Here is a 51,715-nt window from a genome sequence, read left to right as displayed (position 1 = left end):
CGCAAGCCATACGAGGCTTTACGAAGCGCCGTCGTTGACCAAGCGTCAACCGTCTCGTTGAGAGACTTGTGAAAGTGCTGCCCATTGACGCTATAGCTGAAGCTCATGAACTGGCGTCCGGCCCACGATGCCTCACGCCCGACGAAGGTTACGTAGCCAGGCACCACTTGCCCCGCGTCCATGGCACTCATGAGTTCTCTCCTGAAAACAGCCCGGAAACACGTTTGTTTTTTGTGCTTTTACACTGTTATAGCTCAGAGGCCCGCAGCGCGACAGGTCCTTGGTCGCCGCCTACGGTGAGGCCTGAAACTGACTACCCTTTATATCTGACACACATTGACATATCGATAATTCTCGATATGATCGCGCCATGGACTTACTCGAAATATTCAAAGCCCTCTCAAACCAGACACGCCTCGAAATCCTGAAAGGTTTGAAAGACCCCGAAAAGAACTTCCCTGCACAAGATGAAGGGGACGTTCACACGGTGGGCGTGTGCGTCAGCAGTATTCAGGAAGGCATCGGGCTCTCGCAGTCGACGGTGTCTGGTTACCTGGCAACGCTGCAACGGGTGGGCCTGGTCGAAGTCAGGCGCATCGGCCAGTGGACTTACTACAAGCGCAATGAAGCCACCATCCGCAGGCTCGCCGAGATCATAGGGAAAGATTTGTAGTTTTTTTACCACAGAATATCGAGATTTCGCGATATCCCTTTTTGTCGAAACGAGGAAATGCAATGAAGGCGTTGATACTCAAGTCATTTGGCGGCCCGGAATCATTTGAACTTCGCGACGTTCCCAAGCCCGTTCCGCACACGGGGCAAGTCCTGGTCCGCGTACACGCAACCTCCATCAACCCGCTGGATTACCAGGTCCGACGTGGCGACTACGCTGACCTGGTGCCGCTACCGGCGATTACCGGGCATGACGTATCGGGGGTCGTTGAGGAAGTCGGGCCGGGGGTTACGTCCTTCGCGCCAGGCGACGAAGTCTGGTACACCCCGCAAATATTTGACGGACCCGGCAGCTATGCCGAATACCACGTGGCGGCCGAAGGCATTATCGGGAAGAAGCCCCCTGCCCTGAGTCATCTTGAAGCAGCAAGCCTGAGCCTGGTCGGCGGGACCGCCTGGGAAGCGCTGGTGGTGCGTGCAGCCCTCAGGGTGGGAGAAAGCATCCTGGTGCACGGCGGCGCGGGCGGCGTCGGCCATGTGGCGATCCAACTGGCGAAAGCCATTGGCGCCCAGGTGTTCACCACCGTACGCGACGTCAATGTCGAGTTCGCGCGAAGCCTGGGTGCGGACGTAATCATCGACTACGAAAAGGAAGATTACGTCGACGCCATCCTGCGGGAAACGGGTGGCCGTGGCGTTGATGTGGTGTTCGATACCATCGGCGGCACCACATTGTCCCGTAGCCCGGACGCGCTTGCGCAACTGGGTCGCGTGGTCACGATTGTGGACACGGCGCACCCCCAGAACCTCGTCCAGGCCTGGGGCAGGAACGCGAGTTATCACTTCGTCTTCACACGACAGAACCGCGGCAAGCTGGATGAAATGAGCGCACTGATCGCCAACGGTCAACTGCGGCCACACGTTGGCGCGGTCTATTCCCTTGCCGACATCCCGCTCGCCCATTCCCGCCTGGAAAGCCCCAACAACGGCATTCAAGGGAAAATCGCGATTGCCGTGTCCGCCGGCTTACAGGAGGATTGGCGCAACGGTGCTTGAGCTGATCGCACTGAACCACTTTTTTGGAGAGCACGGGTAAATGGCAGAACTGATGGAAATGCTCGACGGCCCAAGGACCGCACAGCAGGAACTGTTCTACGACCTCGAAGATGCGACGGCCGTTATCGCCTGGTCGGTCAATCAATTGGCCACTATCGCCGGGGTCGCCAAATCACCCGACGAAGCAGTCGCCCTGATGAAGATGGGTGCACTGCTCGCGGCTCAGCAGGAAAAGCTCAGCGGGTACGCGGATGAGGTGAAGGCCGGAAGGATTGTGCGAGGAGAGGATCACTCGTGATAAATACGCTACGCACCCAACAACCTTTCACATCCCTTTCACACTCGAGCGCTTATCGTCACTCCAGCTCCTAAGTGAACACCTTTAAGCCCGCACTCCCCATCGCGGGCTTTTCTTTGCCTGGAATTTGGTAAAAGGGATATCAAAACCTTCATCCAGTTTCATTTGTTGATGGCCTGGGCTGTCGCCTTAATGCTCCCACACGAACTCGTGCACAGGAGCAAAATATAATGAAAAAACGTCAACCGTTACTTCAGCTCAATACCTTGGCCGTGGCGCTGGCATTTGCCTTGCCGGCCATGAGCTATGCCAGCGATCAGTCCGACTCCAAGGGCTTTGTCGCCGACAGCAGCTTGAATATCCTCAACCGCAACCTGTTCTGGAACCAGAACGGCAACGGCGCCCACACCCGTGACTGGAGCCAGGCGCTGATGGCGACCTACAGCTCGGGCTTCACTCAAGGCACCATTGGCATCGGCATTGATGCGTTTGCCGACCTGGCGTTGCGCATCGACGGGGACACCGACCGCGCCGGTGGCCCGAACATACCGTCCGACGCCAATGGCAATCCGGATCATGGCTTCGCGAAGGCCGGTGGTGACGTCAAGTTCCGTATTTCCAATACCACGCTCAAGGTCGGCGACCTGCAGCCTACGTCGCCGGTGTTCGCCACCGCCGATAACTACCTGATGCCACAGACCGCAACAGGCTTCCAGATCGACAGCCATGAAATCACCGGCCTGAACCTGGAGGCCGGCCATTACACCTCCGGCACCGGTACCACCACCACCTCGCGCAGCGGCGACATTCTCGCCAGCTATGCAGGCGTGGAAGCGTCGTCGGCCAGCTTCGCGGGGGGCAAATACCAGTTCAGCAAGGAATTCACCGCGTCGCTGTACGGAGCACACCTGGAAGACGTGTGGAATCAGTACTACGTCAACCTGAACCTTGTTCATCCACTGACCGATGACCAGTCCGTCGCGCTGGACTTCAACCTGTATCGCACACTGGACGACGGCAGCGCCAAGGCCGGGACCATCGACACCACCGCAGCCTCGCTGGCGGCTGCCTACACCCTGGGTGCACAGACCTTCACCCTGGCCGGGCAGAAAGTGCATGGTGACGAGCCGTTCGACTACGTCGGCTTTGGGGAGACCAATGCCGGCGTCGGTGCCGGGCGCTACGGCAACTCGATCAACCTGGCTGACTCGGTGCAATACTCCGACTTCAACGGCCCGGGCGAGCGGTCCTGGCAGATGCGCTATGACCTGGACATGGGAGCCTTTGGCGCCCCCGGCCTGAGCTTCATGGCCCGCCATATTCGCGGTGCCGGCATCGACGGTACGCATACCCCCGGCAATTCGGCCTACACCGGGTTCTATGGCGCCAACGACCAGGAACACGAAACCGACGCCGAAGTGAAATACGTCGTGCAGAGTGGCCCGGCCAAGAAGCTGTCCTTCCGCCTGAGGGAAGCCTGGCACGATGGTGATGCGTCCACCGGGGGGCATCTGGTGCAGACACGCCTGATTACCGAGTACCCGTTGAATATCTTCTAAACAGGCGGGAGTGCCCGGTTGATGGATCTACCGGGTACTCTGCGTAGCCAGGTATTGATCGGTAGGCGTTTTGATTCCACACACAAAAAAAGGCGCTACCAAGAGCGCCTTTTTTGTTACCGCTGACTTACTGCAAACTAACCTGACGCAGTTCGGGCTCTTTCCCGCTGCCAATCGTGATGCGCTTGGGCTTGGCCTCTTCAGGAACCACGCGCAGCAAGTCGATGCTTAACAGCCCGTTGTTCATCGAAGCACCGCGCACCTCGATATGATCTGCCAGCCGGAACGACAGCCGAAATGCTCGTTGCGCGATGCCCTGGTGCAGATAAGTGACTGCTTTCTCGGTTTCGCGCTTGTCGCCAACGACTGTCAAAACGCCCTTCTCGACCTGAATATCCAGATCCGCTTCAGTAAGCCCAGCGACAGCAATGACAATGCGATATTCGTCATCACCGTGCTTTTCCACATTGTGAGGCGGATAAGTGTTCGGAGCCTCGCTGCGAAGCGCCGACTCGAACAGGTCATTGAAGCGATCGAAGCCCACGGATTGACGGAACAAAGGGGCCAAGGAAAGGGTAGTAGCCATCTCAAAATCTCCTGATTAAATCCAAGTGATTAAGTGCGCGACCCGCATTCGGCGTCGCGTGATAAAAATTTATGTTCGCCGGGAAAATTTTCAAGAGGCCAGATAAAAATTTTTACATTTGAGTACCAGCCGGGAACGGCTTGCTCGGTTGGATAGACAGGCCGCCCTCAGGCTGCGATGCGTAGTCAGCCCACCTTTCTCTTGAGTGCTTGCCTGGGTCGGGTTCAGCAAGCGGTGGCTTCTTGGAACTCTCTGGCATGTTCGCCATTACTCGCGGCATGTCTTAAAATATCCGGTTGCCGAAGAACCGCCATGACATATCCATGAAGGGCTTCAATCCTTTACAAATAAGTGTGGTCAAGATGAACAAGCCTTTCATTTCGCTGTGCCCTGAAATTACGCGGGCGCACGCGCTGACGTTGGTGGATTGGTTAGAGGATGAACGCATCACCTGCTATCTGAGCGATTCGCGTCATGTCTCCCGCTCCATTGAGCAAGTCATTGATCGGACTCAGTTGCCGATCCTGACTCATCTATTCAACCAGGGCGGCAGATTCTTTATGGCCTATGACCGGCATGACGCCCCGGTGGGCTTTGTCCGTCTCATCAAGACCGGCTCAAATTGCGAGATTGTCCTGGTCATCGGAGACAGCGACAAATGGGGCCGGAACCTGGGCGCCAGCACGATCCGCGAAGGCATGAAACTGGCCTTCCTCGACATGCGGGCCGAGAAGCTCATCGCCAAGATTCACCCGGACAACTCGCGCTCGCTGAAAGCCTTTCTGCGCAGCGGCTTTATGCTGGAGAGCGAAACGCCGACATTGACGTCATTTTCCATGACGGCGGCAAGCTATTTCCAGTTCTTGCGCGAAGGCGCCGGTGGCGACTCCACCAGGATCTACATCACTGAAATCGACAAGGCCAGGCTCGAGGATCTGATCGCGTTCGAGCAAGGCCCGGCGGTTGTTGAACTCGAACATGAGCTTGAGCGGGCCATTGTCGTCAAGCCGCAGCAGGTGGCGTGCAATGTCATCACGATGAACTCCAGGGCCTTGCTGCAACTGGACGATGAAGAGTTCGAAGTGGCCTTGGTCTACCCTGAAGACGCGGACAGCAACGCAGCAAAGCATTCCGTGTATTCCGACATAGGCACCGCCATCCTTGGCTATCAGGAGGGAGACGCCATCGACTGGCGAATTGCTGACCGGACCCGCCGGATTGAGATCAAGAAAGTGCTTTACCAGCCGGAGGCTGCGGGCGACTTCCACCTGTAATTGCGCCTTTTCTCAGTAACGAATCACGCCAGTCAGCGCGCCCGGCTTGGGTGCCTGACTTCTCCAGCGTGAACTGATAACCGAGACGGTTATCGGCGCGGGGGGTGAGATCGTGAAACCTACCCGCTCACGCCCACTTTTTGCAGAGTTGCGGAAACTGCCTGAAATGATACGGAAACGATTAGAGGTGTATTCCTGAACCCCAGAAACGCAAAAGCCCCGCAATAGCGGGGCTCTTGAGTAAATCTTGGCGGGAAACCAGGGATTCGAACCCTGGAGACGCTATTAACGTCCGCCGGTTTTCAAGACCGCTATGCAAACTCAAGCGGGCTGGTGCCTTGAAACCTCTTGGCGTTCCATTACTGGCGGAAATCAACCGGGCTACAGACCGCATTCTACAAGGGGTGCGGTTTTAGTTTTGGAACTCTTTTTCACCCCTCCCCGGCGTCCTGCCGACCGAACACAAACTACCCAAATAATACCGACTGCTAAGCTGTTCACTCCACCAGAGGAACGCCAATGCCCAATTCAGACCTGCCCCCTTCCCTGCTCTCCAAACTGTACGAAAACCAGTTGGCCCTTGAGGCTTCCATCATGGAGCTATCGAACTGGGTCGAGCAGCGTGGCTCCGCCGATGTAGCCGAGAACGTGCGCGGCGCTCTGCACACCATCGATGAGAACGAGGAGTTCATCAAGCTGACTCTGGCGGTCCTCATGTCGCCCGAGTGAAGTTGATCTGGCGCTGAGCGCTTCACTACTTGCAAGCAACCGACCACAGCTGATCGAGCTTCGTGGTGTAGCTCTGGCTCATCATTTCCCGGCGCATTCCCCAGTCGGGGTTCGTCGGCACACTGGCCGACCGCAGCGTCCCTCTTCCCCACCTGTCGTTGATCTGGTCCAGCACGGTCATCACTCGGGTGGCCTCGGCCGGCTGAGACACCGCGAATAGATCGTCCGTGTATTCGCCTGGCTGGCACAGGTTGAGCAACATCACCTCGGCCTTGCTGTATTTGAAGCCTGGGCGGTAGATGTGGTCGAGCGCATCGACGGCGGCCTTGGTCAGCAGGCGCACGTCGTCGGTCGGGTACGGCATATCCACCACTACCCCATTGGCATACTTGGCTTCTTCAGGGTTAAACATGCCTGTGCGGATGCAGACACGGACCTTTTTGCACAGCGAGTTTTGAGCTCGCAGCTTTTCAGAGGCGCGCATCATGTAGGTGGCCACCGCCTCCTTGATCGGCGGCAGCTCGGTAAGGCGCTTTCCGAACATCCGGCTACAGCAGATTTCCTGCTTGGGTGGGTCAGGCTCGTCCAGTTCCAGGCATGAGGTGCCAGCCAGTTCGCGAGCGGTCTTCTCGATTACCACGCTGAATTTCTTGCGGAGCGTCCAGGGGTCGGCCTTGGCCAGGTCCATCGCTGTCTTGATGCCCATCGAGTCCAGGTGAAGTTTCATCTTCCGGCCGACACCCCACACCTCCGAAACGTCGGTGTTGCGCAATACCCAGTCACGCTTTACCGGGTCGGTGATATTCACCACGCCGCCCGTCTGGGCCTGCAAGCGCTTCGCTGTGTGGTTGGCCAGCTTGGCCAGGGTCTTTGTGTGAGCGATTCCGACGCCCACCGGGATTCCGGTGCACTGAAAGACCTGGGCACGAATTTGGCGGCCGAGGGCGTCCAGGCCGTCGATGCCGGTAAGATCGGCGAAGGCCTCATCGATACTGTAGATCTCGACGGCGGGCACCATGCTCTCGATCAGCGTCATGACCCGCTCACTCATGTCCCCGTACAGCGCGTAATTTGAGGAAAACGGGACAATGCCGTGCTGCTTGAGCTTGTGCTTGATCTGGAAATACGGCTCGCCCATCTTGATGAAGGGCTTGGCATCGTAGCTACGGGCGATAACACAGCCATCGTTGTTGCTCAGTACCACGATGGGCACCTTCGCCAGGTCCGGTCGGAATACACGCTCGCAACTGGCATAGAAGCTGTTGCAGTCGATCAGCGCAAAGGTCGGCTCTTGCTTAGACATGGCTGCGCACTGTGCTGGTGATCACGCCCCAGATTGACAGCTCGTCGCCTTCAAGAACGTACCGCGCCGGATACTTGGGGTTCTCTGATAGAAGCACCACCTCCCGACCGCGCTTGCAAAGGCGCTTGCAGACGGGCTCATTGTTCAGCAGGGCCACCACCACATGCCCATGGGCGGGTTCAATGGCGCGATCCACCACCGCGAGGTCACCGTCGAAGATCCCAACTCCCTGCATGCTTTCACCGGTGATTGCTACCAGGTACACGTGCGGCGCACGGATATTCAGAACCTCATCCAATGAGATGTGCTGCTCAATGTGGTCCGCTGCCGGCGAAGGGAAGCCAGCCGGAACCTGGAAGGAGCACAAAGGCAGTTTCGCGCCTACCTCAGCAATGGGACCTAAAATGGTGAAACTCATGACGCTGCCTTTACAAATACTGTACGAATGTACAGTTAACTTTGTAGGACGCTTACGGTCAATTTATCTGTAGGGGATTTCGACAGACGGGAGGTGCGTATGTGCGGGCGATTCGTGCAGTACGAGGGGATGGCGATCTTCATCGAAGCACTGAGCCCGCAGATAGAGCTGTTCAGCGGTTACGACGCTCAGCCCATTGATCGCTATAACGTCGCTCCGTCGACGCGGGTGCAGTTGCTGCACGCCGCAGAGGATGGACTGCATATTGATGCAGTCAAATGGGGATGGGCGCCGTTTTGGGCCAAGGGCAAACGCCCTGACCCAATTAACGCACGCGTAGAGACGGTCACCACGGGAAAGTTCTTCAAACAGCTTTGGCCGAATGGCCGAGCCCTGGTCCCGAGTGAAGGGTGGTATGAGTGGGTCAAAGACCCGGACGATTCGAAGAAAAAACAGCCCTACTTCATTCGCCTGAAGAGTCAGAAACCGATGTTCTTTGGCGCACTCGCACAGGTTTACCCCGGCCTAGATCCCCATGATGGCGACGGATTCGTAATCATCACCGCCGCCAGTGACCAGGGAATGGTAGATATTCACGACCGCAAGCCGTTGGTGCTGACCCCTGAGCATGCTAGGGAATGGATTGACCCCAGCCTTACTCCGGGCCGCGCCGAGGAAATAGCGAAGGAGTGCTGTCAGCCTGTTGATGACTTTGAGTGGTATGCGGTAGGCAAAGCTGTTGGTAACGTGAAAAATCAGGGAGCTAACTTACTGCTACCCTTGCCTCCGGAGGACTCTTAACGAGCGTCAGACCCCCCCCTAACGCCGCCGGCTCTCCGTTCATGATCACAAGTTCGCCGCTAACCTCGGCCTTACCCCGCCGCTGATTTTGATTGCAGTACCGAATGTCCACGGTCTCAAAATGAAAGCTCTCGAAAGCACGTCGAATGTCAGGATGGTCACTGACGCTGACCATCACCTCCCCTTTGCAGCGCCGCATGGAGTCGGCCATGCGTTCGTAATTCTCAAAGGGAAAATCTAGGCCATAACGGGCGGTCTGCCATTAAGGCGGATCCATGTAGTGGAAGATATGGGGGACGGGCGTAGCGCACGGCGCAATCAAGCCAGCCCACGTTTTCAACGTAGGTGCCTTCGATCAAAAACGCGTAGCGTTGCAGAACACTTTTCAAATCACAGGCAATAAAAAACCCCGTAGACGTTAATCTACGGGGTTTCTAAGAGTGGAGGCCGAGGTCGGAATCGAACCGGCGTAGGCGGATTTGCAATCCGTCATCGTTCTTCAATTTCATTGGCATAAACCGGTGAAACCCGCGTATCCATTGGCTTTCCACTAATAATCCATCATCTGCATGATGGACTATATGGGACATCCATTGTCCCATGATTGTCCCACCGGCCCCGGCGCCCCCGCCAAACGTAGAGTACCAGCCGCCCCAAAAATTCAACATGGCCTTCGACGTAACGATTCTGTAATCTGGCCGGCCTCCGAACAGGTCGCCTGATCGGCGTCGGACGACCATAAAAACGGATATAGAAAATGACCTTAAGCAACAACAGCCAATACATATCCATTCAGATCGTGAGAGGCATAGCCGCCCTGCTCATTGTCCTATTCCACTCGCACATTGCGATAGACATGATGCCTAGCGAGCACACCGTCAACATCCCCTTCGCATACAGTCGCGGCCATTGGGCTGTTTATCTGTTTTTTGTTGTCAGCGGATTCATCATCACTCACGTCACGTCGAGCGGAAAATTCAAAATCCGTCCTTTCCTGGCGAAGAGAATCATCAGGATCTACCCCATATGGTGGCTGTCATTTATATTTGCCCTGGTCGGCTTTTATGTCTTCAACGTGTCTTTTGCGTATGGAACTCCGTTTAACACAGAGTCTTACATAAGATCGTTATTATTACTTCCAAGCACCGTCAAGCCAATAAACTCGGTGGGCTGGACTTTGATTTTCGAGATGCTTTTCTATCTAGTGTCATCTCTTGTGCTACTTCGCTACAGCCACAAAATGCTCATGCTAGTTATTTTTTCTCTATTTGGTGTAGGTGCAGTCCTGTATTCAATTTCCCCGAATCACCCCTGGCTCGTTAACCCACTTGGCCATCATCTATTTTCTCAATTTCAGCTTCTATTTGCCACGGGAATAGCTCTATACCTTTACCAAGAAAAGCTTTCATGGATTCACCCTGCAGTGGCATTCATTCTTTCGATGATAACTCTTGCGGGTGTCATCTATTCGCCGTCAGCAGCTTTAGGCAACGGAGAGCTTTATTTCACCGTGGTCGGTGTTTCACTAGCATCTGGCCTGTTGATAATTTCCCTATTAAACAGTGAGAAACGTGGCTGGCTACTAAGCCAACATATCGCTATTGCGACTCCGGTTTCCATCATGAATTCTATTGGAAATTGCTCATTCAGCCTGTATTTGTTCCACTGGGGAATTTTTACGATCGTGGGTTCTAAGGCAACACAGGCATATCTTGATCTGCCTGGATGGAGCGCGGAAATCTGGAGATTCGGATGGGTCGCCGCTTCGATTGCCATAGCCATGCTCATGTACAGATTCTTCGAGGCGCCTATTTCTCGTAGCGGCGGCCGAATGATCCGTAACAGTCGCCTATTCTCCTAGGCTTTGATAAGCCTGAGTGCAAGTCATTCCACGGGCATGGCTTTGATCAGCATATCCTGCCAAATCGCCCGCTCGCTGGTCAGCGCGCTTAAGCACGTCGGCAAGCACCATGACGGCGTGGGTAGCTGCTGCGCTTGCTGCGGCAGTGCAGGAATGGCTGCTGCCTTGACTGGCTGTGAATCGAGCGGCAACAGCGTCGGCTGCGCTACGCAACCGGTCAGACTCACGGTTAGCAGCAGTGACTGCAGCAGCAGCGGTATCGATAAGAGTTTGGCCATTCTGGACCACCTTGTTGATTGCCTGTTGGCGGGCTTGTTCTTTGGTGCGCTCGGTCGCCTCGTTCAATTCCTTTGCCTTGGCGTCACGTGTATCGCGGGCATTCCATTGCTCCTGCCATGTCGCGTTTGTGGTTCGGGGTCGGCGCTGCCGTGGGAAATGCGCGGAACAAAGGACCAGCGCTGATCCAGCCTATCAGCGCGCAATAGCCCTCACGTACGCCTGGCACGCCCGCAGCGCGATCACGGCATTATCACCGTCGTCGGTGATGGCGATAATTCGTTGCGCATGCGCTGGGTCAAGTTGGGCTCTACGGGCTGCATGAACCACGCCGACGGCGCCGGGGGTGGCAGGCACGTCGCAGCCACTGGCTGGGTCCTCGACAAGGAGGACTGACAGCCGCACATCAGCAGTAGCAAGACGGTCACGGAGCAGAGCCTGGTTGCGCTGGGCATCGGATAATTCCTTGGAGTGTTGTTGGTCGGCGACGGCCAGTTGCTGCTCGGTGGCCAGGCGCTTGTCTTGCTCGGCGCGCGCTTGGGCGGCGGCGGCATTGCTGATCGCGGCCAGGTCATCCTGGTGCAGGCCGGCCTGCTCGGAGAGCTTCTTGCCCATGCGCCAGTCCTGAACCTGCCAGGTAACGCCGGCGGTGGTGGCCATCAGCACCAGGATCAGCACCGCAAGGCCGGCCAGCTTCTGCACCGGCGTCATGCCAGCACCTTCAGCGCCTTCTCGTACAGCTCCTGGCGATCGGCCAACCCGTTCACGCCTCCATTGATGCGCTTGGTGATCTTCAGGAAATCGTTCTGGTCCGCCAGGGTGTTCAGCCCCCGGGAGGACCAGAACCACGCCGCCGACATTGCAGCGTACTGCGGCTGCTCGAGCAGTTCTGGCTTATTGATCAGGTCCAGGCCCAGGGCATCGCCGCACGCCGCATAGTTGGCCCGCCCGGTGACCTGGATCAGGCCACGGCCACGGTACTTGAAGCCATCGCCATTCACCTTGTTGCCCAGATCGGCACGCCCTTCGTACCCAGCTTGCTGCGGCGTGGGGCCCCACAACTCTTTCACCCAGCGGAACTGTCCCGACTCGTGCCCGACCTGGGCGATGAAGGCAGCAATGCGCAGCCGCGTGACGATTGCGTACTTGGCCATGGCCACGTTCAGCACAGGAACAAAAACGCCGGCTTGGCGGCCGGCGTTCGGGAGGATCTGCAGCAACTGCTGCTCATTGATCGGCATGGGTTTCTCCTATGGAGGACGCTTCTGCATCCGCGTCTGCCTGGCTATCTTGTGCACTAGCAGCCGGGGGCGGCATCTGGGTTTTGGGCATTTCCAGTCGAACGTCAATCCAGCTATTGAGAGGCACGTCAATCGGAGCGCCACGCCCGGGCACCATCTCGCCATCGTCCGTGAGCGTCCAACGCTGCTTGAATAGGCGAATGATCACATTGCCGGAGTCGTCTTGCTGGCTGTCGGTGATGCCCAGCATGCGGCCACCATCCGGAGAGCTTGGGTCATGCGTCCGCCAACCCTCAAGCGCCAGGCCCAGACTGCCTGTCACTCGGTATTCACCAATTGAAAGGCGCTCCACCAGCACACCGCGCGCATCTTCGTTCGCAACGCCCCATGCTCCGGCGGACTGGAAAGTTTGCTCCAGCAGGTCTCGCCTCTCGCTCGCTGCCACGTTGGCGATACGCACGATAGGTGACGCAGCCGAAAGTGCACCGCCACTCCCGCGGGTAGTGTTCATCGTCGTGTAGATCTCACCCCAGCTGCCCCAGCTGAAATTGTTGTTGATCCTGAAAAACAGCCGGCCAGAAAATGACGTGGCGTGCTGGGCGGTGAAACCTGCGTCATAATTCTCCACGAACAGCGTGCCATAGCCATAATTCGTAGGGCTATTTGTAGTTCCGCCCGTGCTGCGGTAAATGCCTGTATCGCCAATAGCGTTAAAGGAATTGCCCGGAATATCTGGCGCGCGCCCGCCGAGCCCGAATGAGCCATAACCTAGGACATTGCCCGGCCCTGTACCGACGTTTCGTGTGGCAGCGCTACCTAAGCCAAGGGCGGATTGCGCTTCTGCCTGGGTTGTTCCTCCTGTACCACCACGATTCACGGGCAGTGCTGAGGGAATAACGCCGCCACTTGGAGAGCCAAGCGCTGAATAAATCTCCAAAGACATTTGATTTATTTTTACGCCAGTACTACGTGTCGTATCACCACCCGCCCCAGTAGGTACGGTTCCGAGATTGATTTCCTGTCTTGCCATGAGCAACTCCTAAACCGTCACAACTTTGAATTTAATTTACAGGCTTCGCAAATACTACAGGCACATATAGAGATGTCTGAATATCCACACCTACAACTTGAATGACAAGTCGATCATTTGGATATTCCCAAACAGCGTACATATTCCCCTGCCTGGAAGTACTTCCCGCAACATCCATTGCTATGTTGTTGAGAAGCATATAGTCCCCACTTGATAGGCTAGATGGCGCGGTCCAACTCAGCCTATATACGCCCTGGCTGGTTTGGGTTGCGCCAAGATAGGTCCAGCTGGTCAAGGTTCTGGTGAATTGAGCGCAGGGCGTACCATTGTCGAATAAAAGTTTGCTATTGGCGTCCCAAATACGGAAACCATACTTGGCCGTAGGAGTTGACTTGAACGCTCCGACAAACCAGCTTCCAGAGGTCGCTTGGCCTGTGATTCCTACGAAAGAAAACCCTGTCCACGCCCCTGAAGAACCACGGACCAAGCAAAAGCAAAATGTATTGGATTGGGAAGGTCTGACGAATACTAGTGGAGGTTCGTCCGTTGTGATGGTTTTAGAAAATTGCACCAGTACACCTGAACCCGAGCCATTCCATGCCCCTTTCTCAAGTACCACCAGTCTTGAGAATTCAGAGTCAAGTGTCACTACGTTAAGGTTATTAATGAAAGTAACACCGTATGACATCAGCGATACCTCATAACAAGCAGCCTTTGCGGACTAGTGCCAATAGGACCAGTTTGAGTAGAGGGGCATCCGAAATATATGGTAACCCCTCCCGAACTAACAACTGGGGTGTATTGAATTGATGCATAATTTTGCGCACTTGTGCCATAAGCAGCAACAGGCACGCAAACTGCCGAGTGATTAGAAGTATTAACTCCGGCGATCGATATAAATTTACTTCGCCCTTGTCCTGCGCCTGACTGAACTATCGCGGAGTAAATTACGCCCACGGTAAAGGAGTTTTCATCAAGCTCAAGGAGGCCGGTCGGCCCCCATATTCTCGCGCCATAGCTCATGCGGAAAGATCTCCCCATTGGTAACGTTTCGTGCCGTTCTCGTCGAACACTTTGCCGCCAGCGTTGTTTATTACCTGTCGAGCCTGTCCGCCCAATGAGCTGTTTATTTCGAAAGTGCCGTCGAAGAACAGCTTCCAGCCAGTCTGGCCTGCCACGTAATTGTTCGACTGGATGTAGTTACCGATCTTGGCGTTGGTGATCGTGCCATTGCCTATAAACGCGTCCGCAATGATCGTTTGCCCGCCCTGGATCACAAACGGAAACTTCCCGCCCTGACCTATAGCGAATCGATCGGCATCGATGATGAACTGCGACTGCAAGCCGCCCGGTCCGTTCTCCAGGCCCAGGCCGATACCTGCGTACTTGTAGAGGCCGGTGGCGGTTTCGTACTGCATCCGCACTGACCAGTTCGCCGTGACTTTGCCGTCGACCGTTTGAATGGCGGTGGTGTTGGTCTGGATTGCCAGGGTGTTGCCGTTCACCGACGTTTTCACCGTTTCAATGCTTGACGAAAGAGCGCCGACGGCATTGATGCGCGCGGTTTGCTCGCTGACGATCGCGGCATTGTTCGCTGCAACGCTGGCCTCCACGACTTCCGTGCGCTGACCCTGCGCCAGGTCGCCCTCGATCAGGGCGGATTGGGTAGACCAGACACCGACGTAACTGGCCTCCGAACCCATCAGCGCAGTGTCATCACCTTGGAGCGGCGGGTTGACCTGCAGGTAAATACCGTCGACCCGCTGCGCCGTGGTGGTGACTTTGCCGTCGAGCGTGGTAACCGATGCCTTCAGGGTGCTTAGCCCGCTGGCAGTGGCATTTACGCCGCTGACCGGATCGTTCACCGTGGCCTTCACCGCGTTCAACTGCTGTGCCTGGGCGTTGATGTCCTGGCCGTGCTGATTGATCGTGGCCGAGTTTTGCTGAACCTGCGTGACCAGAGCGTTCACGGTCTGCGTTACCGTGCCGATATCGACCCAGTAAGTGGCGTTCGGCGGCGGGTTGTTTGCCGGTACTGGGCCATTCGCCTGGTACAGGTGTTGGCCCATGCGCACGATGTCGTTCAGCACGTATGCCTTGGATGGCACGTACTCCAGAGCATCCACCACCTGGTCGATCAGCTGCTCCAGCTCTTCCTTGGCCGCGTCAATGCGACCGTTCACCGAGCCTGGCCCGTTGCCGTCGATCAGGTCTATGCGGTCCTTCAGGTGCTGGCCCAGTGCTGTTTCGTCAATCTGCCCTTTGATCTGCTCAAGGATCGGCCCAGCATCCGAACTTGCCTGGCCCATAACCCCATTCACAACCGGATAGAACGGCCCGATGTTGCCGGTACGGTCCACCAGGCGCGCCCAGAAGAACAGCGTGGCGCCCGCCAGCAGTTGCTGCATGCGGTAGTCGGCCTGCGGATATGCCAGGTCGGCCAGTTTGGTAGCGGAGCCCAGATCGTTTGCAGGGCCATACCACAGTTCAGTGCGCTGGGTATCCTCAGCGCCAGGCGGGAAAGCCCACTTGATGCTGATGCCGAAAAGTTCGCTGGTGGTGGTCAGGAAAGCCACCGCCGGCGGTAGCCCGACCTTCCCTTCCAGATTGGTCAGGTTGGAGCTTTTCCAGATCGACGATATCTCGAAGGCGCTCACCGAGCGGACCCGGGCCAAATAGGCGCCCGAGTAGATGCCGGTGACGTCAACACTGGTCGAACCTGTCCGCTGCACCTTGATCCAGTTGCCGCTGTCCTTGCGCCACTCCACGTCGTAGGCGACCGCGCCGTTCACGGCTGGCCACGAGATGTTCATGGTGCTGATGGCAATGCCCTGATTCACGGCGTAGCTGGATGTCAGCGTGACGCTGGCAGGTGCTGGAACTACGGTGATCGGGATAACGCTGATCGGCCGCTCTTCCAGCCGAGCGCCGGTGTCGATGTGCGCGAACTTGCTCGGGTCGTACTGCACAGCCGAGATTTCGAACACGCCAGGCTCTGGCCGGGAAACGCTGGTCACCCGGTACAGCGGGATGGCCAGGTCGTCAGCGTCGAGCGCCCACACCAGTTCACGCTCAGGCGCTACGGAGTACGCCGTGGTGACCGTGAGTTGCCGGCCGCTAACCAACTGCACGGTGCGCCCCTCGCACTTGCCGTCGGGCAAGTTGAGGATCAGCCGGTCGGCGGGCTTGGCCTGGGTATCGCGATCCAAGGTGATGACCTTTCCGTTCACCGCCGAGATGCGCCCGCCCACGGGCCGGCCAGCCAGCAGCTCGTCCGCGATCGGAACGACGTAGCCGGGAAGCGGGATACGCCCGTCCAGGCCCACCTTAAAGGTGACAGCCCGGTCCTTGGAGTTGGTGAGCAAAGCCCACTTGCCGCGGCGCTGCGCCTCCGACTCACGCGTGCAGCCGATCGCGCTGATCTCCAGCGGGTTGTCGCCGTAGCGCCGCTGCAGCTTCTGGTCGGTCACGGCCGTGACGTCGGTGTCGTAGTTGTTCAGCGGGTTGTCGTAGCTGACCAGGGCCCGACTGTAGCGGGTGCGCTCCGACGCGCTGGAATAGGTGAACTTGCCATCGATGACGTTCGCCCGGGTATAGGCGAAGTCGAAGTCAGTGGCGCGCGGCATATCCGACAGGGTGAACACCTGGCCCTGGGCCCAGTAGGTCATCCCCCGGTAGATCGCCGAGATGTCACGCAGCAAGGACCAGGCATCAGCCTTGCTCTGCAGGTTCAGGTTGCAGATGAAGCGCGGCTCCATGCCGCCCTTACCGTCTGGCACGAGTTGATCCGCGTACTGGGAAATTCGGTAGAGCTCCCACTTATCGACCATCCACGGTTTGATGCGGCGGCCCAGGCCGAAGCGATCGGCCGTGGTGATGTCGTAGGTCATCCAAACCGCGTTATCAGTCCAAGCCTGCTTGAAGGAGCCGTCCCAGATCCCGGTGTATGAACGCGACACCGGGTCGTAATTGCTCGGTACCTGCATTTTCTTGAGCTTGGTCTCGACGGTCACCGCCGGAATGCTCCGGAACTGCTCGGCGGAAAATTCAATGTAGAGCAGCGCGGTGTTCGGGTACCGCAACTTGGCGTCGATCACCTCAGTGAAGCCGGCGATCTGCATCGTGTCGGAGATTTTGTTGTTGTTCTGGTTGATCGTCAGTCGCGTGATACGCATCAGCCAGCCAGAAGTAGCCTTTGGCAAATCGATTCGGCGGGTTCGCTCGTACACGCTGGTGGTCTTACCGTCGACAGCCTCGCTCAGCACCTGCTGGTAAGCGCCGCCGTCGGTTGCCAATTCAACCTTGTACTCAATCCGGTACCCGTTGATGTTGCCGCCGGCGTCCACAGACTGGAGCGCTGGCCACGCGAAGCGAACCCTCACTGCCGAAAGCTGTACGTTGTTGATTGCGCGAACCCAAGGAGTACCACTACGCAGTTCGGTACTGATGGTAGTTTCGTTCTCGATCGACGGGATGCCCTGGATATAGGTCTGGTCCACCGCACCGGTGCGCCATTCCCACTTAACGTTCGGGAAGTTCATGTTGCCCTGAGGGTCTTGCAGCGGGGTGTTATCGAGGTAGATATCCTTGGCGGTTGGTGTGCCTTCGAACTCACCCTCCCCGATGGCGATCAGCATCTTGGCGATGGCGACTGAACGGAGACTGTCCGGGGCTTCAGTTGGCGTTTTTGGTTTCTCTTCGCCGCCCTTGGCGCCGTGGATATCAATCTTGCGTGCTGCGCCCATGCTTTTCTCCAGGCAATAAAAAACCGCCTCATGGGCGGCTGCGGTGCTTCAGGTGTTGGCTACATCTGGTCTTCGGCGTAGATAGCGGCGCTGATGATTGCGCCTCCTACCCGTCGCTTGCCGTAGCAAAGCGGAACAGGGTTGCCTGATGCGGTGGTGTTCTTGGCGCTACCGAAGGCGTAGCCGGGTGTGTTCTCCGGTGCGGCGCTGGTCTTGAGGCCCCCGGCCTGCGGGCTGAGCATCTGGATCACGCCGCCGGCGATCATCGACCCACCCATCATTATTAGGGCCGAGCCAAATGGCGCGCCCGCGCCGAAGGTACCACCGGTAATCACGAGACCGACGACGATCAACACGGCCCCGATAATGGTTTGGAGCGCCCCGCCCCGCTTGCTGCCGGTGATGACGGGGGCTATGCGGATATCGCCTTCGCCGACAAACCCCAGTTCCTTTTCCGCCAGGTTCGTCGCGCCGCGGAATACGGCGAACTCGACCCCCCGGGATTTGGCATTGGAAAGGAAGCGCTCGAACCCCGGTATTTGAACGCACAAAGCCTTGATGGCTTCAGCCGGAGTCCTCACCGCCATCCGGAAGGACCGCCCAAACTGTCGAAGTTGGCCGTAGAGCAAGATCGTGGTCATGGGCTGATAATTGATGGCAAGTGACGCCATGTGCTTTTCTCCAGGCAATAAAAAAGCCCGCCGAAGCGAGCCTTGAATAATTTGACGTGCTGCTACAGGCAGCCTTGCAGCGCGGTAAGCCGTTTATTCGCAATCCAGTTACCAACCACCACGTAATACTTTGCCTCGGAGCCTGACCCCTTGGGCTGGATATCAACGAAGTACTGTGAGCCCTCAGTAAAGACCGTGTATCCGGTGTCGCGCCCTGGCTGTAGCGTTGCTCCAGGCGTACCGCCGAAGATTGGCTGGTTCTGCCATTCGTACTGGACGCATTTAGCCAGTGCTGCGTCAGTTTTTTGTGAGGTCAGCACCTTGTACGGCCCTTCTTGGCGAGCCTCGTTCATCGTCGGCGCCATGCACCCCGCCAGCATCGCCACCGCCACCGCTACCGCCGCTATCAAAATCCGCATGTCGTTCCCTCTGTGGTTTGGCTGGGCTAAAAAAACGAAGATTTATACTCCAGGCAAAGAGATTGAACCCATCCCCTTTGACCGCAAATACGGCATAAGGAAATCAATGATTTACTACTAGTAGCATGGGCTTACGGCCAGACTAAGAAGTCGTAATAATATCAAACTAATATAAATTTATCCGCCTTAAGTTAGGGTGGCCAAAAGGCCACCCAAATGATTTATTTATGTTCTTTGAGAAAATCAGCTTTATCTGGAAGCTTAACTTTAAAATCTTCCGTAGAGACCTGCCATACTGGCTCTGTCGGAAGAGCCGGCGGCGGTGGCGGCGGCGTATTATCACGACTGCCAGTATCTTTCTCAGTACCACTCATAGCTTCACCTTTTTGGATTTTAACACGTTCCAATGCTACAAGATTTTCATTAACCAACTTAACTTGCTCGGATAATGACGTATCTTGCGTGAGTAAATTTTTCCGAGGAGAAGATGCATCCAAATCAAAAGCAACAAAAACACCGGTAGCGACCGCGAGTGGAAACAGCGCATTGATTATGTATTTAGTAGAAAGTTTCGTGCCTACCCGGCGCATTTCGTTCACTTCATGATTATAGTCAATACACTTCGCAGTGATAGTAGCTAAAAAGCTCTCCGTATCACCCTCGGGATTAGGCACAGCATAGTTCATACCGTACTTTTCATTATATGAAATCCGCTGAGCCTTCACACGCTCCAATCCATCGCGAAAATTCAAAACCTCTATAGCCTTTGGAAGCGTACGATATTCAAACCCAGTCAGAGATGTTGCGGTCTTATAACCAGATTGAACTATAAAAATAAGAACAAAAGAAATACTCACATAAAAAAGAGTCAGCCCTACAGGATGAGAGCCGTAGTCTATCATCCTTAACATATATGCAGTTACGGTGAAGAAACTTGCATATACAGCAATATTAATCTGCAAGCGACTAGATATACGATCCCTTGTTTCCAGCTCATGGAAATAGACCTCAGACAGAAGTTTGTTTGCAACACTCAAGTCTAATTTCTCCTGCCCCACAAATTAATAATGAACGAAACGCATCCAAAAAAAGCGAATTCAAGGCTACTAAATAGCCATCACAGTGTCTAGCTAAGATATCAGCAATCTCATACGTCCCAATTTTGGCAGAAGCGCCCTTTCGCTCCTAAAACGATTATTTTGCATCTATATGCCTGAGGATCAGGCGTGTTCGATCGTGCCATGGGCCACCAAAAACAATTATTTCGGACGGTCTACCGTAAAGGTGATGCAGGAGAAAAGGCCCGGAACCATAAGTGCCTGACTCCTCACCGGGCAGCACCGGATCAGTTCCCAGGTAAATCCCGGCATGATTCGGGTGAACAGTCCGCCCGACGTGCATGACGATCAGGTCGCCGCGCTGCGGCCGGTCAACGCGAACAAAGCCGGCGGCCTCGTAGTGCTGCTCGTACAGGCTTGCGTTCTCCGCACTCTCCCACCAGCCATCGACGCGCTGGAAGGATTCAAACTCAATCCCCCATCCGCGCTGGTACCAGTCAGCGCAGATCTGCCAGCAGTCCCAGGCCCCATGCACGAACGGGCGTTTGAGCAGCGGCGTGCTGCCGGTAGGCGTGATCGTGCGCAGATCCCCCTCGGGCCACGACAGAATGTGCCAAGGCAAGGCCGTAGCCTCGCACATGGCCAGGTCGTGCGGCGAAGGCCTGCTGGTGGCGTCCGGGTGCGAGTGGACAATGCCGATCACCTCGCCCTGGTCTTCCGCCGCAGCGTAGTCCTCGGGGTTGAGCCGAAACTCCTCGTTCGGCTCCGTGGCGATGTTCCGGCACGGGAAGTACTTCTGCGCCCTGCCGACTGCCAGCAGCAAGCCGCAGCACTCGCGCGGATACTCCGCCGCTGCATGCGCCTGGATGGCCGCAATGATGTGCTTGCGCATGGTCAGCTCCTGGCTATCAGGGACACGGCAGGGAATCCGCCGAAGGAAAGTTCGTTGTTCTCGCCGAAGCGCAACTTGCAGGACGACAGGCAACCCTTGCACTGGTCCTTGGCTGGGTCATCTGTGGGGTTGTCTTCGTCGTCGAACATGGCCGCACCGGTGTAGCCGCAGTCCGGCCCGCGGTAACCATTGGTCATGGCCCAGTGACAGAAGGTTGTCATCTGGCGCCCGGGTAGCCCGTGGTTATCGATCTCGCCCGGGGACGAAAGGTCCCAGACCACAGCTTCGCCGTCCTCGCTGGTTTTCTGGTCGATGTACCAGATCTCCAGTCCTTCCTGTGTCGGATCGGCCGTTGGGTTGCCTTCGGCGAAGTTCCCGGCGTCCAGGTACTGGGCCAGGGTCTCGCGAACAGTGAGCTTGAATTTCAGCAGGTCCTCGAAGGCCAGGCACAACGCAGTGACGCGCCCATTGATGTTGCCGGCGGCGAACGTCGGCCTGGTGGCCGTGCCGTCGCTGTTGGAGCCAATGCCCTCGATCTGCACTGGCCATGCCGCGTATTCGGCGCCCTGCCACCAAATCGACTTGGCCGGCAGATCCTCTTCCGAATGCTCGTAGGCCAGCAACTCCTCGGGCGTGTGCGGGATGGCGTGACCGTGGAAGCGCAGGTAATCCGCGCCGTATTCGGTTCCGTCAATTTCGAACAGGCGAATTTCGGCGCCGGGCTCCAGTTTCTGGATGTCCGTGATCAGTGCCATGGGTAATTATCTCAGGGATGAAAGGTTTGTTCGAAGGTCGCGGTGATGGCGTAGACCTGGCCGCCGCGGTGCACTGGCTTGTAGCCGTTGCACTTGTAGAGGCCTAGGTCGCCCAGGGGCGGCTCCCAGAGGAAGCCCTTTGCGCCCTTGTGCCGGTCGATGAAGTCCATGATGTCCTTGATGCGGCTCTTCATGCCGGTGAAGGTGACCGGCCAGGACTGGGATTTGTTGTTGATCCCGTCCTCGGTGGACTGCGCGTAGCCGTCGGCAAACTGCTTGGTGCGTACGCGCTGCTTGATATCACCCTCGACGCCCTTTTCAGTGGCCCAGGTGAATCGCTCGATTGCCATAAATCATCCTTTTACGTTTCGGCTGCTCACGCCGCCTTGGCGCCAAGACTTGGCGATCTCTTCTGTTGCGATTTGCCGGGTGCGCGTCTCCATGTTGCGCTGGAACAGTTCGGCGTCGAACTCGGCGCCGTCCGGGCGGCCGGCCTCCTGGTCCGTCAGGATGATCGGCATGCTGAGGCTCAGGCTTACCCCGCCACCGCCGCCTCCAACCGCAGAAACACCCAGCTTGCCGTTGGCTGTGCGGGTGAGCGGCATGATTGCCTCTGGCCCGGCCTCACCAAACAGCGCCATGGGCGCCAATGTTGGCCCCGTGGCGATGGTGTTGGTGAATGCACCTCCGTCGGCGAACATCTGCACACCGCCCGACCAGGCGCCACCCTTGGCTTGAATGCTGCCTGGAGTGAAGTTAGAAAGGTCGGTACCGGTGTACCCGGCCTGACTTGCCCCGCCAGAACCACTGCCGCCGAAGTAGCTCAGCCCTGCGCCAAACAAGCTGCTGAGTAGCTGCGAACTCGCTTGCCGAGTGGCAATCCGCGTCATGTCTGCAAGAATCGATTTGGCAAAGTCAGCAAACGACAGCTTCCCGGTCAGCGCGAAATTAACAACCGCATCTTCCATGGAGCTGAAGGCATTGCCGAACAGGGTCTTGGTCTGGCCGGCGATGTTCTTCGCCGAATCCAGATAATTGGCCCACGCCGACGTCGCGCCCTTCGTCCAATCGCCCTGGGCGTTCTCCACATCCGCATAGTTCTGCCGGATCTGGTCAGTGGCGGCCTTGTTCGCATCTGCGAGCGCCTGGGATTTTCGCTTGAACTCCTCCTCCGACATGTTGCGCGACGGGTCGGATTTCTGGTTGGCCAACTCCAGCGACTGCTGAGCAAACCGGTCTTGCTGGCTGTTCAGTTCGCCGTTGAGTGCGTTCTGGCGGTCCCCCTGGCCCACGCCAAGTACTGCGCGTTGGCCGGCAAGTTCCAGGGCTCGCTGTTGCTGAGCCAGGGCCTGCACGTAGGTGGTGATTGACCGTTCCTGCTTGGCCAGGCGTCCGGTCTCGTTGGTGGCCAACACCTCAAGCTGGTTGTCGGCCTCTTTCTGCGCCTTGACCATCCCTGCGCGCGCGTCAGCGATCTTCTGGTCCAACTGGATGCTCTGGGCAGCAGTCGTGGACTTCTTGCCTTTGACGGCCTCCAGCGCGGCAATCTCGGCCTCATAGGCTGCGGTCACCTCGTCGCGCTGGTTGCCGATCAGGGCTTCACGCTTCAGCGCGTAATCGGCCTGAGAAATGAGCCCGGCCTTCTCCGCGGCGTCCAGTCGCTTCTGGGTGTTTTTGTACTCGTCAACGATCGCTGCAAGGTTGTTCTTGGCGTTGTTGAAGCTGGTGAGGTCGACCTGAGTGCCGGCTGCTTTCGGGTCTTTATTCTTGTCCTGGAGCCCCTTCAGCAGCGTGTCATAGGCGCCGCCGGCGAACTTGTTACCATCGAAGCTGACACCATCAAGAAGCGGCGATTTCTGTCCGGTTTTCTCGGCATTCTCATATAGCGCACGAAACTGATCGTTGAGCTTTTTCAGGCCCGCCTGACGCTTGGCCAAAGGGTTGACGTTATCGAGCTGCGCATCCAGCGCCCGCTGAGCCTCAATGGCCTTCTGGTTCGCGTCGGTGCTTTCACCGGTGGTAACCGCCAGGTTGGAACTGGCCGCCTGCCTGGCTTTAAGTCCAGCAAGTTTTGCCTCAAGCGCAGCCGTGGAATCGTCGTGCTCGCCAGTGCCAAGGCCAAGCGCCGTATTCAACGAGCTCAGCCCATTGGAAATTGCGCCAGCGACGCCGCCGCCCCTGCGCGTGTCCAGCACGCGCTGGGTGATCTCGATCTGCTTGGCCAGGTCGGGAAAGATCTCCGACCGGACTTCCGCGTACGCGCCCTTGATGGCGTTCTTGATGTTGTCCCAGTCGCGCTCAACGTCAGAGAGCGACTCGCGGTAGGTCTTCAGTCGCGTTAAGGCGGCCTGATTCAAATCTTCGCTGAGAACATCCAAAGCGCGCTGACTTTCACCTTGATCATCCAGCCCTTTGATCACCTGGTACTGCTCAAGTGTCAGCAGCCCGTACTGACTGCTGATCTTGCCTGCCGCTTCGGTGGCCGTCTCGCCGGCAGTGGCAAAGGACTTGGCAAGTTCGCCGGCGCCCTGCCCTGTTACTTCACTCACGGCCGCTGCAGCTTCAGCCAGATTACGCATCTGCGTACCGCTGGTAGCTGCTCCGGATGCAAGCGAAACGACAGCCTCGCGCGCCCCGGACAGGTTGCCGGTGACGCGCCCGGCGCCGTCGGCCATGTCCTTCAGGCTGGCGATGGTCTGCCCTGCACCATTCGTACCGCCATTGATCGCGGCATTGAACTCGCGTGCCTGCTTCATCGCATCGAAGTAGGCATAGCCCAGCGACCCAATTACAGCGACCAAAAGGCCGGCTGGGATCAGCATCCCTGCGAGGCTTTTCGCCGATTCACCGGCGCCAGCGCCCAGCTGAGCTATCGCGCGCGCACCACTGCCCAGGTCACCCGCCTGAATGGCATTGGCGAGCTGCATTACGTTTTCCTGAGCTTGGCGTGTGCCGAGCTTCAGCTTGTCGAATGCGCCCGCGGCCTCAGTCAGTCCCGCTCGGTCCTTGCCGATCTTTGCCAGGGCTTCGTTGTAACGCTCGGCGTCGATCTGACCAGACTTGTGCAGATCATTGAGCGCCTTCTCCTGAGCCTCCAACTTCGCCAGCTTGGCGGTCACTGGATCAATACCGTTGACGGTGCGCTTCAGTGCCTCAATCTGACGATTCTCTGCCTCGATCAGCTTTTGCTTCTGCGCCAGCTCTTTGGCTTCCGCCTTTTCAATCTTGTCGTAGGCCTTTCCCAGTTGATCCTGGTACTTCGCCTGCTCCTCAATGGTGACCAAGCCTCCCTTGCGGGCACGCTCTAGCAAGCCCTCAGCCTGAACCAGCGACTCCATGCTCGAGATGTTGCCTGTCATCGCCTTGTCGAGCTGACTGATGACGGAGATTTCCGCTACTGCGCTGTCAGTTGCTTTACGACTCGCACCGGCTTGCCGGTCCCTGGCTGCTGTCGATTTATCGATGCTTTGCGCTACGTCCGCTTCTGCCTGGGAAACCTTTTTGCCGGTGTTGGCCAGCCCTTCGCCTGTTTTGCCGAGGTCATCAATGGCCTTTTGGGCGTCTTCAGCCGAATCGACCAGCTTATCAAGATCATCAGCAGCCTTTGCGGCCTGCGACGACTCGACAGCAATACCCAGGGAAGCGAAATTGGTGCTCATTTGTTTTCTCTCTGTTCCGCCATCACCTGCAGGGCTTCAGCCTCCATCCGCCGGAAGTCGCTGAAAATGGTTTGTCGCTGGCTGATCGGTACGCCACACATCCGAATCACCCCGGAGAGAACGCCGTAGTCCATGCCGGTGGCGCCGCACGCGCCTGTACGCCACTGGGTGCTCATGGCCTCGAAGACTCTGAAAACATCCCAATTGTCGGGCCAGATACCGACTTCCTTGTCGGGTATGTCCTGACGTGACAAACCAAAGGCCATCAGATCAGCGTCTGAGGGCCCTGGCTCATACAGCGCGCGCGAGGCGCTTAGGAGTTTCCCAGGCGGGCCTCGCTAAAAGCTTCGGCGTACGCGTTCAGTACTGCCTTCGGCGCCGAGTTGATCGAATTCACGAGGATGCGCACGTTCTCAGGCGTGAATTCCTCTTCGATATCCCAGCCCACCACCACATCCAGCAGTTGGTCAGCTTGCAGGGCGATCTGGGCGGCGGTGAAAGCTTTGAGGTCCATATCCCCGACCTGCTTGCCCAGCTCGTCGTGCCGCTCGTTCCAACCGGTGTACAGCTCAGCGAGCGCGGTACGATCCAAGTACTTGAACTCGAACTCCACCTTTTCGGCGTTGTAGCCAGCCCGCTGGATCAACACCGTTGCCTTGAACGTCGGCTTTTGGATCAGCTTGAACTTGGCCATTGGTTACACCGTGGCCGCGTAGCGAGTTGGAAGGCCAGTCAGGGCAACGCTGATAACGCGGGTCATCAGGTTGTTGCGCGACATGGTCGGCGTGGCGGTGATCGACACGTAGCCGTTGTAGATAATGCTGCTACCGCCAGGGAGGTTCAGTCGGAGCAAACGGGGCTGTTTGTCGTCGTCCGCCGCTTCGCAGACCGCCACATAGGGCTTGGACGGATCGTCAGCGACGGTATAAGTCAGCGTGATCGGGTTCTTGGTGGTCGGCATCTGGCGGTCGTTGTCGTCGGCCACGAAACCAAAGGTAAGGAACTGCTGATCGCCACCGGCCGAGTTCATTTCGGTGACCTGCGAGATCTCGGTGAAGGCGGTCACTTCGCGGACGGAACCGATACCGGAGCCCGCTGGGTACTGTTGAGCGTTGGTGGTGTTCACGCCTGCTAGGGCGAAAGTGCCGCTGGCAATTACCCCCACACGGACACCACGACCGTCGAGGCGAGTCCAGCCGGAATTGACGGCGACTACATCGCCCTCGGCCAGGCCATGGGCTGCAGCAGTTGCGATTGCCGGATTGGCATTGGTCAGCGCAGTGAACGGGATTGCAACGCCGTAAGTCGATGCAATCTCAAGGGTGGCGCCGTTGGGCATTTGGATGCCGGCCATGGGTGTTTCCTCTTTTCAGAAATGACAAAACCCGCACAGAGGCGGGTTCTTGGATTTGCCCAACGGGCGTATTCAGGTGGCGATGTCAGCTCGATATTCGAACGACACGGGCACAGTGTATGTAGGTGGGTCAGGTATGCCGGGGCCAGGGTCGACCGGTGACATCGTTACGACGGTGACGCTCGCCTTCGCGTCTCGCGCGTACAACGGAAACAATGCGGTCAGTTCGGCTACCAGCGGGTTCGTCTTGGTTTTGCCGGTATTGGCCGGAGCCACAATGCTGACCTGATAGACGCCGAAGAATGCTCGATGGTCGCCGGCTAGCGTGCTGCTGGCTGTATCACCTGGGAGCATGAACGCTCGCAGATAGGTCTCTCCGTCAGCCGGGTCGTACTGGACGTTCTCGAACACAACCTTGATCGGCTCCGCCCGGCCTTTGCTCCAGGCAATTAGCTTGGCCTCATAAATGGACGCAATGATGGCGTGGCTCATACCTGGTTGTTCCTTGTGGCTTCGTCGACGATCTGCTGGAAGCGGGCCAGAGTGATCCGGACCATTCCGCCGGGCGCCTGGGTCGAGTGTCCATACTCCAGCGGGATGCCGTACGGAAGATTGTTTACGATAAAGGCCGTCTCACCAGCAGTCAGCGCCTGGACCTGTAGTCGCAGTTTGGCCAGCGTCACTCCACCAACCGGGTCGACCTGGTCAAGCGTGCCATCCGCAGGCGTGCCAATGGAAAACTGCCAATTCCCCCGAAATCGCCCACCGACGTAGTCCCTGCCCGCGACCAGCCCGTTCACGTTGAAGTTCTGGTCGCGCTCGGTCTTGGTCAGGGGCTTGGCGTACTTGACCCCGCGCCGCAGCTTACCGGCCTTGGTGAAGTTTGATTCGTTGAGGTTGACCAGCGTGTTGCGCACGGCGACCTTGAAGTCATAGTCATCGGCGGCCCGGGCGTTCGCCTGGCGGTGCGCAACGTTCGCCGCCCATATCTCTGGATTGCCCACGGGCGACATGCGGATGACGCTGCTGCCGATCTCGATAACAATCTCGCGAATGGTCGCGTCGATACCGGCCTGGGCGCGCTCGGCGAAGTCACGGATGTTCTCGGCAAAGCTGCCGTTCATGCTCGCGTACTTGTTCGCCATGTCATTTCCTCAGTTGCGCCGTCCACGTTGCATCAGCAGGGTCCGCAGACACGTTCATCACCCGCAACCCGTTGACGATATCGCCAATGGCCGGCGCTGCCGGTACCGCCGTCGGAACGCCGGCCTCCGATACGAATAGCTCGTTTTGCAGCACGAGCAGCTTCTTGTCGGTGGACTGGATGAGGGAGCCGTCGATCTCCTTGGACAGGTAGCTGCCCAGAACACCGCGCCCCGAGTACGTCACGGTGGTCTCCGGCGTTTCGCCGCCTAGGTCGGGGTCATACTCGCCAGCGACCTTGCGCACGCCTGTCACCGGCTTGACCGCATCGGCCAGGCCATCGGGATCATCGAACGCCTCGGCCAATTCGGCCTGGATCTCTTCACGCATGCCCACGGTCATATCCTCTTCAGCATCATCACGCCGGAGCGCTTGATCCAGGGCTCCAGTAAGGCCAGGGCGAAGTTCACGCCCGCCGACTGATCGGTAGAGCCCGCCACGTAGGTCTTGCTCACCGATGTGCCGGACTGAGCCGATACCGTCTTGCTCTGCACTTCCTTCTGCGTGGCCGTGTACAACTTGCCCGCCGCTGCCTCTTTGGCAACCTGGGCGCCGGCTGTTTTGATCTCGGCCGGGACCGGATCGGGAACAGCCCGCTTAATCTTGGCCGTGAGCCAGGCATTGGCCATGGTCACAGCAAGGACCGGGTCACCGGTGCCAGCCCAGTCAGGACCCAGCGAGGCATCAACATCGGCAACGGTGATGAAGTCGGTCATGTGCTTGTCCTTATTCCGCTGGCACCAAGGCCTGCAGGTCTTCTTTCCTGGCGGTCGCGTCGAAGGTAATGCCCTTCGCGCTCAGCCACTCTTTCAGCTCGGGGACCTTCATTTTCAAAGGGTCGGTTTCAGGTGCTTCCTGCTCCTTGCCGTCGGAAACCTTGATGCCGGCGGCCTGGTAAGCATCGAAGATATCCGGCGCATCGCCATCGACGACCACCTCAGTGGCGGAACCGATGACACCGAAGAATTCGCTCAGCAGGCGGTAGCACACGCCGCGCTCTTTGCCCGGCTTGTCCGTGTAGATCACTTTCATGAGTCACCTCAAAAGCATCCCGGCGCCATACGGCGCCAGGTTATGTGGGCCGAATTACGGCGTGGTGGTACCGCTGATCACGGCGGCGAACGGAACCTGCTTGCGGCTGAACACGCGCTGCCAGTTCGCAGCAGCTGCGTACTGAGTGGCGGTTGGGCTGAGGTTCTGAGCCTCGGAGCCCTTCCAACTGAAGCCGGCGGGCTGGAGGATGTAAGTCTTCCGCTCCCACAACACTTCGGCACCACCACCGTTACCGCCGCCCGGCTTACGCTCGAGCTCTACCGGAACCTTCGGCGTGCCTTCCCCGTAACCGAAAGCACCCTGGCCGAAGAACACAGACAGGTACTTGCCCGCGCCGTAGACCAGCGCGTCGTCCATGAACACCGGCTTACCCAGATAGGTGGCCAGGATGATCTTGCCCTCGGAGTCGCGCAGGTACTCGATGAGGTCCTGCTTGACCATCTGGTTCATCACCACCGAGTGCACGCCGATCGCGCCGAACTGGTCGGCCGCGTCGCCGGCCGTAAAAGCGGCATCCTGGAAGGCATTCGCGCTGATGGTCGCGCCCGCGTCGATGACCATGTCACCGCCGTTGTTCGCGATGTTCGAGGCGATGATGCCGCGAGCCGCGCCCAGGGTGTAACGCTGCCACTGGCGGGTCCAGTAGGTGCCGAAGCGGTTGCGGATCTGCTGCTGAGGTTCGGTGTTCGCCAGCTCAGCAGTCAGGTCGGTGACGCCGTAGCCTTTGTTGAGGTACAGGACGCGGGCACGCATGCTGTCCTGGGTGACTTTGCCGACTTCACCCTGGTCGTTCGGGTCGTCGTTGCTGATGTTGGGAGCTTCATCAGCGTTGAGATCCTGCCAGTAGCTGATCTCGGCGGTGCCCTGGCTGCCGGAAGCGATCGCATCCAGCACAGGCGAGCGGGTCACAATGCCCGACTCGTACACAGCGGTCTTTTCCGGGCTGTTAACCGGTGCCAGGGAGGCGTAGTAGTCGCCGACGAAGATGTCGGTCAGTTGGGTAGTTGCCATGGATTAGGTTCCTTTGGTGGCCTGGATTTTCTTGAAGAGCTCAGGGTTGTCACGGGCGATCGCAGCGCGTTCGGTTTCCGTGTACTCACCCCACTTTTTCGTGGCCTTGCCACCGTTGTCGCCGGTCTGCCCGGCACCCTGAGCCCTTGGCCACAGGTGTGTTGCTGTTTCACGCAGAGATTCCGCCCATTCGAGCGGCGACAGCGGGGTCTTCCCGTCCTTCCCGTAAACGACCTCGCCGTCACGGTCGGTGGCAATCGCCTCACCGTCTTCACTGAGTTTAAAAGTGCCCCGGGCGCGCAGGATGATGTCCTCAGCAGCCTCAGGGAGCGCGCCGGCCTTGATGGCAGCAGCGCGGATGGAATCGGCCAGCACCTTGTCGCTGTACTTGTCAGCAAAGGCCTCAGCCTTGTCGGCGCGAGCCTTCTCGGCGGCCAACTTGGTGTCGTAGTCGGTGCGCAGGCGCTCGGTACGGCGGGTGATGACCTCGTCCAGCTTGCCCTCGGCAATCAGCTTGGTCTCTTCATCCTGGCCAACCTTGGTCAGCAGCCCTTTCACGGCGGCGATGTCCAGGCCCTCAAACTGGGACTTGAAGCCGTCCAGCTCGGTTTTGGTGGTCCGGAGCGAGCCAAGCAGCTCGGTGTTTTTGTTCTTGAGGCCCAGGGTCGCCGCCTCTACAGCTGCAGCAATGGCGGTCTGAACTGCCGGGTCTTCAAGATCAATTTGGTTTTCGTCTGCCACTTGGTGCACCCCTTGGGTTTGGTCGGCCCGCTTTGCAGGCATAAAAAAACCCCGGCATGGCCGAGGTCTAGAAGAAGCATTATTTTGGTTACGAGCAGTCAATCATCAAACACAATCGGCACTCCGCTTGAAATAGAAATGCTCATCAAATAAGCGGCTATCTGAGGTGATATGGGAACGATTATGTCACTAGTGACGGTCTTGACTTGAATCCTAAGCGAGTCGACGCTTTGCAATCGAAACAGGCTTATTCTGCTCAATAGATCTTGCAGCTGATCTACACGCCAAATGAAATGAATATCCTCTCGGATTTCCAGGCGAGCAGGCAGTCGAACCCGGCTTTCTTCCGGCAAATGCGGATTGAGTGCGAGTGAGCCGCCATCCGGACCGATTAAAAAGACCGATTTCACAGTACATGGGAAAATCCCCAAGGAGATAACTCTAACGGAACAGTAGAAATCTTCAGCCCACTGCTCAATTTCTATTTTTTCACGCTCTCTCTCATGTTGGTGCGCTTCGTTACGCCGCACCAAGTAAAAGCTTGAGACAACAGCAAGCAGCGCACCAAGTCCGGACACCCAGTCACCAAGGCTTCCCCAAGACGGAACAAACCTCACTGTAGACTCTGGGTTCAAGTTGATTCCCGCCGTGAGGCCAAGCAGACCCGCTACAACGCACAAGAACACTGCCACACCACCAAGAATCCAATTCATAAAGCTCTCCTATTCAAGGGGCTTTATAGCAGGCAGCGCCTATACGCTTCCAATCCTAGCGACTTTAAACCAGCCGCAACCCGCGCATGACCAGGTAATCGGCGAATTGCGTCCTGCTTGGCGCGTACGGCGGCGGCCGCATTCGCAGGCCAGGCGTATCTCGGTTGAGCCGCGTGCGCCGGCCATTGGGCTCAGTGCAATGCGTTGGCTCCTCGATCTGGAAGCCCTGTTCTACGGCGTACAGCTCGACGGCCAGCCGTACCTGCCCCCATTCAAGCTCAAAGGGCACGAACGTCTCGGACAGCGTCTGGTATTCGATCTTGCAATCACGCCGGGGCCAGGCCATTGCCTGTTCAGGCTTGGCCTTGCGCCCTTTCCACTGGCGACCGTTGATGTCAGCAGCAGCGCGCAGCAGCAGTTCAACCTGCTCAGCCTCAGCCTCAGGTATCCGGAACCCGTAGTAGTCGCGGTAGAAGGTCAGCTTCTCCAGCGGCACGAAGCTATTCGCGTCTGGCCTGCCGTTCCCGTCCTCAACGATGATCTGCATGTGCTATCTCAACCTGGTTGAGTGCCGAGTGTAACGCCTGCTCGGGTGAACATGTCAGGCTCTGCTTCCTTCAACTGCGCAAGCGTCAGCGGCTTGAACGACTTGTCGAGTTGCAGCTTGGCGAACTTCTCCGGCGTCAGGCCACCATCACGGAACAACTTACCCCGGACCGGCCCGAGGGCATGATCCTGGAAGCTCGCCGGCTGCGTTGCCAGCCACTCGTAATAGTTCAGGCCGGCGTCGACCTGGGCCCCGCCGTTATCGCCCACCGAGGCGCGCGTGGCGTCCTTGGCGAACATCTCCGAAAGCCTGGTGGTCGGCACCGTAGTTGACCGGCAGTTGATGTGCGCCGGCGGCAGCGGACCTTTGCCCAGGTCGAAACGCATCCCATCCAGGCCCTTGCATTGCTGCGAGGTCTTGCGGTCGAGCGTCGACACCCAGCGATAGCCCAGCACCACGTCGCTGTTGGCCTTCAGCGTCTCCATTCGCGCCGTGGTCGCCACATGCTGGATTGCCGTCTGCACCACGGCGGCAGCATTGCGGTTGCTCACCGCCAAGACACCATCCGTGAAGTTCTGCGCTGCGGTGCCGCGAATCGCCTGGATGATCTGGGCATTGGTCTGGCCCTGGCCGAAGCCGAGCCGGATAGTGTTCGTGACGCGCATCGTCTCGGTCCGCGTCCAGCCGCTGACAAAGCTCTTCAGCAGCTTTCCACCGTCGATACCTTTCACCTGCAGCGGATAGGAGAATACCGCCGCGCGAATGACCGTGTTGGTCGGCACCACCGCGTCGATGGAGAGCGCATTGCTGAGGCTTTTGGCCTCAAAACTCGACTCGTAAAGCGCGATGTCGACCAGATCAGCCTGCACCAGATCACCGTAGGCCTTGTAGATCTCCAGCAGCTTGCCGTCCACCCGGGCCAGGAACTGCTCAAGGCGATCCCGGCTGTAGGTGGTCAGCTCCTTGCGGGTGAGTTGCTCCCGCACCAACGTGTCGATCTGGCGCAGGTATTTTTCGAATTTCTTTACCTCGCCAGCCTTAAGCCGCTCCAGCATTACCGAGTGGCGGGTCGTCTGCTCCAGCAGTTGGCTGTCCGCCTGCGCCAGGCTTGTCGATGGCATCGTCGTTGTCCAGGTTGATGCCGGCCGACTCGCGCTCATCGCTGATCAGGTCGGCCTCTTCGTCATATGGGCGGTCCGGCAACTTGCCGGTGGTGAGGTACTGCCAATAGGTGTCGGCGCTGATCGTGCCGGCCATCACGCCTTTCAGCAGTTCGGCGAGCACCTGGGCGTCGACCACCGGGGTCACGAACTCAGGGTTCACCTTGAACTTGACCTGTTTGGGGTCATAGCCCTTCCACTCGGCGGCGTATCGCAGGCCCTGCTCCACCGCCTCGGCCACCGTGATAACGATGCTGTGCAGTGTCGCGTGCTGGTCGTTCTGGCGTGTTTTACGCGCCTCGCCCGACTCGGTGCCGGCCACGTCCATGACCTTGGCGCCTGCCTCAAGCGCGGCGTTCTTCTGGTCATCCATGGCTTTGCGCACGGCTTCGATGCCGGCGCCTTGGAACTCCAGGTAGCCACAGGACCCGCTAGGCCCAAGATCCCAAGCCGCTGATGGGCCTGTGACGCTCAGTTCGACCGATTCATCCATCCCGGACACCCAGGGTTGCGGGTGGCTGGTCTGATGCAGCGACGTGAAGTAGTCAGCGCTCAACTGGTAGGACTTCAGCGCGGCACGCGCCATGGTCAGCAGCGGCACCTCATCGACGTCCGGAGAGTTGTCGGTCGAACCGCAGTAGATCACGGGCAGGTATGGCAGGCCTTTGATCAAGCGGTTGTCGGTACCCGTGGTGCCCAGCGGCCTCTCGTCCTCGACCAGCTCACCGCCTTCATTCCGCACCGACGTGTAGCAGACGTTGCCTTGCATGAAGAACTCACGGAAGACCGTGTCGCAGTCATGACTGTAGCGATCGCCGCCCTTCTTGCGGAACTCGCGGAACACAGAAAGCACCAGGTCCTGCCGGCCGCCTTGATCAGCGGTGTCCCAGTTGATCGCGTTGCGCGTCGCATAGATCGAGAAATACGGCTCGCCACGGTCATCGATGTTCACCACCATTGGCACCCGACCGTGCGAGATAGCCTGGCGCACCATGCGGAAGAACAACTGCTTCAGGCCGAAGCCATCCGCCGTAGCGTCGTCCTCCAAACCCTTCAGGCCGGAGGGCAGTTCGATCTCTGGGATAAGCCGTGAAACCAGGCCCATCATCGAGCGCAGCGAATCGCGCACCCAGTGCTCGTACTGAGCCCGATCGGTGTAGTTCTCGTAGAGGTACTTGTTGCCGGTGGCGTCGATCTTCTCGGCCTCGACCATGCCACTCGGCTTGGGCAGGTTGCGCTCGTTGCGCTTTACGGCGCACTCACCCTCGAGCGCGTCGTCCATCATCTCCCACTCAGCGATGTGCGCGTCGTAGTCGGGGTTTGTCGATTGCACTGGCATCAGGCCAAGCCTCCAATTCGGCGTGTTCCGCCTGTGCGTGTTTTGATCGGGTAGCGTTTGGCAATGAAATAGCCAGGGGCGTCCACCAAGTGGTCATAACCGGCCTTCTTGTCTGGCTCACCCTTGTCCGTGTAGATCTGCCTTTCCAGGCACTGCGTGTACTTCGGGCATTGGTCGACGTTGACCAGGTATCGGTGGTCGCCGTACGTATTGGCGAACATCGCGCACATTGCGTTGACCCGGTCTTTAACCGCGGGGTTGGTCGAATCCACAACTACGGTGAAACCGGCCTTCCTGAGCAGTGATAGATCAGACTCGCTCGCGCTCTTGCTGCTTGTGTTCTGGCCGCTGGCGTCCGGGTAGATCGCAATGCTGTGATCAGGGAAGCGAAGCTTAATCTTCTCGATCATCTCCGGTGTGTCGCGCACGTCGGAGAACTCGCCGAGGGCCAATGGCAGATCGTCACGGATGACATGCACCACGGCGGCCATCTTCATGACGTTGAAGTCCATGCCGATATGCAGCGCCTCACCGCGCTTGATCGTCTCGCTGGTTCGGTTCGCCTCACGGTTGAACGTGTAGTAGACGACGCCCTGGTAGTTCTCAAAGCTGGCTTCGTACTCTTGCCGGAAGGTCCGAGGGTCCATCTTGCGGCGGGCAGCGTCCAACTCTTCAGCCGGAACGTTGCCGCCGTCGAGCGAGGTGTACAGCCAACTCTTGTGATCAGGCTCGTGGCCTGGCCGGCCATCGAGGAACGTGTCGTAGCAATGGTTGAATCCCTTGGGCGTGCCGATGCGCAGCGCGTGTCCACCCTTGCGCATGCCAACGCCCGGTATCGAGTACTGGCAGGTCGAAAGCATCGGGCGCAGGACCTCTTCCCACGCCTCCCATGGACAGTCAGCCCACTCATCCACTAGGACGAAGAACAGGCCAGACCCCCGCAGGTTGTCGTAGTTGTCGAGCCCCACCACCCGCATGACGTGGCCGGACTTGAGCGTGATCGAACATTCCGTCTCGTTCGGGCGGTGTGCACGCCATGGTTCGGGGATAGCCTGCTTCAGGCGCCGCCAAAACACGCGCTTGGCCTGCTTGAAGGTCGGCGCGCCATACCAGATTTCGTCCTCAACACTCACGCCCCACTCAGCAGCCAGCCGTGCAGCGCGGCGCATCTCGGCCTTGCCCAGGAACGTCTTGCCGAACCGCCGGCCACACACCGCATCACGGAAGCGGGCCTCTGGCTGGAACCCCCAGCAGTAAATATTCGCCTGCTTGGGCGTCAGCTTCACCGGTGGGTCAAAGGTACGGGGTAGCGGGAACATTCTCATCAGGCTCCAAGGTGTACTCAGCAACTGCGTGCTGCTGGTCCGCTTGGGAGCCCAGAGGTTTTTCAGGTTCCAGGCGGCGATTCACGTAAACATCGCCCACCTCTTTGGCGGCCTGCTCGTACAACTGAGCGGTTAGCGCCAGGTTTCGCATGTTCTCGGCCTTCTCAGCCATTCGCCCCAGACCACGAAGCCGGAAGGCACGATTGGCTATTGGGATCTCGGCCGTGTCCTCCCGAAAACGCTTACGGGTATCTTCAAACACGGTCCTCCACTTCGCACCAAGATCGCGTCCGGCGTACTTCGTGGGGTCATACAGCTCGCATTGCTGACGTGTCACTTCGAGGCCGTACGTTTCCTTGACGGCCAGTACAACTTGGGAGGGTGTATCGAAACAGGCAAGGGCCTGCACAATGAAGCGCTTCACCTCATCTTTCAGGGCTGCCATATGGATTTATTCCGTCAAGGTCCTGTCAAGGATCAGGCCGACTTGAGCAGACAGGTTCCGCAGGCCCTCGCAATGTTCAATTTCCCCACCTCAGCAGGACTGTTTGCTGCATCCACCAACGCTTGTACGTCAGGGCTCGCACCATAGCGGCGGACGACACCGACGAACTCTTCGACGTCGTGACTCTGCAGCTTGATCTTCGGTGCACCGTCTTGGGTGAATGCTGGTTGACCGTACTTGTCGGTCGCGTGAGCCAGGTGATACAGCTCATGTTCGATCAGCGCGCAGAACTCAAGGTCGCTGCACTGGGCGCAGTAGTCGGCAGCCAACGTGATGATGAAGGCCGGCACATCACCGAACCAATCACGCATCTGTTGCTCCATCCGGGTTTTCTGCCAACCACCAGCGCGGAACGCTACCTGCTCAGCCTGGCCCAGGACTGTACGTCCCTGCTTCTCGAAGCTCGACGACGCCCACATGATCCGGATGTCTGCATCCAGTAGGTGGGCATGGTCTTCGTTGTGAATGCTGCCTGTGTCGGCAAGGATCTCGGCTTGGAGCCATTCCCATACTTCGGGCGCAGGCGTCAGGCGGATACCGAAATCGGACAGGTCAAGTAGTGACGAGGGAGGGTATGGCCTTTCCATCGAATGCTCCTTGCAGACTTCCAGGCCTAGCGGCTATAGGGGTTAATCCAGCGCCGTCACTAGCCCGAAGCCGATGAAGGTCATCAACAACGACCCCAGGACATGCGTGAGCACCGTAGCAGCAGCCCAGCCGAATCTACCTTCTTGCAGCATGAATACGATCTCAGCGGAGAACGTTGAAAAAGTAGTCAGCCCGCCACAGAAACCCGTGGTCACTAGCAATCGCCACGCAGGATCGAGATCTGGCATCTTAATAAAGAAGGCCATGGCGCACCCTATGATGAGTCCGCCAATCAGGTTAACGAGGAGCGTACCCAGCGGCATGTTTGGAAACGCACCATTGAATTTCAAGGCAAGCGCCCACCGAAGCACACAGCCGAAGCTGCCACCAATGATTACCGCGAAGAGAGACTTGTACATTCGAGACTTCCAAAGAGATCTGAGAATCCCTATGGAAAGACAGGCGACAGCCTACGCACCCTCCATAGGGTTTGCGTAGGCATCATCAGCCAAAAGGCGGTTATGAGGAGGAATGCCATCTCCTGAATGAATCATATGACAACCAGCATAAAGGCTCAATACGGCTAATCCTCGCCTCCCAGTCGGGTTGCTTGGTTGTCATGTGAAGCTCCAGATACCAAAGCCCCGCACTTGGCGGGGCTCTGTTGAATATTTGTTAGCGTCGTCCGTGATAGGCCGGGTCGACTTCCTTCAACACGGACAACTCGAAGAAGTCCTCGTGCTTGGTGTTGCCGTCGAACCAAACGCATTTCGCGCCATCCTCGATCCCCTTCAAATCCCAACTTCCGAGGTCGTGGATGGTCATAGCAGGCCCGCCACTTTTTAGCTCAACGACATCGCCTTTCTTGAACTCTGGCATCTCACAGCTCCTTGCATGAATGAGCTGCAAACATATGCGCTGGGCAATATCATTTCAATAGCAGTGACGTCAGTCAGTCTGCAGCAGTACGTCAATCAGCTTCTGCTCACCCAGGCGCATCGCACCGAGGCATTGCAGGTCATCGCACTTAGGGCCGCGGCCGAACACGGTAACTTCTCCCTTCGCGCCGATCAGCGTCAAGGCACCTACAGTGCACTCGGGATGCTCACCTGCATCAAGATCATCGGCGATCTTGCGCAGGGTCTTGGCGGCATCGCGCCAGTCTTCCCGCTTGAATTCAAGAACCTTGACGGTCATTCGGTCACCATCTGGTGTGTCTGTGCGTGGGCGTGACCTTGGAGCAATCCAACGATCAGGCCTTGAGGAAGACCGGCGGCCTTGGCGGCGTCCACAGCATCAGCAATGGCCTTGTCGAGAGCGCTCACCGCAGTGTTGATGTCCTGCCCCATGGGAAGCACATGTCGCAGGCGAGTTACGCTGCCCATCAGCTGAATGGATCGGCTGGCTTGGCTATCGAGCGCACGAACCACATAAAGCCCTGCTGCAAGTTGGTCTTGGCCAACGCCAACAGCCGCGGGTCAACACCTTCAATCTGGCCGATCTGCTTGAACAACTCGCCGGCGTCAGCTTCGAGCGCCTTGATGGAGTTCATCCCGTCGATCTCGGACTGACTCAGGTCGCGGTAGCCGGTGATTTTCTTGTGCTGGTTATCCATGGGTGATTCCTCATGATTGCGCGCCACGATTTGGCGCATTCGAAAACGTGGCGCGGATTACTTACCTCGCCGCTCGACACCACCAGGTGCCTTGTCACAGTGCAGGCAGTGCTCACAGTTCAGCGTCCGGCACAGCCAGACCTTCACCCGCTGCCAGTACGTGACCATGAAGATGTGGCGAGCGCCGGCCAGGGCCAGGGACACATGCAGCGTCAGTCCGGCACTGGTCGGGCCAAAGAAGATGTTCTGGCTGCGCGCCATAACGACAAAGCCGCTGATGGCGATGGCCGAGTAGATCAGCTTCCCGAGGATGCCGTCCCTTACCTTCCCGCTCAGTACGCACCAGGCTGCCCACAGCGCGATAAGGCCGCAGGCGATGGAGTTGATCAGTTCAAGATTCATGGGTTGCCTCCCCCGAACCGCTGGCGAATGAGCGCCCAGAGGTCAGCGGATTTAATGGCTCGATTGATGGCCGCCAGGAGCGAGCCGCCGAATGCGCCCAGCAGGAAGCCAATGCCGGCGACGATCTTCGGCTCGGTCACGCCCAGGTAGGTGCTGACCATGCTCGTGAGGTAGATCGAGCAGGCCATGCCCGTGATGAGGAAGATCATCCAGGCGCGCCAGTCGTTCAGGTCGTCCTTGTGCCACCAGCTGGCGATCACAGCCCCAACCAGGCCCGCAATCAGTAATTCGAACCTGTCGATCTTGTCGAGCAGGCGCTGTAGATACTCCATGCGCTCGACTCCGTGGGGCATGTTTGAAATAGGTCAGCCCCGACGGCACTCCCTGCTTAGAGCGAAGGGTGTGGCGGGGCCGAAAATGAAAAAGCCCAGCGCGACGGCTGGGCTCTATTACGCAAGGAGATAGAAGATCATGGAGTCCAGTAAGCAATCTTGCCGTCTGCACCAACAGCTACAAATTTGCCATTGCCGTAGGCGACGCTCCGGATATCGGTTCCTGCGAAAGTGTTGGCTTGCTGAATCCAGCCGAGCCCATCTTCGGAAACGGCCGTCTTGCCGCCGTCGCCGACAGCCACATACTTGCCATTACCGTAAGCAATGTCGCGGATGATGGTTCCACCGAAACTGGTATCTTCAACAGCAGTCCAGCTAAGCCCATCGGATGAATATGCCATCTTGCCATCCGCACCAACGATAAACATTTTCCCGTTGCAAAGCTTCATGGAAAGGATAGTGCTAGTGCCGAAGGTGCTGGTTCTGGGCGTGAATGTTTGCGGATTTTCCGTCGCCATCTTCACAGCGCTAAGCAGCTTCCCATTCGATCCCGCAACCAACACAAAACTGCCAATGGCGTTGACGCAGTACACAGTTTCGCTAGAAGTGAAGGTCGTAGTGCGCTCCACCTGGCCCGACCAATCGCTATAACGGGAAAAGACTTTACCGTTAGACCCAACCAGTATCCAGGTGTAGTCATTGCCGGAAATTGGCTGATAAAACACAATGCCTTGCAAGTCTCCGGACGCGCGAACAGTTGCCGTAAGGTCTGTCCAAACCCTTTCAGGGCGGTCTGCGTTGCCGAAGAACAGATTGCCGGATTGAGAAAGGGCTTGAAGCGATGACCCAATACCGTTCCAGTACAGCTCGTTGAGGACCTTTCCGCTATCAGAGGTGAGGGCGCCCTTCAGCTTGGTCCACGCTGTACCAGTTGCGCCTCCGATGACAACCTGAGTGGTTGTGGGAAGACCATTGCCACCAACCGCATAAAACTTGCCTTGCGCAAAAACCACGCGCCTAAGCATGCCGGTGTTATCCACCGGTTCTACTTGAGTCCAAAGATCTTGCAAGGTTTGAGACGCCGAGTTTGCGTTTTCCATTTTAAACTCCATTACTGAGCTGATTTAAGTTCAGGCCTCTGAATTGGGCGTATGGCGCTCATGGGCGATTGCTCGAGGCTCGTGGCCTTCACATGATTCAACGTCCCGCATCGGGAACACTTGATCTGGAGCTCTGTAAACCCACCCGTACGGGCGAGAAGTCGGTTGCAGCTACCGCATCTGATTTCTTTCAACATCTGCAAATTCCTTTTGCTGAATCGCCCTTTCCTTGGGCAATAAAAAACCCCGCTCTAGGCGGGGCTTCATAAAAATTTTAGTCGCTTGAAGTTTGAGGGACTGGGGCCTCGTCGATGCTGATGCAGTGCTCAATGTCCGTTATTTTCTTCAGTGCAAGCTCGGCCGTTGAATAAGCTCCGAACATTCTGCCCTGATAAAAAACAACCCACGCTAACTGAATATCCGCGTTGCCAGCCTGCCCTACAACCAACTTCTTGAACCGTTCCGCCAAGTCGTCGACATGCATCTGTGCCATGCCACGCAAAACCATGACGCTCTCCCAGTTTATAGTCGGAAGCTCTATTTTCGACCTTGCACAAACTGAGCGCAATAAAAAGCCCGACATATAAGCCGGGCTTTTCAGTGTGAACCCCTAACGCGCAAGATCGATAGGATGGGTAAATACTCTCTCACTTTCTCACTCATTGCAACGGCTTTTTGCTACGCCACACAACTTTCGATTAACCCTTCCGCATCAAGCAGTTCCTGAGCGGCAGTGAGAGCTTCGTTCACCTGGTCATCCAGAGTCTTGCGGATCCCTGAGCGCCACCGGTACCGAGTAGATTCAGGCTTGCCGTCGTTATCCCAATTTGTGATGTCGTACCAGGCGGCCGGCAGCACAGCGGCGGAACGCTTGCCCTCGGCACCGGCAACTTGCGGGATGGCCCAGGTCAGCACCGCGCATTCCCGGAAGCGCTTCGGCGCCGGCGTTTTCACAGAGTTCAGCAACTCCAGTATCGCACCGTGTTTTCGTTCCTCATGCGTCGAGTACTTCGCCACCAGTGCCCGCCAGTGCGCCGGGGTCAGCGTCTTGTGCAGTCGGCCGAACACCCAGCAGTCCTGGAGAAACGCGGCCTCCTTGCCGACGATCTCCCCCTTCTGCTTGGCGCACTGCACCTTCGGCTCAAAGTCGCAGCCGCCGGCGGAACTGATGGTCTCGGCCGCAAGGGCTCGAACTACTGCTGAAACAACGTTGCGATAGGTCATGCTGCAGCCCTCTTCAGTTCTCTTGTCTTAGCCCGGTAGTAGGCTTTGATGCCCTTGATCTGCTCGACGGAGTACTTGCGCACGCTCTGGTCAGCTTCCAGGGCGTCGACGGCCTCCTGGCCGATGCGTGCGATCAGGCCGATCCGGTAATCCACGGCATTGCCCGAGAGAAACCGGTTGTCCTGCTTACTCTGGGCGTGGCAGTTGCGTTCATCGAAACGCAGGTGCGGCGCGGAGCCAACGCTGCGGTAGTGACCGGCATCGACTGCGTTGCCGCTCCAGTCCAACGGCTTGCCGCTGGAGATACAGAGGTGGCCGGCGGCCTGGTCCCGGGTGCGGACGTACTCGTTGAACGCCTGCTGAGCCTCACGCATGTGTTCGCCGCGGCTCTTCAGCTTCTCCTTGCGGACCTTGATCTCGCGGCGCTCAACCTGGGCCAGTGACTTGCGCGCCTTCGCCTGGTTCACGTCCTTGATGGCCAGGCCGCATTTCGCACTGCACACGGCTTGGCCCAGGCGCTGCGGCGGGAAGCTGATGCCGCATGCTGGGTTCTTGCACTTCTTCGGTTTGGGTTGCTTGCCGATCATGCAGCCTCCTTGCTGAGTAGATCAGTGAAAACCACACCTTGGCCTGTGAAATAGGCGGCGATGCGGTCGGTGTAATTGATGCCCTGGGCACGATTGAACAGGCTGGTCACCGGGAAACCGTCGGGGCCGAACAGATGACACTCCCCCATCATGGCCAGCTTCGTTTCGTACGGCAGATGGCGCATGACCCGGTACCACTCGGCCTGAAAGCCGGCATCCTCGTTCAACAGGATCTGCACGCCGAAGTGCAGCTTGCAGTAGCGCCGGGCGTCAGCCGCGTCACCGATCTGGGTCATTTCGGCGATGCGCTTGTACATCCCAAACCACAGCCGGTTCTGGTCGAGCGTGCGGTCCTTGCCTGGGCGCAGGGTCACCACCACAAACTTCTTGTCTTTGTACATGGCGCTGATTTTGGTGATGACTTCAGAGAGCCTGGCCTGGCAGTTGACGCTGATCTTGTCGGTCATTGCGCTGCCCTCTTCGCTTCCAGTTCCTGGGCCTGCTTGACCAGCAGCGCCCGGCGATCCGCCAACTCATTGGCCGCTTCAATCCGCATTTCGGTTTTTCGTTCGGCGCTGGCCTTGCGCATCTCCAACATCGAGTTTTTGACCAGTTCCAGCTTCTGGCGCAGAACTGGCGCGGGCTGGGTGACGGCGCCGGTGAGCAAACCGGCAATGGCGCGGCCATCCTCGGTAACTGGAACAATGCTCAGGTCAGCCAAGTACTTTTGGCCGTGTTCTTGGGGGATACGCTTCAACTCCACCGCCTTGGCGACGGCCTGGATACGACGGTTGGCGTCGAAACCCACGGACACGTGCCAGTTGACCGGTTTTGCATCCTCGCGGGCCTGGCCCACGAACCTTTGGTAGGCGTCGATGAACGCCATGCGCGCACCGATTTTGTCGCCGCCATCCAAGATGGGTTTCGCGGCAGCCAGTGCCAGCTGGATCTCGTCGGTCAGCACCACGGTTTCGAATTCATCGTTGGTGGTCATGGCGATGGCCCAGGCCTCGTCCTTGCCCGGGCGCCCGTCAGAGGACTGGACGCGTTGCAGGATGTCAGCCATTGCCAGCTTGCCCTTCACTTCGAAGCGGCAGGCCTTCAAGGCGGCTTTGACGACGGGCACCGGGTAGGCGCAGAGGTCTTCGGCCATCATCGCGGCAGTGCCCGGGTTCATCTCCTGCCCCATGGCTTCGGCAGTAGCGCAGATGGCGGCGGCCAGTCCGGCAACCTGATGGTCGTTCATTTCAGAGGTATTCATTGCGGTCACCTGCTTGGCGTTTGGCCAGGACCATCTGGGCGGCCTGCTCCGCTGCGGAGTGGTTCGCCTCAGTTCGCTCCATCTGGCGGGCGGTGGTGCCGTTGATGCGCTGCCCGGTCACCCACTGGGTGTGATAGCTCTCGGCGTTGGCCAGCAGCTCGTTGAGGCTGTGGCACTTGCGCAGCACAGCGGCATCGCTGGTTTTCAGGAAGTGGGCAGCGACGTGGTGGGCGACATCCGCGCCGAGGCGGTCGACCAGTTGGCCGAGCTGGCCACCGACCTTGGCATTCCACACAGGCCAGGCGCTATAGCGTTTGCGGTAAGCCATGGCGTAGTTCGCCCAGACCTTGAAGGTTTTGCAGGTCTGGTCTTTGGGGCCCGGCATGTCGGCGGGAATCTCGACCCGGGGAGTATCGGTGCGGTCAACCACCAGCACCAAGCCGCGGGACTGAACCGGCACAACCTCGGCGGGAGCCGGGGGTGCAATTGGTTCAATGACCGGTTCCATGACTGGTTCAAGAGAGTTACTGATTCTGGGTGCAACTGCTGCACTACCCCCTGGTGCAGGAGATTCACTAGGGGGTGAACCTGCTGCACTACCCGGGTGAATCTTCTGCACTACCCCTGGTGCAGGAGGTGCACCACCACCGTCGAGGGTGAGGAAGTAAACGTTCGACGAATTCCCCTTTGGTCCACCCTTCCGGATCTCCTTGCGCAACAGTCCCGCCTCACACAGAGCGGTGATGTGGTTCATGACAGAGCGCTTGCTGATCTCGCACTGGTCGGCAATGTGCTGATAGGAGGGCCAGCACTCGCCTACGTCGCTGGCGTTGTCGGCCAACTTGATCAGCACCAGCTTGCGCAGCGGATTACCAACGCGAAGCTTCATTGCGGCAACCATAAGGCCCATGCTCATGCTGCACCTCCGGCGAACGCGCGGAAATCAATCGTACGCACGCCCTTCCAGCTATTGCAGGACATGCAAAGGGTCTGGAGGTTGCCCAATGAAGCCTCTCCACCTTGGCTTTCAGGTACGACGTGATCGGCCCTCAAGCGCATCAGCACCGAGCAGCCACAGCGCAAGCACGCGTGACCGTCGCGGGCGAATACCAGAGCACGCAAGCCAGAAGGGATTGGTTTCTTTTTCGTCCCGCGCCGGGGCGGAAGGACCGGTGGTTGGTGCGCGGTGACGTGGCCCATACGGTCCGGGTTCCACTCACAGCCTTTTTCGGTGAGTCGGAATGCTTCAGGGCGAAGCTCAATCAAGCCGGCCTCTTCCAGGGCCTTCAGCATGCGGTAAGCGGTGTCTGGCTTGTCAGTGAGCAGCGGTAGCTCCTCGATGATCTTGGCCTTGCTCAGCGCGAAGAAGATCCCGTCATCAGTCTTGATTGGCTTGGTCCAACTCGGGCAGCCGTAAACGAAGGCGAATAGCAGGGCCTGCTGAGAATTCAGCCCCCACTCCAGCGCCTTCACCTGGTTAATCGTGACGGTGTATTGCATGTCAGGCCTTCCCGACCTTTGCGGCCAATTCAAGGAAGCGATCCACGTACCAGTGAGGCTGCGTCTCGCGGGGGCATTGAGGGCTGGTGAGGTTCTTGCCGTAGGCCATGCCCTTCTCGGTCACGGACCAGAAATCCACCATTTGCTGTTTCGAGTTTTTGCGCTGGAGGACCTTGAGGAAGCCGTGGGCCTCCAGTGCAATGTTGAAGGCGCGCGCGGTGCTGGCGATGGCGTGATCTTTGATCAAGGCGGTGATTGCCTTGGTAGGCATCGAAGAGCCGCCAGCAGCATCTGGCACAGCGTCTACGGCGTAGCCTGGGAGGAATTTAGCGTCGAGGCCGTTGTTGGCGGCGATCTTGGCCAGCATCAGCATCTTGCTGGAGTTGGCAGGCTTCAACAGGCGGTCGAAGCATTCCAAAATGGCAAGCTCGCCGACGATCTTGGAGTTGTTCGGGCTCTGGGCAGAAAAGGTGCCGGTCTTGCGGATACTCGGCAGCACCTGCCCGACCACCCACTCTTCGAACTTCTCGGCGGCTGGCAGTTTGGACTTCATCACCAGCCGGTACAGGTCCCGCTCAGGAATGATGGTCATGAAGCCACCACCCTGTTTCGGGGTAGTGGTCGCTGCCTTGCAGTGACGGGCCACCGCGTTCTCCGGTTTGGAGTAGCCGAGGGCGTCAGCGACGTCGCGCGCAACAAACCACGGATCGCCGAGCTTGTCGGTGATGACCCGGATTGCGGCGCCGTCGAAGTCGAACGGAATCACTGCTGAATTGCGCGCCACGTTTTCAGATTGCGAAAAACGTGGCGCGAGATTGGCAGGGCTATTGATATGTGGCGGGGTTTGCATATAATCGGCCTCACAAAGTGTTATCGAATTAGCCGACCTCGACCGTCGGCTTTTTTGTGCCTGGGCTTCAGATCCGCTTAATTCATAGTGCGAACCCGATGGGCACCGATTTCCGCGCATGCGCGGGAAATCAGGAAACAGATTTCAAATTTCGCTGGACCGAAGCGAGCAACTGCTCGGCACGGCGCCCCAGCTCCCCCGCCTTCGCTTCAACCTGGCGGCACTGCTTGGCGAATGCCGGTAGGTGTGGCAGATCCAGTTCGCACATCACCTGGTCGTCGAACACTTCGCTGCCGGTGTCGATCACATCGCCCAGGGCGCGGATCAGTGCGCCGAAACTTTTGTTCGCGCATTGGTCGCTGGTCATCTGACGGGCGCCGGTCAGCCCGTGGCGGCTCGCCAGCTCGTTCAGGCAGTGATCGCGGTATTCAGGCTCAAGGGCGTTGACCCACGACTCTTCCAGCCAGGACGGCATTTCCTGATCACCGGACAGCCAGCGCTGAACACGCTTGAGCCAGCGGCCGGTCGCCTTCACAAAGTCACCGACATCGTTCTGCAACGTCAGCGCGGCGAAGTCCGGGACCTCTTTGGCGACAGCCTTCTCTGGGCACGACAGATGCAGCTCGCGGCTCAGCGCCTGGGCGAAGTCGTCCTGGCTCAGGCTGGTGCGCGCGATCTGGTTTGCAGCGTGGGCGACCAGCACCTGATCACGGGTTTGTACGGTGTGTCTGGAACTGGACGTTTGCATGGGGACTGCTCTCTTCTAATCTGGCTTCAATGGAACGGCGGACAGGGGTGTCGCTTAGGCGGCCTGAACATCCGCAGAAGATTGCTGCGGAAAAACGCGATCCAAAGTGCATTTCGCACCCAATTCATTCAGCGCCTGGACGATCTTCCGGGCGTCTTCAAGCTTCAATGGGCGAGCCCCCGACTCGTAGTTAGCGAGCCGCGACTGCTTCCAGTTGAGCTTTCGGTGTAAGGCTGCCTGCGTGATTCCGGCCTCCTCACGAAACTCTGCTATGAGATTCATTGCGTTGCTCCTGCGGTCAATAAACCAAGGATAAACACATATCGTGTTATTGGCAAACACAATAAGTGGGCGGATTTTATTTCACTCCGTGATTAAAATTCGATCCATGAAGACACTCGGATCGCGCATCGCGCACTACAGAGAAAAAGCAGGGCTTTCTCAGGCTGCCTTGGCAAAGGCGTGCGGATGGAAATCCCAATCGCGCATAGGAAACTATGAGAAAGATGCTCGGGAGCCAAACCTTGAAGATATCGCCAAGATTGCCCATGAGCTGAAAGTCGATCCGGCAGCGTTACTTTTGCCTGGCGAAAGCCCCTCGAATATTTCAATCGCCGCCCAGCCCACCAAATCATTCCGCTACCCGGTTGTGAGCTGGGTTGCCGCCGGCGCCTGGTCGGAAGCCGTGGAGCCCTACCCGGCTGGAATCTCGGACACCTACGAATTTTCGGAGTACGACTCCAAAGGTCCTGCGTTCTGGCTGACAGTCAAAGGGGACTCGATGACAGCGCCCGCCGGCCAGAGCATCACCGAGGGCACGCTGATCTTGGTGGACACTGAGGCTGAAGTTGCACCAGGTAAGCTGGTGGTGGCCAAGCTACCGGACAGCAACGAGGCGACCTTCAAGAAGCTGGTCAGCGACGGCGGTCGACTGTTTCTGAAGCCGCTGAACCCGAGCTACCCCATCGAAGCAGTCGACGAGAACTGCAGGATCGTTGGCGTGGTTGTGCAGGCGCTCCAGAAGTTTTACTGAGCGCAACGCCCACTCACACAGCATCACTTAGACCCCTATTGCTGCGCGAATATCTTTGATTCTTGGATAGGTCGCTACCAAGAGTCATTCCAGAGCTAGTCAAGGATGAGTAAGTTGTCAATCCAATTAAACCCTATAGATGTTGCTGAGTGGCGCAGGCATAGAGAGTTCTCCGAGGCTTATCCTGAGGGAGCGCGCCCGAAACGTATTGTTGTGTCCCCTAATGACCCAATACAAAATGTTGTAAAGCCAGATTGGCAATACATGTTTAAGCTCTCAGACGAAAAATACCCTGAACAGTTCTGGGCTGAACTAATAGCTTACCAAGTAGGGTTGCTTTTAGGAATTGACGTCCCTCCCGCTCACGCAGCTTTTGACTCAATGACCGGCGAGTGCGGATCATTGAGCGAATGGTTTTATGCTCCTGGGGAAGAGGTATTCTACGCTGCTGGATACTTCTTTTATAAAGAGATTAAAAATTTCGACAGAGACAAGGGTACGCAACATAACCTATTAACAGCGCAACAGCTTAATGTCCGCTTTATGGGAGAAGATCAAATATATGACTTTTGGTCAATGCTACTATTTGACACCATAATCGGAAATACAGACAGACATCAAGATAACTGGGGGTACATGATGACCTCCCTACCACATACTAAAAGTGTAGCTCGTCGAAAAGGCGAACAATACGGCATAAGGCTAAAATTTGCACCTTGGTTTGATAACGGGACCAGTCTAGGCTATCAAATCTTGCCGCGTAAATTCTCGCAATGGGATCAGGTGCGGATCGATAACTTCATAAAGAAGGGCACCCATCACTTTAGATGGGCTCCAGACAATCTATCCCAGGTCGGACATCTCGAATCAATAGAGTTCATTGCAAAGCACAACTCAAAAGTAAGATCACTCCTGATGCGTCGTGCGAAACGGTTTGATGTTGAACGGTTCAGCGATGTTATGCGGGCTCTTGTTGACTTGCCAATGCCGCCACATGCTAGACTCAGTGCAGAAAGAGCCAATTTTGTGATCAGGCTTACCTCGAGGCGCATGGAGTTGATTATGGAAAAATTAAATGCACACCATTGATCACATCTTTGAACCAAATCGCCTACTTTTGGTCTGGACCAGTGCAACTGAAGGCGTACCTCGAAATCGTAGAGTTATCGGAGAGCTAGTTAGGAATGATAACACCTACTCATTTCGATACTTAAAAGACACTCCCGATTATCATGCTGCAGTAAATGAGGGCTTCATCAGCTTTCCTGCGTTCACTATAAATGGAAGTGACGCATTTGATAATGCGTTAGCCCCGTTTATGAGCAGGATGCCGCCTAGAAAAAGACAAGACTTTTCGAAGTATTTGGCTCAATACGGACTGCCAAGTAACTTTGATGGTTCTGACTTTTCACTCCTCGGTTACACCGGTGCTAGACTTGCAAGCGATAGATTCGAGCTATGCCCCGACTTATCATCGGCCGTGGCACCGATCGATATAGTTTTAGATGTAAGTGGAACTGAATATAATAAAGTCGCACACAAAATCTCTGAAGAAATGCATGTTGATTTTGTACCTGAGCCTGACAACCTCTATGACCAAAATGCAATAGCAGTCATGACTGTTCACGGACGAATCGGCTATGTCAGTCGAGCCCTTAGCCAAGGGTTCGGGCAGCTGTTAAGCCATTCCAAAGTTAGTGGAACCATTTTGTCTGTAGGTGAAACAGATGAAAGGGTTAAAATATTGGTACTTGCGTCATTTAAATAGCTATAAAAAGCCCGGCTTAGCGCCGGGCTTCTTCTATCTGCCTCTCCTTACCCTTTAGGCGGTAGCGCCTTTGCGGCCCCGACTGCATCCTCTTTACGATCAAAAGGTCCGGCCAGGCGGCGGTCACTGTTCGCGACTTCCCAGCCGTCTTTCACTTGCATGACGGTGTATCCATTGACCCTGTAGCTTTCCGGTAGCTTCATTGCGGGCGCTCCTTTCATTTGTTGCCTTGACCGTATCACGTCGGCCAGACAGCCCACCCACAGCTTCGGATCAATGGTGGCTGTTCGCCACGAATGGTAAAGTGCGGGCTCAATTATCGGAGGGATCCTATGAACGCCAAGATTCTCATTTTTTTATTCGCCGCATGCTTAACTAGCGCTGCAATTGCGGCCAAAAAGCCCTCTACTCCAGCACCCTGGGCGCAAGAGCCCGACAGTTTTATGGGTTTGCGCTTTGATCAAAAAGTCGATGCGACAGTGCCAGCGTGTCCGCGCGGCACGATCCTGAGCAAGACGATGTGCCATGAGCCGCCGTACACGAATCTCTATACGGTTCGGGGCGGGCCAGAAATTGGCTTTGGATACTCTCTCGCCGTTTTCGCGAGCCCATCTGGAGTTGAGTCCTTCTACCTCACCACCAATAGCGACAACTTTTCCAAGCTGGTGACCCTTTTCACCAACAAATACGGCACACCTACTCAGATTTTGAATGAGCCCGTAAAAACCAAAGCTGGAGCATCCTTCACAAATGAGACGCTGACCTGGTCCGGCAAGAAGGTCGAGATAACGATCGAGAAGCTCGCAGGCGATATCAACACCTCTGCTGCAACAATCAGCGATATTGCAGCCACACAAAGAAAAGCAGCTGAGCGCGAGGCAAAGGCAAGCAGCAACGCAAACAAGCTCTGACTGCCGATCTATAGAGCCCCGCCTTCTCATCTAGCCCCCCAGCGGGGGCTTTTTCATGCCTGCCGGAAAGAACTCATCAGAAAATATGCATTTATGCATAAAACTTGCTGCCGCCCTCTTGCCAAGATATGTCAGCATCAATACTGTGTATGCATACAGTATTCGCAAGGAGCGACGCATGATCCAGGCACCCTACCCCACATCGAAACCGAGAAATTCCTACGAGCTTGTGGGCCATCGCCTGCAACGCTTGATCGCATCTCCCCGGGTCCAGAGAATTCAGTTGGTGGAGGTATCCAGGCGCGACGATGAAAGCCCTGAAGCCTGGCACCAGGTCATCCAAGACATCGGCGACACCGCCGGCATCAGGATCGAACATCTGGATGACGGTGCCGTCAGGATCGGCTGGCGCGAATACTGCGATTCCTAAATGAGCACGCCAGCAGGCGGGCTCACCACCCCGTCCTTCTCAATTCCCCTATAAAAACCACACAGCGTGATTCAATCATGAAAAATACAAACACATTACGTGTTGACACCATAAACACACTCTGTGATTATCGCCTCAAGCCAGCAACGAAGAACGCCGGCCAGCAGCTAAACCTGCGCCGCTCTTTAGCGATACCCCTTGCCGGATCACAACCGGCCCAGATTCAAAGGCAGCGATGAACCGGCCTAAACGGTTCAGAGGGTTGGCAACTGACCCGGGCGTGCAGCGTAAAGCGCCAAGAACAGTTATCCAGCGGGAGAACAAGCCGAAAGGCCCGCGGCTGGAAGAACATTTGATTCAAGCCGGAGACTGACGCCAGGTGTTATGCGGGTCAAGGTGGAAAGCATCACTGAGCAGCCTTCTCGCGAGGGCTGCTTGGGATGACAACCGGGAGTAAGTGAAATGCCGAAGTACATGCTCGACTACATCCGGCTTTGCCGGGAGTGCAGCCTGGATCTGCGCACGATCGGCAACATGATCAGCATCGTGATTCCAACTCTGCAGCGTGAGGCGGCCGGACTGCGCGGCGCAGTAAGCGAGTTTGCCGGAGCCTTCCCTGAGCTTGAGCAAGACGCCGAACTGCTGGAGTCAGCAATACGGGCCGGAATCCAGCGCTGCACGCCTCAGCCTCACCAGCAAGAGCTGTTCGCAGCATGACGGACCTTTTCACTGATGCACCTGGTGAAGGTTGCATTGGGAAAACAACCGAGGGCAAGACGAGATGACCCTTCATGAAAGGCAGCGTCATTACGACCGCCTGCACCACGAGAAACGCCTTGCTGAATTGGGTGGTGGGGCTGGCGAGCATTTCAGCGAGCATGAGCGTCTGACTTTGGAAAACGGAAGCCATGAGTGTCTTCGGCTAATCCGAGATCACGGCATGTCGACAAATAGTGTCGACTTGGGCGACGCCCAGTGCTTGGTGGATCTCGACCACTTTGCAGTAACAACCAGCGCCACGACAGCCTGTCGTTAAATGCCCGGTCACCTGCATGACAAAATTTTCGTACTTTATGGAGCCAATACAATCTAGTAGCTTAGAACTGAAATCC

At 57.4% G+C, this 51,715-nt stretch carries 68 protein-coding genes, 2 pseudogenes and 1 riboswitch; of the genes and pseudogenes, 14 read left to right on the top strand and 56 right to left on the bottom strand.

The genetic code is table 11. The annotated features are described in order from the left end of the window. Positions 1 to 370 precede the first annotated feature (370 nt). From ACW9I6_RS05305 to ACW9I6_RS05290, 4 genes are all read left to right on the top strand, one after another. Positions 371 to 673, top strand: coding sequence for an ArsR/SmtB family transcription factor (locus ACW9I6_RS05305; protein ID WP_003219649.1), 303 nt, complete (start codon positions 371 to 373; stop codon positions 671 to 673). A 62-nt stretch (positions 674 to 735) separates the two neighbouring features. Then, positions 736 to 1,728 carry a zinc-dependent alcohol dehydrogenase family protein gene (locus tag ACW9I6_RS05300; protein ID WP_003219647.1) on the top strand — a complete coding sequence of 331 codons (993 nt, stop codon included), beginning with the start codon at positions 736 to 738 and terminating at the stop codon, positions 1,726 to 1,728. A gap of 40 nt (positions 1,729 to 1,768) precedes the next feature. Then, positions 1,769 to 2,026 carry a hypothetical protein gene (locus ACW9I6_RS05295; protein WP_003219645.1) on the top strand — a complete coding sequence of 86 codons (258 nt, stop codon included), beginning with the start codon at positions 1,769 to 1,771 and terminating at the stop codon, positions 2,024 to 2,026. A 230-nt stretch (positions 2,027 to 2,256) separates the two neighbouring features. Then, a complete protein-coding gene (locus ACW9I6_RS05290) occupies positions 2,257 to 3,585 on the top strand; it encodes an OprD family porin (protein ID WP_003219643.1) in 1,329 nt (442 codons plus the stop codon). A 127-nt stretch (positions 3,586 to 3,712) separates the two neighbouring features. Here the strand turns inward: ACW9I6_RS05290 and ACW9I6_RS05285 are convergent, their stop codons facing one another. Further along, positions 3,713 to 4,171: an Hsp20 family protein gene (locus tag ACW9I6_RS05285; protein ID WP_003219642.1), complete on the bottom strand. Its 459-nt coding sequence runs from the start codon at positions 4,169 to 4,171 to the stop codon at positions 3,713 to 3,715. A 362-nt stretch (positions 4,172 to 4,533) separates the two neighbouring features. Between ACW9I6_RS05285 and ACW9I6_RS05280 the strand changes: the two genes are divergently transcribed. Together ACW9I6_RS05280 and ACW9I6_RS05275 are read left to right on the top strand one after the other, a co-directional pair. Next, the gene (locus ACW9I6_RS05280) at positions 4,534 to 5,445 is read left to right on the top strand and encodes a bifunctional GNAT family N-acetyltransferase/nucleoside diphosphate kinase regulator (protein ID WP_008431545.1); all 912 of its coding nucleotides are present in this window, start codon (positions 4,534 to 4,536) and stop codon (positions 5,443 to 5,445) included. A 519-nt stretch (positions 5,446 to 5,964) separates the two neighbouring features. Beyond that, positions 5,965 to 6,174, top strand: coding sequence for a hypothetical protein (locus tag ACW9I6_RS05275; RefSeq protein ID WP_457338995.1), 210 nt, complete (start codon positions 5,965 to 5,967; stop codon positions 6,172 to 6,174). A gap of 25 nt (positions 6,175 to 6,199) precedes the next feature. On the opposite strand, the gene umuC is transcribed toward ACW9I6_RS05275, so the two are convergent. After that, positions 6,200 to 7,477, bottom strand: coding sequence for a translesion error-prone DNA polymerase V subunit UmuC (gene umuC / locus ACW9I6_RS05270; protein WP_457338994.1), 1,278 nt, complete (start codon positions 7,475 to 7,477; stop codon positions 6,200 to 6,202). Beyond that, positions 7,470 to 7,895, bottom strand: coding sequence for a LexA family protein (locus tag ACW9I6_RS05265; protein WP_167664970.1), 426 nt, complete (start codon positions 7,893 to 7,895; stop codon positions 7,470 to 7,472). The genes umuC and ACW9I6_RS05265 overlap by 8 nt, the downstream gene beginning before the upstream one ends. Before the next feature lie 99 nt (positions 7,896 to 7,994). On the opposite strand from ACW9I6_RS05265, the gene ACW9I6_RS05260 reads away from it, so the two are divergent. Next, the gene (locus ACW9I6_RS05260; RefSeq protein ID WP_457338993.1) at positions 7,995 to 8,696 is read left to right on the top strand and encodes an SOS response-associated peptidase family protein; all 702 of its coding nucleotides are present in this window, start codon (positions 7,995 to 7,997) and stop codon (positions 8,694 to 8,696) included. Here the strand turns inward: ACW9I6_RS05260 and ACW9I6_RS05255 are convergent. Next, positions 8,659 to 9,052: pseudogene (locus ACW9I6_RS05255) on the bottom strand (hypothetical protein); the annotation flags it as partial. The gene ACW9I6_RS05260 and the pseudogene ACW9I6_RS05255 sit on opposite strands and share 38 nt — an antisense overlap. A 401-nt stretch (positions 9,053 to 9,453) precedes the next feature. Between ACW9I6_RS05255 and ACW9I6_RS05250 the strand changes: the two are divergent. Then, complete coding sequence (locus tag ACW9I6_RS05250; protein ID WP_457338992.1) at positions 9,454 to 10,557, top strand: acyltransferase family protein; 1,104 nt, start codon at positions 9,454 to 9,456, stop codon at positions 10,555 to 10,557. On the opposite strand, the gene ACW9I6_RS05245 is transcribed toward ACW9I6_RS05250, so the two are convergent. The 50 genes and pseudogenes from ACW9I6_RS05245 to ACW9I6_RS05000 all read right to left on the bottom strand — a co-directional run bounded on the left by ACW9I6_RS05245 (position 10,546) and on the right by ACW9I6_RS05000 (position 46,743). Further along, on the bottom strand, positions 10,546 to 11,013 hold the full coding sequence (locus ACW9I6_RS05245) for a DUF2514 family protein (RefSeq protein ID WP_457338997.1): 468 nt from the start codon (positions 11,011 to 11,013) through the stop codon (positions 10,546 to 10,548). The genes ACW9I6_RS05250 and ACW9I6_RS05245 overlap by 12 nt on opposite strands. A gap of 15 nt (positions 11,014 to 11,028) precedes the next feature. Continuing rightward, positions 11,029 to 11,544, bottom strand: a complete 516-nt coding sequence (locus ACW9I6_RS05240) for a lysis system i-spanin subunit Rz (protein ID WP_457338991.1) — start codon at positions 11,542 to 11,544, stop codon at positions 11,029 to 11,031. Further along, a complete protein-coding gene (locus tag ACW9I6_RS05235) occupies positions 11,541 to 12,074 on the bottom strand; it encodes a glycoside hydrolase family 19 protein (RefSeq protein ID WP_457338990.1) in 534 nt (177 codons plus the stop codon). Before ACW9I6_RS05235 ends, ACW9I6_RS05240 begins: the two co-directional genes overlap by 4 nt. Beyond that, positions 12,061 to 13,104 carry a pyocin knob domain-containing protein gene (locus tag ACW9I6_RS05230; RefSeq protein WP_457338989.1) on the bottom strand — a complete coding sequence of 348 codons (1,044 nt, stop codon included), beginning with the start codon at positions 13,102 to 13,104 and terminating at the stop codon, positions 12,061 to 12,063. Before ACW9I6_RS05230 ends, ACW9I6_RS05235 begins: the two co-directional genes overlap by 14 nt. A gap of 31 nt (positions 13,105 to 13,135) precedes the next feature. Beyond that, positions 13,136 to 13,792, bottom strand: coding sequence for a hypothetical protein (locus ACW9I6_RS05225; RefSeq protein WP_457338988.1), 657 nt, complete (start codon positions 13,790 to 13,792; stop codon positions 13,136 to 13,138). Positions 13,793 to 14,123: 331 nt separating this feature from the next. Continuing rightward, positions 14,124 to 17,849 carry a TipJ family phage tail tip protein gene (gene gpJ / locus ACW9I6_RS05220; protein WP_457338987.1) on the bottom strand — a complete coding sequence of 1,242 codons (3,726 nt, stop codon included), beginning with the start codon at positions 17,847 to 17,849 and terminating at the stop codon, positions 14,124 to 14,126. Positions 17,850 to 17,908: 59 nt separating this feature from the next. Further along, a complete protein-coding gene (locus ACW9I6_RS05215; RefSeq protein ID WP_457338986.1) occupies positions 17,909 to 18,520 on the bottom strand; it encodes a tail assembly protein in 612 nt (203 codons plus the stop codon). 62 nt (positions 18,521 to 18,582) lie between these two features. Continuing rightward, positions 18,583 to 18,939: a hypothetical protein gene (locus ACW9I6_RS05210; RefSeq protein ID WP_457338985.1), complete on the bottom strand. Its 357-nt coding sequence runs from the start codon at positions 18,937 to 18,939 to the stop codon at positions 18,583 to 18,585. 221 nt (positions 18,940 to 19,160) lie between these two features. Next, positions 19,161 to 19,976 carry a hypothetical protein gene (locus ACW9I6_RS05205; RefSeq protein ID WP_457338984.1) on the bottom strand — a complete coding sequence of 272 codons (816 nt, stop codon included), beginning with the start codon at positions 19,974 to 19,976 and terminating at the stop codon, positions 19,161 to 19,163. A gap of 157 nt (positions 19,977 to 20,133) precedes the next feature. Further along, entirely contained in the window at positions 20,134 to 20,889 is a 756-nt protein-coding gene (locus tag ACW9I6_RS05200) for a C40 family peptidase (protein ID WP_457338983.1), read from the bottom strand. 2 nt (positions 20,890 to 20,891) lie between these two features. Beyond that, complete coding sequence (locus ACW9I6_RS05195) at positions 20,892 to 21,644, bottom strand: phage minor tail protein L (RefSeq protein ID WP_457338982.1); 753 nt, start codon at positions 21,642 to 21,644, stop codon at positions 20,892 to 20,894. An 11-nt stretch (positions 21,645 to 21,655) separates the two neighbouring features. Further along, complete coding sequence (locus ACW9I6_RS05190; RefSeq protein WP_134326538.1) at positions 21,656 to 21,994, bottom strand: phage tail protein; 339 nt, start codon at positions 21,992 to 21,994, stop codon at positions 21,656 to 21,658. Positions 21,995 to 21,997: 3 nt separating this feature from the next. Then, the gene (locus tag ACW9I6_RS05185; RefSeq protein WP_457338981.1) at positions 21,998 to 25,303 is read right to left on the bottom strand and encodes a phage tail tape measure protein; all 3,306 of its coding nucleotides are present in this window, start codon (positions 25,301 to 25,303) and stop codon (positions 21,998 to 22,000) included. Further along, entirely contained in the window at positions 25,300 to 25,569 is a 270-nt protein-coding gene (locus ACW9I6_RS05180; protein ID WP_457338980.1) for a DUF1799 domain-containing protein, read from the bottom strand. The genes ACW9I6_RS05185 and ACW9I6_RS05180 overlap by 4 nt, the downstream gene beginning before the upstream one ends. A gap of 47 nt (positions 25,570 to 25,616) precedes the next feature. Further along, entirely contained in the window at positions 25,617 to 25,997 is a 381-nt protein-coding gene (locus ACW9I6_RS05175; protein WP_099547960.1) for a phage tail assembly chaperone, read from the bottom strand. Positions 25,998 to 26,000: 3 nt separating this feature from the next. Beyond that, entirely contained in the window at positions 26,001 to 26,657 is a 657-nt protein-coding gene (locus ACW9I6_RS05170) for a phage tail protein (RefSeq protein ID WP_457338979.1), read from the bottom strand. Positions 26,658 to 26,729: 72 nt separating this feature from the next. Then, positions 26,730 to 27,149: a phage tail terminator-like protein gene (locus ACW9I6_RS05165; RefSeq protein ID WP_457338978.1), complete on the bottom strand. Its 420-nt coding sequence runs from the start codon at positions 27,147 to 27,149 to the stop codon at positions 26,730 to 26,732. Beyond that, the gene (locus tag ACW9I6_RS05160) at positions 27,146 to 27,802 is read right to left on the bottom strand and encodes a hypothetical protein (protein ID WP_457338977.1); all 657 of its coding nucleotides are present in this window, start codon (positions 27,800 to 27,802) and stop codon (positions 27,146 to 27,148) included. Before ACW9I6_RS05160 ends, ACW9I6_RS05165 begins: the two co-directional genes overlap by 4 nt. Before the next feature lies 1 nt (position 27,803). Continuing rightward, on the bottom strand, positions 27,804 to 28,196 hold the full coding sequence (locus tag ACW9I6_RS05155; RefSeq protein WP_457338976.1) for a hypothetical protein: 393 nt from the start codon (positions 28,194 to 28,196) through the stop codon (positions 27,804 to 27,806). A 2-nt stretch (positions 28,197 to 28,198) separates the two neighbouring features. Next, complete coding sequence (locus tag ACW9I6_RS05150) at positions 28,199 to 28,576, bottom strand: hypothetical protein (RefSeq protein WP_032877402.1); 378 nt, start codon at positions 28,574 to 28,576, stop codon at positions 28,199 to 28,201. 10 nt (positions 28,577 to 28,586) lie between these two features. Further along, on the bottom strand, positions 28,587 to 28,892 hold the full coding sequence (locus ACW9I6_RS05145) for a HeH/LEM domain-containing protein (protein WP_177020059.1): 306 nt from the start codon (positions 28,890 to 28,892) through the stop codon (positions 28,587 to 28,589). 54 nt (positions 28,893 to 28,946) lie between these two features. Further along, positions 28,947 to 29,924: a major capsid protein gene (locus ACW9I6_RS05140; RefSeq protein ID WP_457338975.1), complete on the bottom strand. Its 978-nt coding sequence runs from the start codon at positions 29,922 to 29,924 to the stop codon at positions 28,947 to 28,949. Between the two features lie 3 nt (positions 29,925 to 29,927). After that, positions 29,928 to 30,665: a hypothetical protein gene (locus tag ACW9I6_RS05135; RefSeq protein ID WP_178964912.1), complete on the bottom strand. Its 738-nt coding sequence runs from the start codon at positions 30,663 to 30,665 to the stop codon at positions 29,928 to 29,930. A gap of 98 nt (positions 30,666 to 30,763) precedes the next feature. Further along, positions 30,764 to 31,378: a hypothetical protein gene (locus tag ACW9I6_RS05130; protein ID WP_457338974.1), complete on the bottom strand. Its 615-nt coding sequence runs from the start codon at positions 31,376 to 31,378 to the stop codon at positions 30,764 to 30,766. Positions 31,379 to 31,442: 64 nt separating this feature from the next. Next, positions 31,443 to 31,925, bottom strand: a complete 483-nt coding sequence (locus ACW9I6_RS05125) for a DnaT-like ssDNA-binding protein (RefSeq protein WP_457338973.1) — start codon at positions 31,923 to 31,925, stop codon at positions 31,443 to 31,445. An 8-nt stretch (positions 31,926 to 31,933) separates the two neighbouring features. Continuing rightward, positions 31,934 to 33,046, bottom strand: coding sequence for a minor capsid protein (locus ACW9I6_RS05120; protein ID WP_457338972.1), 1,113 nt, complete (start codon positions 33,044 to 33,046; stop codon positions 31,934 to 31,936). Then, a complete protein-coding gene (locus ACW9I6_RS05115) occupies positions 32,964 to 34,424 on the bottom strand; it encodes a DUF4055 domain-containing protein (RefSeq protein ID WP_457338971.1) in 1,461 nt (486 codons plus the stop codon). Before ACW9I6_RS05115 ends, ACW9I6_RS05120 begins: the two co-directional genes overlap by 83 nt. Next, complete coding sequence (locus ACW9I6_RS05110; protein WP_457338970.1) at positions 34,424 to 35,743, bottom strand: phage terminase large subunit family protein; 1,320 nt, start codon at positions 35,741 to 35,743, stop codon at positions 34,424 to 34,426. The genes ACW9I6_RS05115 and ACW9I6_RS05110 overlap by 1 nt, the downstream gene beginning before the upstream one ends. Next, positions 35,718 to 36,194 carry a DUF2280 domain-containing protein gene (locus tag ACW9I6_RS05105; protein WP_457338969.1) on the bottom strand — a complete coding sequence of 159 codons (477 nt, stop codon included), beginning with the start codon at positions 36,192 to 36,194 and terminating at the stop codon, positions 35,718 to 35,720. Before ACW9I6_RS05105 ends, ACW9I6_RS05110 begins: the two co-directional genes overlap by 26 nt. Before the next feature lie 32 nt (positions 36,195 to 36,226). Beyond that, on the bottom strand, positions 36,227 to 36,841 hold the full coding sequence (locus tag ACW9I6_RS05100) for a putative metallopeptidase (protein WP_457338968.1): 615 nt from the start codon (positions 36,839 to 36,841) through the stop codon (positions 36,227 to 36,229). Positions 36,842 to 36,883: 42 nt separating this feature from the next. Beyond that, entirely contained in the window at positions 36,884 to 37,261 is a 378-nt protein-coding gene (gene crcB / locus ACW9I6_RS05095) for a fluoride efflux transporter CrcB (RefSeq protein WP_177028247.1), read from the bottom strand. Between the two features lie 69 nt (positions 37,262 to 37,330). After that, a riboswitch (Fluoride riboswitch) is annotated at positions 37,331 to 37,393 on the bottom strand. 124 nt (positions 37,394 to 37,517) lie between these two features. After that, a complete protein-coding gene (locus tag ACW9I6_RS05090; RefSeq protein ID WP_457338967.1) occupies positions 37,518 to 37,721 on the bottom strand; it encodes a YodC family protein in 204 nt (67 codons plus the stop codon). Between the two features lie 69 nt (positions 37,722 to 37,790). Beyond that, entirely contained in the window at positions 37,791 to 38,039 is a 249-nt protein-coding gene (locus ACW9I6_RS05085) for a hypothetical protein (RefSeq protein WP_457338966.1), read from the bottom strand. Next, positions 38,036 to 38,227 (bottom strand): hypothetical protein, encoded by a 192-nt coding sequence (locus ACW9I6_RS05080; protein WP_457338965.1) that lies wholly within the window; start codon positions 38,225 to 38,227, stop codon positions 38,036 to 38,038. Before ACW9I6_RS05080 ends, ACW9I6_RS05085 begins: the two co-directional genes overlap by 4 nt. After that, a complete protein-coding gene (locus tag ACW9I6_RS05075) occupies positions 38,227 to 38,457 on the bottom strand; it encodes an Acb2/Tad1 domain-containing protein (protein ID WP_083333958.1) in 231 nt (76 codons plus the stop codon). Before ACW9I6_RS05075 ends, ACW9I6_RS05080 begins: the two co-directional genes overlap by 1 nt. Before the next feature lie 57 nt (positions 38,458 to 38,514). Beyond that, positions 38,515 to 38,859, bottom strand: coding sequence for a hypothetical protein (locus ACW9I6_RS05070; RefSeq protein ID WP_338568747.1), 345 nt, complete (start codon positions 38,857 to 38,859; stop codon positions 38,515 to 38,517). Next, on the bottom strand, positions 38,856 to 39,191 hold the full coding sequence (locus ACW9I6_RS05065; protein ID WP_099489835.1) for an MFS transporter: 336 nt from the start codon (positions 39,189 to 39,191) through the stop codon (positions 38,856 to 38,858). Before ACW9I6_RS05065 ends, ACW9I6_RS05070 begins: the two co-directional genes overlap by 4 nt. A gap of 137 nt (positions 39,192 to 39,328) precedes the next feature. After that, entirely contained in the window at positions 39,329 to 40,291 is a 963-nt protein-coding gene (locus ACW9I6_RS05060) for a hypothetical protein (protein WP_457338964.1), read from the bottom strand. 11 nt (positions 40,292 to 40,302) lie between these two features. After that, complete coding sequence (locus ACW9I6_RS05055) at positions 40,303 to 40,488, bottom strand: zinc finger domain-containing protein (protein WP_177054280.1); 186 nt, start codon at positions 40,486 to 40,488, stop codon at positions 40,303 to 40,305. A gap of 77 nt (positions 40,489 to 40,565) precedes the next feature. Continuing rightward, on the bottom strand, positions 40,566 to 40,799 hold the full coding sequence (locus ACW9I6_RS05050; protein ID WP_063030594.1) for a hypothetical protein: 234 nt from the start codon (positions 40,797 to 40,799) through the stop codon (positions 40,566 to 40,568). 170 nt (positions 40,800 to 40,969) lie between these two features. Next, positions 40,970 to 41,515 carry a hypothetical protein gene (locus ACW9I6_RS05045; protein WP_457338963.1) on the bottom strand — a complete coding sequence of 182 codons (546 nt, stop codon included), beginning with the start codon at positions 41,513 to 41,515 and terminating at the stop codon, positions 40,970 to 40,972. Beyond that, complete coding sequence (locus ACW9I6_RS05040; protein ID WP_457338962.1) at positions 41,512 to 42,102, bottom strand: recombination protein NinG; 591 nt, start codon at positions 42,100 to 42,102, stop codon at positions 41,512 to 41,514. The genes ACW9I6_RS05045 and ACW9I6_RS05040 overlap by 4 nt, the downstream gene beginning before the upstream one ends. Next, the gene (locus tag ACW9I6_RS05035; RefSeq protein ID WP_087693992.1) at positions 42,099 to 42,569 is read right to left on the bottom strand and encodes a hypothetical protein; all 471 of its coding nucleotides are present in this window, start codon (positions 42,567 to 42,569) and stop codon (positions 42,099 to 42,101) included. Before ACW9I6_RS05035 ends, ACW9I6_RS05040 begins: the two co-directional genes overlap by 4 nt. Further along, positions 42,566 to 43,363: a hypothetical protein gene (locus ACW9I6_RS05030; RefSeq protein WP_177020045.1), complete on the bottom strand. Its 798-nt coding sequence runs from the start codon at positions 43,361 to 43,363 to the stop codon at positions 42,566 to 42,568. Before ACW9I6_RS05030 ends, ACW9I6_RS05035 begins: the two co-directional genes overlap by 4 nt. Continuing rightward, on the bottom strand, positions 43,350 to 44,279 hold the full coding sequence (locus ACW9I6_RS05025; RefSeq protein ID WP_177071711.1) for a helix-turn-helix domain-containing protein: 930 nt from the start codon (positions 44,277 to 44,279) through the stop codon (positions 43,350 to 43,352). Before ACW9I6_RS05025 ends, ACW9I6_RS05030 begins: the two co-directional genes overlap by 14 nt. Then, positions 44,276 to 44,446, bottom strand: coding sequence for an HNH endonuclease (locus ACW9I6_RS05020; RefSeq protein WP_371132951.1), 171 nt, complete (start codon positions 44,444 to 44,446; stop codon positions 44,276 to 44,278). The genes ACW9I6_RS05025 and ACW9I6_RS05020 overlap by 4 nt, the downstream gene beginning before the upstream one ends. Positions 44,447 to 44,503: 57 nt before the next feature. Next, positions 44,504 to 44,863, bottom strand: a pseudogene (locus ACW9I6_RS05015) (phage replication protein); the annotation flags it as partial. A 1-nt stretch (position 44,864) separates the two neighbouring features. Then, positions 44,865 to 45,713: a BRO-N domain-containing protein gene (locus ACW9I6_RS05010; protein WP_457338961.1), complete on the bottom strand. Its 849-nt coding sequence runs from the start codon at positions 45,711 to 45,713 to the stop codon at positions 44,865 to 44,867. Between the two features lie 130 nt (positions 45,714 to 45,843). Beyond that, positions 45,844 to 46,461: a hypothetical protein gene (locus ACW9I6_RS05005; RefSeq protein WP_457338960.1), complete on the bottom strand. Its 618-nt coding sequence runs from the start codon at positions 46,459 to 46,461 to the stop codon at positions 45,844 to 45,846. A gap of 54 nt (positions 46,462 to 46,515) precedes the next feature. Further along, complete coding sequence (locus ACW9I6_RS05000) at positions 46,516 to 46,743, bottom strand: helix-turn-helix domain-containing protein (RefSeq protein ID WP_063030611.1); 228 nt, start codon at positions 46,741 to 46,743, stop codon at positions 46,516 to 46,518. Positions 46,744 to 46,786: 43 nt separating this feature from the next. Here ACW9I6_RS05000 and ACW9I6_RS04995 point away from each other — a divergent pair, with 43 nt between their 5' ends. The 3 genes from ACW9I6_RS04995 to ACW9I6_RS04985 all read left to right on the top strand — a co-directional run bounded on the left by ACW9I6_RS04995 (position 46,787) and on the right by ACW9I6_RS04985 (position 49,262). Beyond that, complete coding sequence (locus tag ACW9I6_RS04995; protein WP_177020041.1) at positions 46,787 to 47,494, top strand: LexA family protein; 708 nt, start codon at positions 46,787 to 46,789, stop codon at positions 47,492 to 47,494. A 105-nt stretch (positions 47,495 to 47,599) separates the two neighbouring features. Further along, entirely contained in the window at positions 47,600 to 48,583 is a 984-nt protein-coding gene (locus ACW9I6_RS04990) for a hypothetical protein (protein WP_457338959.1), read from the top strand. Further along, positions 48,570 to 49,262: an HIRAN domain-containing protein gene (locus ACW9I6_RS04985; RefSeq protein ID WP_457338958.1), complete on the top strand. Its 693-nt coding sequence runs from the start codon at positions 48,570 to 48,572 to the stop codon at positions 49,260 to 49,262. Before ACW9I6_RS04990 ends, ACW9I6_RS04985 begins: the two co-directional genes overlap by 14 nt. A 47-nt stretch (positions 49,263 to 49,309) precedes the next feature. Here the strand turns inward: ACW9I6_RS04985 and ACW9I6_RS04980 are convergent, their stop codons facing one another. Continuing rightward, on the bottom strand, positions 49,310 to 49,465 hold the full coding sequence (locus ACW9I6_RS04980; RefSeq protein ID WP_457338957.1) for a hypothetical protein: 156 nt from the start codon (positions 49,463 to 49,465) through the stop codon (positions 49,310 to 49,312). Positions 49,466 to 49,594: 129 nt separating this feature from the next. Between ACW9I6_RS04980 and ACW9I6_RS04975 the strand changes: the two genes are divergently transcribed. The 3 genes from ACW9I6_RS04975 to ACW9I6_RS04965 all read left to right on the top strand — a co-directional run bounded on the left by ACW9I6_RS04975 (position 49,595) and on the right by ACW9I6_RS04965 (position 51,320). Next, positions 49,595 to 50,173, top strand: a complete 579-nt coding sequence (locus tag ACW9I6_RS04975; RefSeq protein ID WP_457338956.1) for a hypothetical protein — start codon at positions 49,595 to 49,597, stop codon at positions 50,171 to 50,173. Between the two features lie 178 nt (positions 50,174 to 50,351). After that, complete coding sequence (locus ACW9I6_RS04970; RefSeq protein WP_177020039.1) at positions 50,352 to 50,603, top strand: DUF1654 domain-containing protein; 252 nt, start codon at positions 50,352 to 50,354, stop codon at positions 50,601 to 50,603. 462 nt (positions 50,604 to 51,065) lie between these two features. Continuing rightward, complete coding sequence (locus tag ACW9I6_RS04965) at positions 51,066 to 51,320, top strand: hypothetical protein (RefSeq protein ID WP_457338955.1); 255 nt, start codon at positions 51,066 to 51,068, stop codon at positions 51,318 to 51,320. A 205-nt stretch (positions 51,321 to 51,525) separates the two neighbouring features. Here ACW9I6_RS04965 and ACW9I6_RS04960 read toward each other — a convergent pair. Further along, a partial coding sequence (locus ACW9I6_RS04960; protein WP_457338954.1) for a hypothetical protein occupies positions 51,526 to 51,715 on the bottom strand: 190 nt, incomplete at its 5' end.

Source organism: Pseudomonas sp. SDO5522_S412, assembly GCF_054071215.1.
The sequence above is the reverse complement of the archived record's forward strand: the minus strand, read 5'-3'. Positions and strand labels throughout refer to the sequence as shown.

What these genes read in the sequence shown, in the direction of transcription:
- ACW9I6_RS04990 (WP_457338959.1), top strand. Translation starts at nt 47,600, where the DNA reads ATGAGTAAGTTGTCAATCCAATTAAACCCTATAGATGTTGCTGAGTGG.
- ACW9I6_RS05130 (WP_457338974.1), bottom strand. Translation starts at nt 31,378, where the DNA reads ATGAATTGGATTCTTGGTGGTGTGGCAGTGTTCTTGTGCGTTGTAGCG.
- ACW9I6_RS05295 (WP_003219645.1), top strand. Translation starts at nt 1,769, where the DNA reads ATGGCAGAACTGATGGAAATGCTCGACGGCCCAAGGACCGCACAGCAG.
- ACW9I6_RS05080 (WP_457338965.1), bottom strand. Translation starts at nt 38,227, where the DNA reads ATGGGCAGCGTAACTCGCCTGCGACATGTGCTTCCCATGGGGCAGGAC.
- ACW9I6_RS05100 (WP_457338968.1), bottom strand. Translation starts at nt 36,841, where the DNA reads ATGGAAAGGCCATACCCTCCCTCGTCACTACTTGACCTGTCCGATTTC.
- ACW9I6_RS05105 (WP_457338969.1), bottom strand. Translation starts at nt 36,194, where the DNA reads ATGGCAGCCCTGAAAGATGAGGTGAAGCGCTTCATTGTGCAGGCCCTT.
- ACW9I6_RS05300 (WP_003219647.1), top strand. Translation starts at nt 736, where the DNA reads ATGAAGGCGTTGATACTCAAGTCATTTGGCGGCCCGGAATCATTTGAA.
- ACW9I6_RS05240 (WP_457338991.1), bottom strand. Translation starts at nt 11,544, where the DNA reads ATGACGCCGGTGCAGAAGCTGGCCGGCCTTGCGGTGCTGATCCTGGTG.
- ACW9I6_RS05040 (WP_457338962.1), bottom strand. Translation starts at nt 42,102, where the DNA reads ATGATCGGCAAGCAACCCAAACCGAAGAAGTGCAAGAACCCAGCATGC.
- ACW9I6_RS05215 (WP_457338986.1), bottom strand. Translation starts at nt 18,520, where the DNA reads ATGGCGTCACTTGCCATCAATTATCAGCCCATGACCACGATCTTGCTC.
- ACW9I6_RS04970 (WP_177020039.1), top strand. Translation starts at nt 50,352, where the DNA reads ATGATCCAGGCACCCTACCCCACATCGAAACCGAGAAATTCCTACGAG.
- ACW9I6_RS05005 (WP_457338960.1), bottom strand. Translation starts at nt 46,461, where the DNA reads ATGCAAACGTCCAGTTCCAGACACACCGTACAAACCCGTGATCAGGTG.
- ACW9I6_RS04975 (WP_457338956.1), top strand. Translation starts at nt 49,595, where the DNA reads ATGAACGCCAAGATTCTCATTTTTTTATTCGCCGCATGCTTAACTAGC.
- ACW9I6_RS05125 (WP_457338973.1), bottom strand. Translation starts at nt 31,925, where the DNA reads ATGCAGATCATCGTTGAGGACGGGAACGGCAGGCCAGACGCGAATAGC.
- ACW9I6_RS05065 (WP_099489835.1), bottom strand. Translation starts at nt 39,191, where the DNA reads ATGGAGTATCTACAGCGCCTGCTCGACAAGATCGACAGGTTCGAATTA.
- gpJ (WP_457338987.1), bottom strand. Translation starts at nt 17,849, where the DNA reads ATGGGCGCAGCACGCAAGATTGATATCCACGGCGCCAAGGGCGGCGAA.
- ACW9I6_RS05170 (WP_457338979.1), bottom strand. Translation starts at nt 26,657, where the DNA reads ATGGCCGGCATCCAAATGCCCAACGGCGCCACCCTTGAGATTGCATCG.
- ACW9I6_RS05165 (WP_457338978.1), bottom strand. Translation starts at nt 27,149, where the DNA reads ATGAGCCACGCCATCATTGCGTCCATTTATGAGGCCAAGCTAATTGCC.
- ACW9I6_RS05060 (WP_457338964.1), bottom strand. Translation starts at nt 40,291, where the DNA reads ATGGAAAACGCAAACTCGGCGTCTCAAACCTTGCAAGATCTTTGGACT.
- ACW9I6_RS05115 (WP_457338971.1), bottom strand. Translation starts at nt 34,424, where the DNA reads ATGCCAGTGCAATCGACAAACCCCGACTACGACGCGCACATCGCTGAG.
- ACW9I6_RS05090 (WP_457338967.1), bottom strand. Translation starts at nt 37,721, where the DNA reads ATGCCAGAGTTCAAGAAAGGCGATGTCGTTGAGCTAAAAAGTGGCGGG.
- ACW9I6_RS04965 (WP_457338955.1), top strand. Translation starts at nt 51,066, where the DNA reads ATGCCGAAGTACATGCTCGACTACATCCGGCTTTGCCGGGAGTGCAGC.
- ACW9I6_RS05045 (WP_457338963.1), bottom strand. Translation starts at nt 41,515, where the DNA reads ATGACCTATCGCAACGTTGTTTCAGCAGTAGTTCGAGCCCTTGCGGCC.
- ACW9I6_RS05285 (WP_003219642.1), bottom strand. Translation starts at nt 4,171, where the DNA reads ATGGCTACTACCCTTTCCTTGGCCCCTTTGTTCCGTCAATCCGTGGGC.
- ACW9I6_RS05120 (WP_457338972.1), bottom strand. Translation starts at nt 33,046, where the DNA reads ATGCCATCGACAAGCCTGGCGCAGGCGGACAGCCAACTGCTGGAGCAG.
- ACW9I6_RS05280 (WP_008431545.1), top strand. Translation starts at nt 4,534, where the DNA reads ATGAACAAGCCTTTCATTTCGCTGTGCCCTGAAATTACGCGGGCGCAC.
- ACW9I6_RS05195 (WP_457338982.1), bottom strand. Translation starts at nt 21,644, where the DNA reads ATGGCACTGATCACGGACATCCAGAAACTGGAGCCCGGCGCCGAAATT.
- ACW9I6_RS05025 (WP_177071711.1), bottom strand. Translation starts at nt 44,279, where the DNA reads ATGAGCATGGGCCTTATGGTTGCCGCAATGAAGCTTCGCGTTGGTAAT.
- ACW9I6_RS05145 (WP_177020059.1), bottom strand. Translation starts at nt 28,892, where the DNA reads ATGAAAGTGATCTACACGGACAAGCCGGGCAAAGAGCGCGGCGTGTGC.
- ACW9I6_RS05055 (WP_177054280.1), bottom strand. Translation starts at nt 40,488, where the DNA reads ATGTTGAAAGAAATCAGATGCGGTAGCTGCAACCGACTTCTCGCCCGT.
- ACW9I6_RS05010 (WP_457338961.1), bottom strand. Translation starts at nt 45,713, where the DNA reads ATGCAAACCCCGCCACATATCAATAGCCCTGCCAATCTCGCGCCACGT.
- ACW9I6_RS05265 (WP_167664970.1), bottom strand. Translation starts at nt 7,895, where the DNA reads ATGAGTTTCACCATTTTAGGTCCCATTGCTGAGGTAGGCGCGAAACTG.
- ACW9I6_RS05140 (WP_457338975.1), bottom strand. Translation starts at nt 29,924, where the DNA reads ATGGCAACTACCCAACTGACCGACATCTTCGTCGGCGACTACTACGCC.
- ACW9I6_RS05110 (WP_457338970.1), bottom strand. Translation starts at nt 35,743, where the DNA reads ATGTTCCCGCTACCCCGTACCTTTGACCCACCGGTGAAGCTGACGCCC.
- ACW9I6_RS05150 (WP_032877402.1), bottom strand. Translation starts at nt 28,576, where the DNA reads ATGACCGACTTCATCACCGTTGCCGATGTTGATGCCTCGCTGGGTCCT.
- ACW9I6_RS05070 (WP_338568747.1), bottom strand. Translation starts at nt 38,859, where the DNA reads ATGAATCTTGAACTGATCAACTCCATCGCCTGCGGCCTTATCGCGCTG.
- ACW9I6_RS05260 (WP_457338993.1), top strand. Translation starts at nt 7,995, where the DNA reads ATGTGCGGGCGATTCGTGCAGTACGAGGGGATGGCGATCTTCATCGAA.
- ACW9I6_RS05225 (WP_457338988.1), bottom strand. Translation starts at nt 13,792, where the DNA reads ATGTCATACGGTGTTACTTTCATTAATAACCTTAACGTAGTGACACTT.
- ACW9I6_RS05235 (WP_457338990.1), bottom strand. Translation starts at nt 12,074, where the DNA reads ATGCCGATCAATGAGCAGCAGTTGCTGCAGATCCTCCCGAACGCCGGC.
- ACW9I6_RS05200 (WP_457338983.1), bottom strand. Translation starts at nt 20,889, where the DNA reads ATGCGCAAGCACATCATTGCGGCCATCCAGGCGCATGCAGCGGCGGAG.
- ACW9I6_RS05275 (WP_457338995.1), top strand. Translation starts at nt 5,965, where the DNA reads ATGCCCAATTCAGACCTGCCCCCTTCCCTGCTCTCCAAACTGTACGAA.
- ACW9I6_RS04985 (WP_457338958.1), top strand. Translation starts at nt 48,570, where the DNA reads ATGCACACCATTGATCACATCTTTGAACCAAATCGCCTACTTTTGGTC.
- ACW9I6_RS05210 (WP_457338985.1), bottom strand. Translation starts at nt 18,939, where the DNA reads ATGCGGATTTTGATAGCGGCGGTAGCGGTGGCGGTGGCGATGCTGGCG.
- ACW9I6_RS05180 (WP_457338980.1), bottom strand. Translation starts at nt 25,569, where the DNA reads ATGGCCTTTGGTTTGTCACGTCAGGACATACCCGACAAGGAAGTCGGT.
- ACW9I6_RS05175 (WP_099547960.1), bottom strand. Translation starts at nt 25,997, where the DNA reads ATGGCCAAGTTCAAGCTGATCCAAAAGCCGACGTTCAAGGCAACGGTG.
- ACW9I6_RS05290 (WP_003219643.1), top strand. Translation starts at nt 2,257, where the DNA reads ATGAAAAAACGTCAACCGTTACTTCAGCTCAATACCTTGGCCGTGGCG.
- crcB (WP_177028247.1), bottom strand. Translation starts at nt 37,261, where the DNA reads ATGTACAAGTCTCTCTTCGCGGTAATCATTGGTGGCAGCTTCGGCTGT.
- ACW9I6_RS04980 (WP_457338957.1), bottom strand. Translation starts at nt 49,465, where the DNA reads ATGAAGCTACCGGAAAGCTACAGGGTCAATGGATACACCGTCATGCAA.
- ACW9I6_RS05085 (WP_457338966.1), bottom strand. Translation starts at nt 38,039, where the DNA reads ATGACCGTCAAGGTTCTTGAATTCAAGCGGGAAGACTGGCGCGATGCC.
- ACW9I6_RS05075 (WP_083333958.1), bottom strand. Translation starts at nt 38,457, where the DNA reads ATGGATAACCAGCACAAGAAAATCACCGGCTACCGCGACCTGAGTCAG.
- ACW9I6_RS05050 (WP_063030594.1), bottom strand. Translation starts at nt 40,799, where the DNA reads ATGGTTTTGCGTGGCATGGCACAGATGCATGTCGACGACTTGGCGGAA.
- ACW9I6_RS05030 (WP_177020045.1), bottom strand. Translation starts at nt 43,363, where the DNA reads ATGAATACCTCTGAAATGAACGACCATCAGGTTGCCGGACTGGCCGCC.
- ACW9I6_RS05230 (WP_457338989.1), bottom strand. Translation starts at nt 13,104, where the DNA reads ATGGCAAGACAGGAAATCAATCTCGGAACCGTACCTACTGGGGCGGGT.
- ACW9I6_RS05250 (WP_457338992.1), top strand. Translation starts at nt 9,454, where the DNA reads ATGACCTTAAGCAACAACAGCCAATACATATCCATTCAGATCGTGAGA.
- ACW9I6_RS05185 (WP_457338981.1), bottom strand. Translation starts at nt 25,303, where the DNA reads ATGAGCACCAATTTCGCTTCCCTGGGTATTGCTGTCGAGTCGTCGCAG.
- ACW9I6_RS05160 (WP_457338977.1), bottom strand. Translation starts at nt 27,802, where the DNA reads ATGGCGAACAAGTACGCGAGCATGAACGGCAGCTTTGCCGAGAACATC.
- ACW9I6_RS05035 (WP_087693992.1), bottom strand. Translation starts at nt 42,569, where the DNA reads ATGACCGACAAGATCAGCGTCAACTGCCAGGCCAGGCTCTCTGAAGTC.
- ACW9I6_RS05305 (WP_003219649.1), top strand. Translation starts at nt 371, where the DNA reads ATGGACTTACTCGAAATATTCAAAGCCCTCTCAAACCAGACACGCCTC.
- umuC (WP_457338994.1), bottom strand. Translation starts at nt 7,477, where the DNA reads ATGTCTAAGCAAGAGCCGACCTTTGCGCTGATCGACTGCAACAGCTTC.
- ACW9I6_RS05000 (WP_063030611.1), bottom strand. Translation starts at nt 46,743, where the DNA reads ATGAATCTCATAGCAGAGTTTCGTGAGGAGGCCGGAATCACGCAGGCA.
- ACW9I6_RS05190 (WP_134326538.1), bottom strand. Translation starts at nt 21,994, where the DNA reads ATGGCAATCGAGCGATTCACCTGGGCCACTGAAAAGGGCGTCGAGGGT.